Annotated in this window: 48 protein-coding genes and 1 pseudogene (1 of these 49 running past the window's edge); 33 read left to right on the top strand and 16 right to left on the bottom strand. The window is 64.5% G+C overall.

From position 1 onward, the window contains the following. Positions 1-1,210 carry the 3' portion of a methyl-accepting chemotaxis protein gene (locus tag HU766_RS22525; RefSeq protein WP_186660702.1) on the top strand. It extends 734 nt beyond the left edge of the window, so 1,210 of the gene's 1,944 nt are visible here — the last part of the coding sequence; its start codon lies beyond the left edge, outside the window; the stop codon is at positions 1,208-1,210. 64 nt (positions 1,211-1,274) lie between these two features. On the opposite strand, the gene HU766_RS22520 is transcribed toward HU766_RS22525, so the two are convergent. Together HU766_RS22520 and HU766_RS22515 are read right to left on the bottom strand one after the other, a co-directional pair. Further along, positions 1,275-2,054, bottom strand: a complete 780-nt coding sequence (locus tag HU766_RS22520; protein WP_033703371.1) for a helix-turn-helix transcriptional regulator — start codon at positions 2,052-2,054, stop codon at positions 1,275-1,277. A 71-nt stretch (positions 2,055-2,125) separates the two neighbouring features. Beyond that, a complete protein-coding gene (locus tag HU766_RS22515) occupies positions 2,126-3,403 on the bottom strand; it encodes an acetyl-CoA C-acetyltransferase (protein WP_186660699.1) in 1,278 nt (425 codons plus the stop codon). 118 nt (positions 3,404-3,521) lie between these two features. Between HU766_RS22515 and HU766_RS22510 the strand changes: the two genes are divergently transcribed. From HU766_RS22510 to HU766_RS22475, 8 genes are all read left to right on the top strand, one after another. Next, complete coding sequence (locus HU766_RS22510) at positions 3,522-4,886, top strand: 3-oxoacyl-ACP reductase (RefSeq protein WP_047583500.1); 1,365 nt, start codon at positions 3,522-3,524, stop codon at positions 4,884-4,886. 2 nt (positions 4,887-4,888) lie between these two features. Next, on the top strand, positions 4,889-5,740 hold the full coding sequence (locus HU766_RS22505; RefSeq protein WP_186660697.1) for a MaoC/PaaZ C-terminal domain-containing protein: 852 nt from the start codon (positions 4,889-4,891) through the stop codon (positions 5,738-5,740). A gap of 87 nt (positions 5,741-5,827) precedes the next feature. After that, positions 5,828-6,133, top strand: a complete 306-nt coding sequence (locus HU766_RS22500) for a MazG-like family protein (RefSeq protein ID WP_033703374.1) — start codon at positions 5,828-5,830, stop codon at positions 6,131-6,133. Further along, a complete protein-coding gene (locus HU766_RS22495; RefSeq protein ID WP_186660695.1) occupies positions 6,130-6,879 on the top strand; it encodes a methyltransferase domain-containing protein in 750 nt (249 codons plus the stop codon). Before HU766_RS22500 ends, HU766_RS22495 begins: the two co-directional genes overlap by 4 nt. Before the next feature lie 22 nt (positions 6,880-6,901). Then, on the top strand, positions 6,902-7,537 hold the full coding sequence (locus HU766_RS22490; protein WP_186660693.1) for a DUF4136 domain-containing protein: 636 nt from the start codon (positions 6,902-6,904) through the stop codon (positions 7,535-7,537). A 19-nt stretch (positions 7,538-7,556) separates the two neighbouring features. Continuing rightward, the gene (locus HU766_RS22485) at positions 7,557-8,126 is read left to right on the top strand and encodes a DUF4136 domain-containing protein (RefSeq protein WP_095065365.1); all 570 of its coding nucleotides are present in this window, start codon (positions 7,557-7,559) and stop codon (positions 8,124-8,126) included. Between the two features lie 194 nt (positions 8,127-8,320). After that, positions 8,321-8,791 carry an A24 family peptidase gene (locus HU766_RS22480; protein ID WP_186660691.1) on the top strand — a complete coding sequence of 157 codons (471 nt, stop codon included), beginning with the start codon at positions 8,321-8,323 and terminating at the stop codon, positions 8,789-8,791. Positions 8,792-8,910: 119 nt separating this feature from the next. After that, positions 8,911-9,687, top strand: coding sequence for a response regulator transcription factor (locus HU766_RS22475; protein ID WP_186660689.1), 777 nt, complete (start codon positions 8,911-8,913; stop codon positions 9,685-9,687). Positions 9,688-9,728: 41 nt separating this feature from the next. Here HU766_RS22475 and HU766_RS22470 read toward each other — a convergent pair whose 3' ends face one another. Both HU766_RS22470 and pbpC read right to left on the bottom strand, forming a co-directional pair. Next, the gene (locus HU766_RS22470) at positions 9,729-11,402 is read right to left on the bottom strand and encodes a ShlB/FhaC/HecB family hemolysin secretion/activation protein (RefSeq protein WP_186660687.1); all 1,674 of its coding nucleotides are present in this window, start codon (positions 11,400-11,402) and stop codon (positions 9,729-9,731) included. Positions 11,403-11,495: 93 nt separating this feature from the next. Beyond that, the gene (gene pbpC, locus HU766_RS22465; RefSeq protein WP_186660685.1) at positions 11,496-13,850 is read right to left on the bottom strand and encodes a peptidoglycan glycosyltransferase PbpC; all 2,355 of its coding nucleotides are present in this window, start codon (positions 13,848-13,850) and stop codon (positions 11,496-11,498) included. Positions 13,851-13,927: 77 nt separating this feature from the next. Here pbpC and HU766_RS22460 point away from each other — a divergent pair, with 77 nt between their 5' ends. Continuing rightward, positions 13,928-14,221 (top strand): hypothetical protein, encoded by a 294-nt coding sequence (locus tag HU766_RS22460; RefSeq protein ID WP_033703383.1) that lies wholly within the window; start codon positions 13,928-13,930, stop codon positions 14,219-14,221. A 196-nt stretch (positions 14,222-14,417) separates the two neighbouring features. On the opposite strand, the gene HU766_RS22455 is transcribed toward HU766_RS22460, so the two are convergent. After that, positions 14,418-19,328 carry an alpha-2-macroglobulin gene (locus HU766_RS22455; protein WP_186660683.1) on the bottom strand — a complete coding sequence of 1,637 codons (4,911 nt, stop codon included), beginning with the start codon at positions 19,326-19,328 and terminating at the stop codon, positions 14,418-14,420. Between the two features lie 166 nt (positions 19,329-19,494). On the opposite strand from HU766_RS22455, the gene HU766_RS22450 reads away from it, so the two are divergent. Continuing rightward, the gene (locus HU766_RS22450) at positions 19,495-20,832 is read left to right on the top strand and encodes an MATE family efflux transporter (protein ID WP_186660681.1); all 1,338 of its coding nucleotides are present in this window, start codon (positions 19,495-19,497) and stop codon (positions 20,830-20,832) included. A gap of 87 nt (positions 20,833-20,919) precedes the next feature. Here the strand turns inward: HU766_RS22450 and HU766_RS22445 are convergent, their stop codons facing one another. The 6 genes and pseudogenes from HU766_RS22445 to HU766_RS22425 form a co-directional block, all read right to left on the bottom strand. Then, positions 20,920-21,375 carry a transposase gene (locus tag HU766_RS22445; RefSeq protein ID WP_186660679.1) on the bottom strand — a complete coding sequence of 152 codons (456 nt, stop codon included), beginning with the start codon at positions 21,373-21,375 and terminating at the stop codon, positions 20,920-20,922. Between the two features lie 254 nt (positions 21,376-21,629). Beyond that, positions 21,630-21,788 (bottom strand): annotated as a pseudogene (locus tag HU766_RS26280) (transposase); the annotation flags it as partial. A gap of 97 nt (positions 21,789-21,885) precedes the next feature. Then, on the bottom strand, positions 21,886-23,799 hold the full coding sequence (gene speA, locus HU766_RS22440) for an arginine decarboxylase (protein WP_033703387.1): 1,914 nt from the start codon (positions 23,797-23,799) through the stop codon (positions 21,886-21,888). A gap of 152 nt (positions 23,800-23,951) precedes the next feature. Then, positions 23,952-24,323 carry a translation initiation factor Sui1 gene (locus tag HU766_RS22435; protein ID WP_186660677.1) on the bottom strand — a complete coding sequence of 124 codons (372 nt, stop codon included), beginning with the start codon at positions 24,321-24,323 and terminating at the stop codon, positions 23,952-23,954. Positions 24,324-24,554: 231 nt separating this feature from the next. Continuing rightward, positions 24,555-25,088: an NUDIX hydrolase gene (locus HU766_RS22430; protein WP_033703390.1), complete on the bottom strand. Its 534-nt coding sequence runs from the start codon at positions 25,086-25,088 to the stop codon at positions 24,555-24,557. Positions 25,089-25,090: 2 nt separating this feature from the next. Further along, entirely contained in the window at positions 25,091-26,158 is a 1,068-nt protein-coding gene (locus HU766_RS22425) for a DUF2333 family protein (RefSeq protein ID WP_033703391.1), read from the bottom strand. Between the two features lie 249 nt (positions 26,159-26,407). On the opposite strand from HU766_RS22425, the gene HU766_RS22420 reads away from it, so the two are divergent. The 6 genes from HU766_RS22420 (at position 26,408) to accC (ending at position 34,345) form a co-directional block, all read left to right on the top strand. Further along, positions 26,408-27,775: a diguanylate cyclase gene (locus tag HU766_RS22420; RefSeq protein WP_186660674.1), complete on the top strand. Its 1,368-nt coding sequence runs from the start codon at positions 26,408-26,410 to the stop codon at positions 27,773-27,775. 133 nt (positions 27,776-27,908) lie between these two features. Then, positions 27,909-29,870 (top strand): methyl-accepting chemotaxis protein, encoded by a 1,962-nt coding sequence (locus HU766_RS22415; RefSeq protein WP_186660667.1) that lies wholly within the window; start codon positions 27,909-27,911, stop codon positions 29,868-29,870. A 130-nt stretch (positions 29,871-30,000) separates the two neighbouring features. After that, the gene (locus HU766_RS22410) at positions 30,001-31,779 is read left to right on the top strand and encodes a protein-disulfide reductase DsbD (protein WP_186660665.1); all 1,779 of its coding nucleotides are present in this window, start codon (positions 30,001-30,003) and stop codon (positions 31,777-31,779) included. Positions 31,780-31,958: 179 nt separating this feature from the next. Continuing rightward, entirely contained in the window at positions 31,959-32,411 is a 453-nt protein-coding gene (aroQ, locus tag HU766_RS22405; RefSeq protein WP_033703396.1) for a type II 3-dehydroquinate dehydratase, read from the top strand. A gap of 99 nt (positions 32,412-32,510) precedes the next feature. Continuing rightward, a complete protein-coding gene (gene accB / locus HU766_RS22400) occupies positions 32,511-32,972 on the top strand; it encodes an acetyl-CoA carboxylase biotin carboxyl carrier protein (protein WP_033703397.1) in 462 nt (153 codons plus the stop codon). A gap of 17 nt (positions 32,973-32,989) precedes the next feature. Then, a complete protein-coding gene (gene accC / locus HU766_RS22395; protein WP_033703398.1) occupies positions 32,990-34,345 on the top strand; it encodes an acetyl-CoA carboxylase biotin carboxylase subunit in 1,356 nt (451 codons plus the stop codon). 115 nt (positions 34,346-34,460) lie between these two features. On the opposite strand, the gene HU766_RS22390 is transcribed toward accC, so the two are convergent. Further along, positions 34,461-36,314: a sigma-54-dependent Fis family transcriptional regulator gene (locus HU766_RS22390; RefSeq protein ID WP_186660663.1), complete on the bottom strand. Its 1,854-nt coding sequence runs from the start codon at positions 36,312-36,314 to the stop codon at positions 34,461-34,463. A 283-nt stretch (positions 36,315-36,597) separates the two neighbouring features. Between HU766_RS22390 and HU766_RS22385 the strand changes: the two genes are divergently transcribed. The 7 genes from HU766_RS22385 to HU766_RS22355 all read left to right on the top strand — a co-directional run bounded on the left by HU766_RS22385 (position 36,598) and on the right by HU766_RS22355 (position 44,466). Beyond that, complete coding sequence (locus tag HU766_RS22385; RefSeq protein WP_186660661.1) at positions 36,598-37,653, top strand: NAD(+)/NADH kinase; 1,056 nt, start codon at positions 36,598-36,600, stop codon at positions 37,651-37,653. A gap of 22 nt (positions 37,654-37,675) precedes the next feature. Continuing rightward, positions 37,676-38,653 carry a thiamine pyrophosphate-dependent dehydrogenase E1 component subunit alpha gene (locus tag HU766_RS22380; RefSeq protein WP_033703401.1) on the top strand — a complete coding sequence of 326 codons (978 nt, stop codon included), beginning with the start codon at positions 37,676-37,678 and terminating at the stop codon, positions 38,651-38,653. 33 nt (positions 38,654-38,686) lie between these two features. After that, the gene (locus HU766_RS22375) at positions 38,687-39,709 is read left to right on the top strand and encodes an alpha-ketoacid dehydrogenase subunit beta (RefSeq protein ID WP_186660659.1); all 1,023 of its coding nucleotides are present in this window, start codon (positions 38,687-38,689) and stop codon (positions 39,707-39,709) included. Beyond that, positions 39,706-40,812, top strand: coding sequence for an acetoin dehydrogenase dihydrolipoyllysine-residue acetyltransferase subunit (locus HU766_RS22370; RefSeq protein ID WP_186660657.1), 1,107 nt, complete (start codon positions 39,706-39,708; stop codon positions 40,810-40,812). Before HU766_RS22375 ends, HU766_RS22370 begins: the two co-directional genes overlap by 4 nt. A 54-nt stretch (positions 40,813-40,866) precedes the next feature. Then, positions 40,867-41,931, top strand: coding sequence for a 2,3-butanediol dehydrogenase (locus HU766_RS22365; RefSeq protein ID WP_227697288.1), 1,065 nt, complete (start codon positions 40,867-40,869; stop codon positions 41,929-41,931). Between the two features lie 129 nt (positions 41,932-42,060). Beyond that, positions 42,061-43,794, top strand: a complete 1,734-nt coding sequence (locus HU766_RS22360; RefSeq protein ID WP_033703404.1) for a C13 family peptidase — start codon at positions 42,061-42,063, stop codon at positions 43,792-43,794. Between the two features lie 27 nt (positions 43,795-43,821). Beyond that, a complete protein-coding gene (locus HU766_RS22355; RefSeq protein WP_033703405.1) occupies positions 43,822-44,466 on the top strand; it encodes an oxidoreductase in 645 nt (214 codons plus the stop codon). A gap of 9 nt (positions 44,467-44,475) precedes the next feature. Here the strand turns inward: HU766_RS22355 and HU766_RS22350 are convergent, their stop codons facing one another. The 4 genes from HU766_RS22350 to HU766_RS22335 form a co-directional block, all read right to left on the bottom strand. Then, positions 44,476-44,763: a YceK/YidQ family lipoprotein gene (locus HU766_RS22350; RefSeq protein ID WP_033703407.1), complete on the bottom strand. Its 288-nt coding sequence runs from the start codon at positions 44,761-44,763 to the stop codon at positions 44,476-44,478. After that, the gene (gene ubiX / locus HU766_RS22345) at positions 44,760-45,389 is read right to left on the bottom strand and encodes a flavin prenyltransferase UbiX (RefSeq protein WP_186660655.1); all 630 of its coding nucleotides are present in this window, start codon (positions 45,387-45,389) and stop codon (positions 44,760-44,762) included. Before ubiX ends, HU766_RS22350 begins: the two co-directional genes overlap by 4 nt. Continuing rightward, positions 45,386-46,735, bottom strand: a complete 1,350-nt coding sequence (gene mpl / locus HU766_RS22340; protein WP_047583487.1) for a UDP-N-acetylmuramate:L-alanyl-gamma-D-glutamyl-meso-diaminopimelate ligase — start codon at positions 46,733-46,735, stop codon at positions 45,386-45,388. Before mpl ends, ubiX begins: the two co-directional genes overlap by 4 nt. Positions 46,736-46,801: 66 nt before the next feature. Then, a complete protein-coding gene (locus HU766_RS22335; protein WP_186660653.1) occupies positions 46,802-48,724 on the bottom strand; it encodes a sigma-54-dependent Fis family transcriptional regulator in 1,923 nt (640 codons plus the stop codon). Between the two features lie 255 nt (positions 48,725-48,979). Between HU766_RS22335 and HU766_RS22330 the strand changes: the two genes are divergently transcribed. The 9 genes from HU766_RS22330 to HU766_RS22290 form a co-directional block, all read left to right on the top strand. After that, a complete protein-coding gene (locus tag HU766_RS22330) occupies positions 48,980-50,500 on the top strand; it encodes an aldehyde dehydrogenase family protein (protein WP_033703411.1) in 1,521 nt (506 codons plus the stop codon). Positions 50,501-50,675: 175 nt separating this feature from the next. After that, positions 50,676-52,124 (top strand): ethanolamine permease, encoded by a 1,449-nt coding sequence (gene eat, locus HU766_RS22325; RefSeq protein WP_033703412.1) that lies wholly within the window; start codon positions 50,676-50,678, stop codon positions 52,122-52,124. A gap of 49 nt (positions 52,125-52,173) precedes the next feature. Continuing rightward, on the top strand, positions 52,174-53,568 hold the full coding sequence (locus HU766_RS22320) for an ethanolamine ammonia-lyase subunit EutB (protein ID WP_186660651.1): 1,395 nt from the start codon (positions 52,174-52,176) through the stop codon (positions 53,566-53,568). A gap of 8 nt (positions 53,569-53,576) precedes the next feature. Beyond that, positions 53,577-54,395, top strand: coding sequence for an ethanolamine ammonia-lyase subunit EutC (eutC, locus tag HU766_RS22315; protein WP_186660649.1), 819 nt, complete (start codon positions 53,577-53,579; stop codon positions 54,393-54,395). Between the two features lie 108 nt (positions 54,396-54,503). Further along, positions 54,504-54,962 carry a GNAT family N-acetyltransferase gene (locus tag HU766_RS22310; RefSeq protein ID WP_186660647.1) on the top strand — a complete coding sequence of 153 codons (459 nt, stop codon included), beginning with the start codon at positions 54,504-54,506 and terminating at the stop codon, positions 54,960-54,962. A gap of 189 nt (positions 54,963-55,151) precedes the next feature. Further along, positions 55,152-55,799, top strand: coding sequence for a DedA family protein (locus HU766_RS22305; protein WP_033703417.1), 648 nt, complete (start codon positions 55,152-55,154; stop codon positions 55,797-55,799). Positions 55,800-55,807: 8 nt separating this feature from the next. Further along, positions 55,808-56,623: a M90 family metallopeptidase gene (locus tag HU766_RS22300; RefSeq protein WP_186660645.1), complete on the top strand. Its 816-nt coding sequence runs from the start codon at positions 55,808-55,810 to the stop codon at positions 56,621-56,623. Between the two features lie 92 nt (positions 56,624-56,715). Beyond that, on the top strand, positions 56,716-57,243 hold the full coding sequence (gene ppa, locus HU766_RS22295) for an inorganic diphosphatase (RefSeq protein WP_016497835.1): 528 nt from the start codon (positions 56,716-56,718) through the stop codon (positions 57,241-57,243). A 178-nt stretch (positions 57,244-57,421) separates the two neighbouring features. Continuing rightward, positions 57,422-57,671 (top strand): helix-turn-helix transcriptional regulator (locus HU766_RS22290; RefSeq protein WP_186660643.1); only part of this gene is annotated, 250 nt, incomplete at its 3' end.

Here is a 57,671-nt window from a genome sequence, read left to right as displayed (position 1 = left end):
GGCCAAGGGAGGTAAAGGCCTGGTCGAGGTCGAGCTGAACGGCGTGCGCTACATGGCCAACATCTACCCCGACGAACAACTGGGCTGGACCTTCATCGGCCTGATCGAGCAGAGCGAGGTGATGCAGACCACCACCCGCCTGACGTGGCTGATCGGCACCATCGCCCTGGTGCTGGCAGCACTGTTCGCCGTGGTCGGTGCAGCCTTCGCCAAGCTGATCGTGCGCCCGATCAACAGCGTTACCAGTGGCCTGGAAGACATTGCCCAGGGCGAAGGCGACCTGACCCGCAACCTGGAAGTACGCGGCCGTGACGAAACCGCCCAGCTTGCCAACTGGTTCAACCAGTTCCTCGGCGCGATTCGCAGCCTGATCCAGCACATCGGCGCTGCAGCCAGCAAGATCCTCAGCACCTCCACCAGCTCGACCCAGGTGTCCAACGACATGGCCGAGGCTGCCGGGCGCCAGCGTGAAGCCGTGGACATGGTTTCCACCGCTTTCCACGAAATGGTCGCCACCGCCAACGAAGTCGCCCGCTCCTGCAGCCAGGCGGCGCAGTCGGCCGACAGCGGCCAGCAGCAGGCCCGTGAGGGCCAGCAGCAAATCGATGCGGCGGTGCACAGCGTCGATCGCCTGAGCCAGGAAATCGAGCAGTCGGCACAGTCGATCCAGCAGCTGGAGCGCGACAGCAACGCCATCCAGTCGATCCTCGGCACCATCCGCTCGATTGCCGAGCAAACCAACCTGCTGGCGCTCAACGCCGCGATCGAGGCCGCCCGCGCCGGTGAACAGGGCCGGGGCTTCGCCGTGGTCGCCGACGAAGTGCGGGCGCTGGCCAAGCGTACTGCCGACTCCACCGCCGAGATCGACGGCCTGCTGGGCAACCTGGCCAGCCGCACTGCCGAAGTCGCCGAGCAGATGCACGCCAGCCTGGAAGTGTCGCAGCAGTCGGTCAGCCGCATTGGCCTGGCCCGCGATAGCTTTGGCCAGATCCGTGAGTCGGTGGATGTGATTCGCGACATGAACACGCAGATCGCCACGGCCGCCGAAGAGCAGCACCAGGTAGCCGAGGACATCAACCGGCACATCAGCCAGATCCACGGCGATGCGCAGTTGGTGGCCGAACTTGCCCAGGCTGCGCGGCAGGACTCACAAAGCCTGGCAGGGCTGTCCAACGAACTGGATGCACTGGTGCGACGCTTCCGCACCTGATCGGCCAACCGGCCTCTGTTACCGGTCTCTGGGGTTCACCTAGGCCGGTACAGGGCGCTGGAGGTTAAAACTTCAGCTCCCCCGGCGTCGCCCCGAACAATTGCTTGAACGCTGCGATGTAAGCCGAGGTCGAGTCATAACCGCAGCCCAACGCCGCCTCCGTCACGTTATCCCCCGCCTCCAGCAACGCCAGCGATGACAACAGCCGCATACGCTGCCGCCAATTGCGAAAACTCAACCCGGTCTCCCGCTGAAACAGCCGCATCAGCGTCTTTTCCGAACATGCCAATTGCTGCGCCCATTGCTGCAGGGTCTGTGGCTGGTCTGGCGCGGCGATCAGGCCATTGCACAGCGCCAGCAACCCGGGATGCCGTGGCAGCGGCAACGAAAAGCCCACCTCTGGCAACGTGCGCAACTGGTCGAGCAGCACCGCGACCAATCGCGCCTCGGCGCTGTCCCCTTCCGGGTAGTCTGCCGGGAGCAGGCAGAACTGCTTGATCAACTCCCGCGCCAACGGCGTCACCTCCAGCACCCGGCAGTGCTCCGGTGCCCACGGGCAGGCATCGCGGCGAACGTACAGGCTGCGCATTTCGGCCTGCATCGATGTCACCACCTCGTGTTCGGCATCCGCAGGCACCCACACGCCCCACTGGGGGGGCGCGAAATAGCTGCCTTCGCGGGTGTATACACCCAGCACGCCGCTGATGGCGTAGGAGAACTGCACCCAATCGTGCTGATGGCGGGTGGTCCAGGAGCCGGCACCGAGGCTTTCGGCGCGGGCATACAGCGGCCTGGGCAGATGGTCCAATGCGGGGATGGGCCGTGGGTGTCCGATGATCGGCATGGCGGTTTCTTGTAGTTCTGATCGGACAAGCCTAACAGCTGGGGGGATGACTGTGGCGCCCTCCCGCAAGATCACCGCTCGACGATAACCGTCACCCCCTGCCCACCCGCCGCACAGATCGAGATCAACCCGCGCCCCTTGCCTGCCGTCGCCAGCAGCTTGGCCAGGTTGGCCAGCACCCGCCCTCCCGTCGCCGCGAACGGATGCCCCGCCGCCAACGAACTGCCCTTGACGTTGAGCTTGCTGCGATCGATCGCGCCAAGCGCTGCGTCCAGCCCCAGCCGCTCACGGCAATAGTCCGCGTCCTCCCAGGCCTTGAGCGTACACAACACCTGGGCAGCGAACGCTTCGTGGATTTCGTAATAGTCAAAGTCTTGCAGGGTCAGGCCATTGCGCGCCAACAAGCGCGGCACCGCATACACCGGCGCCATCAACAGGCCTTCGCGGCCGTTGACGAAATCCACCGCAGCGGTTTCGCCGTCCACCAGATAGGCCAGCACCGAGAGCCCCTGTTCCTGCGCCCAGGCTTCGCTGCCCAGCAGCACCAGCGAAGCACCGTCGGTCAACGGTGTGGAATTGCCTGCCGTCAGCGTGCCCAGGCCGCTGCGGTCGAAGGCTGGCTTGAGCTTGGCCAGTTGTTGCAGGGTCAGGTCCGGGCGCAGGTTGTTGTCACGGCCCAACGCCAGAAATGGCGTGAGCAGGTCGTCCTGCCAACCTTCGGCATAAGAAGCTGCCAACCGTTGATGGCTGAGCAAGGTCAGTTCGTCCTGTGCACTGCGCTCAATCTGCCAGGCCTGTGCCATTCGCTCGCAATGCTCGCCCATCGACAGGCCTGTGCGCGGCTCGCCATTACGGGGTAACTCAGGTTTCAGGTGGCCAGGGCGCAATTTGAGAAAAGGTTTGAGCCGTTCAGCCAGGCTTTTGCCGCGGTTGGCCTCCAGCAGGATGTGGCGCAACCCTTCGTTGACGGCAATGGGCGCATCGGAGGTGGTATCCACGCCGCCCGCAATGCCGCTGTCGATCTGCCCCAGGGCAATCTTGTTGGCCACCAGCAGTGCAGCCTCCAGCCCCGTGCCGCAGGCCTGCTGGATGTCGTAGGCCGGCGTGCGCGGCGACAAGCGTGAACCGAGCACGCATTCGCGGGTCAGGTTCATGTCACGCGAATGCTTGAGCACCGCGCCTGCCACCACTTCGCCCAGCTGAAGCCCATGCAAGCGGTAGCGCTCGATCAGGCCCTCGAGGGCGACGGTCAGCATCGCCTGGTTGCTGGCGGTGGCGTAGGCGCCATTGGAGCGGGCGAACGGGATTCGGTTGCCGCCCAGGATCGCGACCCGGCGAGGTGAACGCATGCGCATGTTCCTCCTGAAACAATTTAAACCGTACAGCCTAGGTGTTTTTACCGCATTCGAACGACCTTGCCACAAAGTTGGTCCACACTTTCAAGCTTGCCTTCAGGGAGACCCACTCATGAGCGATCGCTACCTCGGCTTTGCCAACTCCAACCTCGGCCGCCGCCTTGTGGATGCCCTTGGCCTGCCACACCCGGCCCCGCTGGAGCGCTGGCAGGCCGGCCGCCTGCGCCCGGTGGAGGGCGCCCTGGTAATCGGTGGCGGGCCACTGACAAGCCGGGTCGAGGCTATCGCCCCGCGCCTCACCGACGAACTCTACAGCTTCAATGCCGAAGGCTTGCAGGCACAGGCCTGGGTGGCGGGCCTGGGGCCGAAGCTAAAGGCCGTGGTGTTCGATGCCACTCATCTGTCCGACAGCGACGAATTGAAGCAGTTGCGCGAATTCTTCCAGCCATTGCTGCGCAGCCTGGCGCCTTGCGCCCACGTGGTGATTCTCGGCCGCGCCCCGGAGAGCCTCGACGACCCACTGGCCAGTGTCGCGCAACGTGCACTCGAAGGTTTCAGCCGCTCGCTGGCCAAAGAGCTGCGCAACGGTGCGACCGCGCAGTTGCTGTATCTCGCTGAAGGTGCCGAAGACCAACTGGAAGACCAACTGGAAGGTGCCCTGCGTTTTTTCCTCTCGCCCAAGAGCGCGTTCATTTCTGGCCAGGTCCTGCGCCTTGAAACCTGCGCCAGCCAGGTCGAGGATTGGACCCGCCCGCTTGGCGGCCGTCGCGCCCTGGTGACCGGTGCGGCACGCGGTATCGGCGCGGCCATCGCCGAAACCCTGGCGCGCGACGGCGCTGAAGTGGTGCTGCTGGATGTGCCGCAAGCGCGGCAAGACCTCGAAGCCCTCGCCGCGCGGCTAGGCGGCCAGGCGCTGGGCCTGGACATCTGCGCCAACGACGCAGCAGCGCAACTGCTCGAAGCTCTGCCTGGGGGTATCGACATCGTGGTGCACAACGCAGGCATCACCCGTGACAAGACATTGGCCAACATGACCCCGGAATACTGGGACGCCGTGCTGGCGGTCAACCTCAAGGCGCCGCAGGTGCTCACCCAGGCGTTGTACGACGCTGGCGCGCTCGGTGACAACGCGCGCATCACCCTGCTGGCCTCGGTCAGCGGCATCGCCGGTAACCGTGGGCAGGCCAACTACGCGGCGAGCAAGGCCGGGCTGATCGGCTTCGCCGAAGCCTGGGCGCCAAAGCTCGCCGAGCGCGGTGCCAGCATCAATGCCGTGGCCCCCGGCTTCATCGAAACGCACATGACCGCCGCCATGCCCATGGGGCTGCGCGAGGCCGGGCGCCGCTTGAGCTCACTGGGCCAGGGCGGGCGGCCACAGGATGTCGCCGAGGCCATCGCCTGGCTCAGCCAGCCGGGCTCCGGTGCGGTCAATGGCCAGGTCCTGCGGGTCTGTGGCCAGGCACTGATGGGAGCCTGACCATGAGCAGACATTGGCACGACCTGCACGCCCCGGACTCACGCGCCAGCCTCTACCTGCGCGCGGCCAGTAAACGCAAAATCAGCGGCGACAGCCTGCCGAACACAGGCCTGCGCTGCGTCGTTCGGGCCCAGCCCGACAACCTTGCGGCCTACCGCCGGCTCTGCCACTTCACCGACGATGGCCGCTTGCCGGGCACTTATCCACATGTCATGGCCTTCCCCCTCCAGTTGCAGCTGCTGACCGGCCACGACTTCCCCTTCCCACTGCTCGGGCTGGTGCATCTGTATAACCGCATCGAGGTGCTGCGCCCCCTGGGTGGCATCGATGGGTTACGGTTTGCGGTGTACGCCGACAACCTGCAACCTCATGCCAAGGGCGGCACCTTCGACCTGATCACCGAAGCCGAAGATGGCTTGGGCCTGCTCTGGCGCGAAACCAGCCGCATGCTGGTACGCGGGCTGCACCTGGAAGGCCAGGCCAGTGAGCTGGCAGAGCACGAACCGGGCCCACTGGCAGAGGCGAGCCGCTGGTATGCAGACAGCGATATCGGCCGGCGTTATGCCAAGGTGTGCGGGGACTACAACCCCATCCACCTGAGCGCCGCCAGTGCGCGACTGTTCGGGTTTCCCAAGGCCATTGCCCATGGCATGTGGAGCCAGGCCATGGCGCTTGCGGCGTTGCGCGGGCACCTGCCGAACAGTGGCTATGGCTTCGAGGTGGATTTCCTGAAGCCGGTGCGGTTGCCATCGGAGGTGGTGCTCAGTGCCAGTGAGGCAGGGCCCGCTGGGGAACTGCGGCTGGATGGGCATGGCGAGTTGCTGCACATGCTCGGGCGTTGGGACCAGCTCTAGGCCGTGTGGCGGCTGCGCAGCCGCCCCCGAATCCTCTTGCTTTGCATCGGACCTGCGCCGAAGCTATGCGGCATTAGGAGAGCCCCGATGAACCTGCAAGAACTCACCGAACGCCTGCACAAGATCCGCGACAACAACGACTGGCGCGGCTTCCACAGCCCGAAGAACCTGGCCATGGCCGCCAGCGTCGAAATGGCCGAGCTGGTGGAAATCTTCCAGTGGCTGAGCGAAGACCAATCCCGCCAGTTGCCCGCCGACAAACTCGCCCACGCAGGCCAGGAGGTGGGCGATGTGGTCCTCTACCTGTTGCTGCTGTGCAGCGAGCTGGGCCTGGACATGGACCAGGTGGTACGGGCCAAACTGGCCGACAGCGAGAGGCGCTTCGCGCGATGAACGACCGTCACTTCGATGAACTGGCCACGCGCTTCGCCGAAAAGATCTACGGCGGTGCCAAAGGTGCAATTCGCCTGGCCGTGCTGCAAGCCGACCTGGCCGAAACATTGCCCGACCGCCCGCTGCGCATTCTCGATATCGGCGCAGGCCTGGGCCACATGGCCCTGTGGCTGGCTGAGCGCGGCCACCAGCTGACCCTGGCCGAGCCCGCCGCGCCCATGCTCGACGGTGCCCGTGTGCGCTTTGCCGAAGCGGGCCAGACGGCCACCTTCATCCAGGCGCCGTGGCAGGACCTGCTCGGCCAACTCACCGAACCCTACGACCTTGTGCTGTGCCACGCTGTGCTTGAATGGCTGGCCGAACCCGAAAGCATCCTGCCCGTGCTGCATCAGCTGACCGCGCCCAGCGGGTGGCTTTCGCTGGCCTTCTACAACCGCGACGCGCTGGTCTATCGCAACCTGCTCAAGGGCCATTTCCGCAAGTTGCGCAGCAACCGCCTGGAAGGTGAAAAGCAGAGCCTGACCCCACAAAAACCACTTGATCCACGTGAGCTCAAGGCGCAACTTGAGCCTATGTGGCAGGTCGAAAGCCAGAGTGGTGTCAGGGTGTTCCACGACTACATGCCCAAGGAGTTCCAGGCCAAGGCCGAACTGCTCGACCTTCTGGAAATGGAACTGGCCCACCGCAGGCACCCAAGCTTTGCCGGGCTCGGTCGCTACCTGCACTGGATCTGCCGCCCCCGCTGACCCCGCCCGCCGGGAGGAATACATGCCGTACCGTCTGTTGTGCCTGGCCCTGCTGCCCCTCGCCCTGGCTGGCTGCCAGGGCAGCAACCCGTATGTCGCCAGCGGCCGCCCCATACCGCCCGCGCCTGCTGCGGCTGCCACCACCTTCGACGCCAGTGCCTACCCGGCACCGGCCCGTGACTATGGGCACTATCGCAGCTGGAGCTGGCGTGGCGGCCAGTTGCCCAGCGGCACGGCCAATGCCGACCCGGCGCAACTGGCCGATGCCATCAGCGGCGCGCTCGACCAGCATGGCCTGCGCCCGGCACGGGGCAGCACCGGCGATCTACTGGTAAGCGCCGACATGCGCCTGGAAAAACGCCTGCGCCAAGTGCGCGACTATGACACCTACGACCCCTACTACGGCCCCTACCCCTACGGGGGCGTCGGTTATGGCGGCTACCGCAATGGCTACGGTGCCTATGCCAGCGCACCGATCGTGCGTACCTACGAGGTCGAGGTAATGGTGGTGCGCATCGATCTGTTCGACGCGCGCAACGGCCAGCCGGTGTGGAGCGCCAGTGCTGAAAGCAATAGCGACAAGGACTCGCCGCGTGATCGCGAAAGTGCCTTGCGTGATTCTGTGCACAAGGCGCTCAGCGGCTATCCTCCCAGTTAACGTCTACCGGAGAACCATCATGTTGCGCCGTCTCGTTCTACTGTCATTTGCGCTATTACTTGCGGCCTGCTCCAGCAACAACGTCCAGCATGATTTCGACGCCAGCCGCGATTTTGCCGCCTACCGCAGTTGGGCGTGGCAAGAACCCGGCTTGCAGTACCGCCCGGACGACCCCCGAATCAAGAGCGACCTGACCGAGCAGCGCATTCGCCAGGCGGTTGCCGGCCAGCTCGACCAGCGTGGCCTGCGCCCGGTGCAGGGCACGGCACGGCCTGACCTGAACGTACGCACGTACCTGATCGTCGAACAGCGCCAGCAACAGATCACCACCAACTACGGCGGTGGGTGGGGTGGCTACTGGGGCGGCTACTGGGGCGGCCCGATGTACAACGAAACCCGCAGTGTCGACTACAAGGTCGCCACCATTCAGGTCGACATGTTCGATGGGCGTGACGGCAAGCTGGTGTGGCGTGGCAGTGCCGAACAGATCATGAACAACTACCCGCCAAGCCCGGAGGAACGCAATACCGCCATTCACAATACCGTGGCCAAGGTATTGGCCAACTACCCGCCGGGTAGCAAGAAGTAGCAGTTAGCGGGAGCGGCCTTGCATTGCGATAGGGCCGCCCCCAAAAGCGCTGTGCCAACCGCGACATAATCCATTTCGACCACGCCTTTTTTCGTTGCCAACTGCACTCCCCTGCACGTTCCCGTCTATCTTCAGTTAAGGAAACCTGACTGACCGGGTAGAAGTGTTCAACAATTAGGGAAGGCGACCTGCCAATGCAAAGCATTGTTCTCTTGATGTGGCTTGCCTTGTGCTCCGAACAGGATGTGCGTCAACGCCAGATATCCAACCTGCTGACACTCGGCGTCGCGGCCTGCGCCCTGGCTTGGCTGTTCGCTACCGGCCACAGCTGGATCGGCGCCGAGGCCAGCGACGCCGGTTGGGCGCTGGCCATTGTCATGCTGCTGACCCTACCCGGCTACATGCTCGGGCGCTTCGGTGCCGACGACGTCAAGCTGATGGGCGCACTGGCCCTCGCCACCAGCCCTCAGTATGTACTCGGCACCTTCATCGGGGCGGGCGTCACGGTGCTGCTGTGGCTGCTCACCCGTCGCCGGTTGTGGACCCTGCTCAACCCCAAGGTAAAGAAGCGCTTGCAGGTCCTCACGGAGCAGATGGGCGACAAGCAGGCCTTCGTGCCCTACGTATTGGCAGGCTTTCTTCTGACAGCGGTATGGATCCAATAATCACATCTGTGGTCCGATAACTTGTACGAGCCTTGTACAGACTCGCAAACTACGACTACTTTTAAACTGCCAGAGCGTCTGGCCCGGGAGCAGGGCCGCTTACGAACAGGGAGTTGATCGTGAACAAGCCGTCGAGTGAAGTGAAGGTATTGGTGGTCGATGACCAGCCATTGATCGTCGAGCAACTGTGTGAATTTCTCGAAAGCCAAGGTCACCCTTGCGTCCCTGCCAATTCCACCGACCAGGCCATCGAGCGCTACCTGGCCGATCACAGCATTGGCCTGGTGGTGTGCGACCTGCACATGCCGCAGCGCGATGGCATCGAACTGGTCCGCGCACTGAAGCAAATTGCCGGCAGCAAGCGCATGTTCGAAGCGATCATGCTGACAGGACGTGCGGAGAAGCAGGATGTGATCCGCGCCTTGCGCGCAGGTTTTGCCGACTACTACCAAAAGCCCGTGAACCTCGACGAACTGCTCGAAGGCGTTCGCCGCCAAGAGCAGGCATTGCTGGAACGCCAGCGCAACCTCAGGGAACTGGGCGGCCTGAACCAGCGCCTGCAAGACCTGGCATCGTCCGTTGACGAGCTCTACCACGACCTTGAGAAGGCCCGCGGCCAGGGTGTGCATCGGCGTGCCAATGATGTCGAGGAAGGCGAAAGCGAGCTGCCAGCGGTGTTCGAGAAGCTGTCGCCGCGCCAACTGGAAGTGGCGCGGTTGGTCAGCAAAGGCAAGACCAATTACCAGATCGCCTGCGAACTGGGCATCACTGAAAACACCGTGAAGCTCTATGTGTCCCAAGTGCTGCGCCTGACCCACATGCACAACCGCACGCAACTGGCGCTGGCGCTGACGCCGAGCTCTTCACCGGTGCATCAGCGCTTTACCGCGCATTGATCGCGAACGCCGATGTTGCGTAGGAGCGTATCGAGCGGGGTTCATTGCATCTGATAAGTGAAGCTGAGCGTCAAGCGTGGCGTTCGGCTCAGGCTGTCCAGGGCAGCATCCGCCAAAGGTTTCGCTACTTCCACAGCAACATTGAAGTAACGCCCATCCCCCAGCCGCAGCCCCAGCGCAGCCGACGTCATCCGGGCATCCTCGACCCTGCCAGCGTTGTACCAGGCACGCGCAGCATCGAGCACCGCATAAGGCTGTACCACCTTCAGCCAGCCGTCGCTGTGCCGAACGCTGTAGTTGAGCTCATACGCCACCCCCCAGCCCTTGTCCCCCGCTGCTTGGTCACGGGGGTAACCACGGCCGAAACCCTGCCCGCCAAACACCGCCCGTTCGCTGTCGGGCAGTGTGTCGTCGCTCCAGTACAGGGCGCCCGAAATCACCCCCTGCCAAGCGTCGAACAGCGTGTCGCTCTGCAATCCCGAAAGGCGCAACCGCAAGAAGTCGAGGTCATAGTCGGCGTCGCTGCGCGCGCCGAGGTAATCCAGGCCTTGATAGACCCCGGCACTGACGATTCGCAAGCGGCGAGCCTCGGCCTTGCGCCAGTTGCCCTCGAAGGACAGCGCCCGTACGTAGTTGTCGTATTCGCGCACCGGCAAACGCCCCGCAGGCCGATCTTCGAGATGCTCGCTGACCGCGTAGAAGCGCCCCGTCACCGTCAGCCACTCATCCGGCCTGACGATCAGTGGTTGACCAAGGCCTACCGAATAACGCTCGCTTTCCCGCTTCTGGGTGAGAGCGCTGCCGTCATCCAGGCGGATACGGGTGCCCGGTGTGCTGCGATAGCGCGAAGCAGATACCAGCAACTGGCTGCCTTCGGCGTCCAGGTACTGGCTGTAAGCCAAACGCTGGTAATGGGCCTGATCATCCCCGGGAGGCAGCAGCAGGCTTGCCTGGAACTGTTCGGCATAGCGGGTCTGGGCATTGCTGGTCACGGTGAACAGCGCCTGGGCGTCCTCACGGCTGCCATCGTTTACGGTAATGCCAGCGGCAAACGGCCTACGCCGCGCATGCACCGTCAGGTGAGCGGCACCCTCAGGCGAATGCGCCACGGTCAGTTCGGCGCCTAGCGCAACGCCCGGGATGCGTTCGGCAATGCCGATGTAGCGCTCCAGCGTCTCACGTGTGAGCGGCCGTTCGGCTTGCAAACGATGAAGCAACTGCTCCAGGTAACGGCGGGCCGAACCGATGTCGCCTTGCAACCGGTAGCCTTGGATATAGCCTTCCACCAGCTCCACCTGGATGCGGCCGTCTGCGATATCCTGCGGTGGCAGGTAGGCATACGAGAGCAGATAACCGTCCTGCCGATAGCGTTGGGTGAGGCGCTCGGTGAACTGTTGCAACTCGCCCAGCGTTGTCTCGCGCCCTATCAGCGGCTGGTAATGGTCGCGCAGCTCGCTCAGGGGGAACACCGTGCCGCCCTCGAAACGCACCTTGTGCAACACCAACCGGGTGTCTGCAGGTGCCCAACCCGCCGTATTGGCATCGGGCAGCGCCAGCCGCAGGCGCGCAGTGTCAGGGCGGTAGGTGTCTATTGGCAGGTTGGCGGCAGGCAGCCGACGCTCGTTTTCATGGCTGTCGAGAAACACCGGCAACGCCTCTGCCTGGGCCAGCAGGGCCCAAGGCAGCAATAACAGGGGCACGACCAGAGGACGCATAGGACGCTCCATGATCCCTCGGGTACCGCGGCGCCAGCCGGTCACACCCGTCACTTGCAAAGCGTAGGTGCTACCCCCGCAATCGTCGAACGGCTACTCGCTGACCTGAAACGCCACCCGCGCGGTCTCGCCACTTTCATCCAGCGCGCTGAGCTCGATCTGCCCAGCGCGGTCGAAGCGCACCAGCAGGCTGTCCTGGCCCAGGGTCTCGCCCAACGGCTGGCCATTGAGGAACCACCAGCGCCGGCCACCCCCGCCAAGGGCAGAAACGTGCAACTGCAACGGCTCGCTGCTGGTTGCCGGGCGGCGCAGGTTGTCACCTGGGCGTACACCGACGATTGAAAGAGGTGGCGCAGTCGCCGGCGCCTGCGGTGGGCAGGTCGGGTCGACTGCCGGCAAGCGCGCCGCACGCCGTTCGACGCGGGGAAGCCACGGCTCCAGCGGCGCAGGCCAGAGGGCGATGTCACGTACCTTGGCCCCCAGGCAGCTGCCATCGACGCGCTGCCCTTGCGCATTGACCCAGACGCGCTCGCGCAAGCCCATCCCCAGCGGTTGGTCGGCTGCCTGCAAGGTCGGCGGTGTGGTGCCGTCGAGGGTCCAGGCAAAACGCTGGCGACGGCAGTTGGGGTCTTGCCGATTCATCGGCTGGCCCAGCGGCCAGCAGATGGCTGCCACGCCGATGGTATCGGGCACCTGCTCGACCGGCACGCGGATACCGCGCTGGGCGTCGCGGTTGCTCAGCAGGTCATGCACCTGAAGCATCAACGGCGCCGCCGAGGCCAGGCCGAACTGCCCAGGTACTGGCGTGCCGTCAGGGCGGCCGATCCAGACACCGATCAGGTAGCGCGGCCCGACGCCGATCGACCAGGCATCACGGAAGCCATAGCTGGTACCGGTCTTCCAGGCCAATTGCGGGCGCTGCACCAGCTCGGCGTGCGGATCACGGTCCGGCCGCGCCTGGCCACTGAGAATACGCCGGATAATCCACGCCGCCCCTGGCGACAGCAGGCGCCGCTCCAGCAACGGCTCCTGGGGCTGCAGGCGGATGCGCGCACTGTTGCCGGCTCGGGCGAAGGCCGCATAGCCGCCGACCAGGTCTTCCAGGCGGCTGCCCGCACCGCCGAGGATCAGCGACAGGTTGGGCTCGGCCAGGGGCGGCAGCATCAGCGGCACGCCGGCCACACGCATCTGCGCCGCGAAGCGTTTCGGGCCATAGGCTTCCAGCAACTGCACCGCCGGCAGGTTGAGCGACAGGGCCAAGGCGGAACTGGCCGACACCGGCCCGCTGAAACCCATGGAGAAGTTGCCAGGCCGATAATCGCCGTAGCGCCTGGGCACATCCTGCAGCAGCGATTCGGAGTGGATAAGCCCGTCGTCCAGCGCCATGCCGTAAAGGAACGGTTTGAGCGTCGAGCCGGGCGAGCGCAAGGCGCGCACCATGTCGACATGGCCGTAGCGTCGCTCATCGGCCAGGTCGATCGACCCCAGGTAAGCGCGCACCGCCATGGTCTGTGCATCCACCACCAGAATCGCCGCCGACGTGCGCTCCGGCAGGCGTGCCCGCCAGCCTAGCAGCAGGTCTTCGAGGCGCCTTTGCAGGGCCGCGTCGAGTGTGGTGCGAATCAGTGGCGGGCTACCGGCGGTGTTCAGCCGTCGCGCCAGCAACGGCGCCAGGGCCGGCTCTTGCCGCGGCGCCAGCAGTAAGGGCTCTTCGGCGGCCTCCTTGAGCTGCTGGGCGGGCCAGACCTGGTACTCGGCCAGCCGTTGCAGCACCTTGTCGCGCGCACGCTGGGCACGTTCGGGATGGCGGTCCGGGCGCAGGCGGCTGGGTGCCTGGGGCAGCACCGCAAGCAGCGCCGCCTCGGCAGGTGTCAGGTGCTTGGGCGACTTGCCCAAATATGCCCAACTGGCAGCCGCCACCCCCTGCAGGGTGCCGCCAAAGGGCGCGCGGTCGAGGTAGATCTGCAGGATTTCGCGCTTCGACAGGTGCCACTCCAGCTGCGCCGTACGCCATAACTGGCGCAGCTTGCCGGCCAAGGTGCGGTCATGCGGGTCGAGCAGGCGCGCCACCTGCATCGACAACGTACTGCCGCCCGACACCACGCGCCCGCCGCGCAGGTTCAGCCAGGCCGCGCGGGCCAGGGCCAGCGGGTTGACCCCTGGGTGGCGATAGAACCAGCGATCCTCGTAGGTCAGCAGTGCCTGCAAGTACAGCGGCGAGACCTCATCCGGGCTGACCGGATAGCGCCACACGCCCTCGGCGTCGGCAAAGCGCCACAATGGCGTGCCGTCTTCGGCCAGCACCACCCGCGCCAGGTCGTCGCCTGGCATGGGCAGCGGCCAGATACGGTCAGCCAGCCACAGCAGGCCGACAGCCAGCACCAGGGTGATGACACCGGCACGGGCAATTCTGCCCGCTCGCGTGCGCGGCCGCGCTAAGCTTGGCATCGGGAACCGACTTGGCCAACTGATGGCCAAAGGCTTGGAAACGGCAAACTCGCCGACGTGTCGATCAGGAAGCAACTATGCATGTAGAAGGTTTTTTCGAGTGGCTGGGCCAGGCACTGGGTTCGTTGATCCGAGTTATCGTCGACGCATTGAGCGGGCTGTTCAACCTGCTGGCCAATGCCGGGGGCAATTTCATCGATGGCCTGGCGCGCACGCTGGGCATGGACACCTCGCTGGTCAGCATCCTTGCCCTGGTGGTTGGCCTGATGCTGCTGTACTCGGCCATCCGCGCCTTCATGCGGGCGTCGATCATCCTCGGGATCATCTGGCTGGTGCTGGGGTTGTGGGTGATGAGCTGGGTGATTCACTGAGGCCCTGCCGCCCCTCGCTTTGATGTGTTTTTTGGGTGTGGGTGTGGGTGTGTAGGAGCGGCCTTGCGTCGCGAAAGGGCCGCGGAGCGGCCCCAGGATTTCGGCGTTAACTTTGATATCGCTGGGGCCGCGCTGCGGCCCTTTCGCGACGCAAGGCCGCTCCTACAACAACCCAAGCACGCGGGGCAGCAGTGGCTTAGCGGGCGTTGACGGTCATCTCGCCCTGCCCATCGCCCACAGCCTGCAGATTCGGCCGGTACATCGACTCGACCTGCGGCGGCGGCACCCGATAGGTGCCCGGCGTTACCGCCCGTGCCAGGTACAGCAGGTGCGTGGTGGCATAGCCATCGAGTTTGAGCGCGGCCACATAACGGTCATCACGGTACTCCTGATGCACCACGCTGGCATTCTGCATCGACTCACGCCACTCCTTTACCGCGCTGCTGGCGTTGTCCAGGCTGGCGGCGCTCTGTGCCAGGTTCTGGTTTTCCAGCTCCAGCCCCGCCGGCAGCAAGTCGACCACCAACGCATCCGGCACACGCTCTTTGGCCTTGAGCGCCAGGTGCACCAACACCAGGTCGCCACTGCGCAGGTTGTGCAGGTCCAGTGGTTGGCCGTTCATGCCCAGGTACTCGCGACGAATCTCCATGCCATTGCCGCCAGCCGCTGGCGCCTGGCGTGGGTAGCCAGAGAGGGTCAGCTGCTGGTAGAGCGTCTCGCTGCCTTGGTTTTGCACCGTCAACGGCGAAGCCAGCAACGGGCCTTCGAGCTTGAGGCCCGACGCTGCGTTGTCGAGCTCGCGGATTTCGCCTGCGCTGTCCAGCCGCGCCTGCCACTTGCCCTCCGGCTTGCCGAGCAAACCACGGCCGGCAAGGAACAGCGCGTTGCGTTCCTGAGTCGACAGCCAGCGGTTGGCCGCCAGCTCGTCAGACAGCGCGAACAAGCGTTGGTCGACCTGGTTGCTGGCCAGGTTGCTTTCTTGCAACAGCGCCAGGATCAACGCTTGGTCACGCAGGGTGCTGCCGTAGTCAGCCATCCAGCCCTTGCTGCGGCTGATGCCCAACCCGGCTTGCAAGGCCTGCTCGGCGCGTGGCTTGTCGCCCATCTTGTCCAGCGCCACGGCCAGTTGCACCAGCGGTAGACCCGAGCGGGCGTCGGCGCGGCGTTCGAACAGCCCGCGCAAGACGCCCAGCGGTGCCTGCTGGTTGCGCGACAAGACCAGCGCAGCATAGGCCTGCACGGCGAAGCGGGTATGGTCGGCGCTCTCGCTGTAGTCGACCTCGATCAGGTTGCGTTCCTGCAGGTAGCGCAGCAGGCGTTCGTTGGCTTTCTTCAGCGCTTCGGCCGGCACGCCGTAGCCCTGGTCACGGGCACGCAGCAGGAAGTCGGTGACATAGGCGGTCAACCAGTACTCCTCCTCGCTGTCCGAGCTCCACAGGCCAAAGCTGCCGTTGTAACGCTGCATGCCCAGCAGGTGCTCGATGCCCATCTCGATCTTGCGTTTGCGCACATCGGCCGGCTCGCCCTTGATACCCAGGCGCTTGAGGCTTTCGGCATCGGCGTACAGCGACGGGTACAGGCCGCTGGTGGTCTGCTCAAGGCAACCATACGGGTAGGCTTCGAGGGCGCGGATCTGTTCGGCCAGGTTCAGCGGCGGCCGGCTCGACACCACCAGGCTGGCTTCAAGGCCCGCCGGTTCGAAGGCCGCCAGGTCAGCCTCGGGCAACGCCCATGGCTGGTCCTTCAGCGCCACCCGGTAGTGCTTGAGCATTGCCGGGTAGGCCGGGCGAACGCCCAAGGTCCACTCACGCTCGAAGGCCGTTGCCGGCTCGTTCGGCAATTGCAGGCCATTGACGCGCACCTTCACCTTACCCTGGCCCAGACCACCCTGGGCCTGCACCGGGATCATCAGCGTGGAGCGCTGGCCTTCAGCCAGGGCAACGCTGTGCACAGCGCTGGTGGCCAGGCTCAACTGGCCTTCGGTGCTGATTTCGACATTCAGTTGCTGGGCTTGGCCGGACAGGTTGGCCAGGTCCAGCGCCAGGCTGGTGCGGTCGCCGCCGGCGAGGAAGCGCGGCGCCGAGAGTTCGGCGATCAACGGCGCGGCGACCACCGTCTTGCCCTCGGCCATGCCGAAGTGATCCTCGGTCCACGCCTGGGCCATCAGCCGCAGCTCGCCGTTGAAGTCGGGGATATCGACTGTGGCCTGGCCTTCGCCTTTCTCGTCCAGGGTGACCGGCAGGCTCTGCTGCGCGACGATGGTCACCGTGGTGTTGGGGCGTTTGCCACCCTTGGCCATGGCGGCGTCACCGCCGAATGCCAGGCTGGCCAGACGGCCCTGGCCGGCTTCGATCAACTGGCCGTAGATGTCCAGTTGGTCAGCGCCATAGGCCTTGCGACCGAACAGGCTGGCGAACGGGTCGGGGGTCTTGAAGTCGGTGATGTTGAGGATGCCCACGTCAACCGCAGACAACAGCACATGCACCTGCTGCCCCGCAGCGGGTGCACTGCCATCGGCCTTGGCCACCTTGAACTTCACCGTCAGCGGCTGCTTGGGGCGCATTTTTTCCGGTGCTTGCAGGCTGACCGCGAGCTTGCGCTCGGCCCGGTCCAGCGGCAGGTGCAGCACGCCCACGGCGCGTTTAGGCGTGGCATTGGCCTTGCGCTCGCCGGGGCGAATTACCAGGGCGCTGATGTACAAGTCGTGGCGTGCCCATTGCTTGTCCAGTTGCACGTCGAAGGTCTTGCCCTCGGCCGGCACGTCGATTTCCTGCCACCACAGCGGGCCATCGCTGGACTCGATCATCAGGTAGCCGCTGCCGCCTGCCGGCGGCGTTACCGTGACCTTGGCCGAGGCACCATCGGCGTAGGAGGGTTTGTCCAGGGCCAGCTTGACCTGGTCCGGGCGCACCGCGCCGCCTTCGGCGTTGTCCTGGGCGCGGTAGCCGGCCCAGAAGCGCTCGCTGGAGACCAGGCCGGTTTCCGGGTCTTCGACTTCGACCCGGTAAGGGCCCCACTCGACCTGGAACGACAATTTGGCGGTCGAGCCGGCCTTGACGCTGACGGTCTGCTCGCTCTGGGTGAGGAATTTCTCGTTGAAGTTGTAGCTCCAGCCGTCGCTCTGCGAGTAGTTCCAGTAGTAGTCACGGCGTTCGCGAATCAGCCGCACCTTGAGGTCGTTGGCCGCAAGCTTCTTGCCGTCACGGTCGGCGACCAGGAACTCGAATTCCACCGGGCCGTCACTGTCGGTCTCCTCACCCTCGAACAGCCCGCGCAGGCCAGGCAAGCGCTCGGCCGGCCAGATCGGCTGTTCCAGGCGACGGGTGATCGGCCTGCCACCGGACTCCTGCAGGCTCGCCTGCACGGTCAGTTGCAGCGGCGAGCGGGCTTCGGCCCAGCGGCTTTCGATATCGACCACCGCCTTGCCGGCCTGGTCGAGGGTGACCTCGTCCAGCTCCAGGTCCTGGTTCAGCTCGGTTTCGGTGACCGAGCCGAACTGGTAACCCGGCAGCGCCGGCACTGCTTCGCGCAACGGGCGCACGTAGGCCTGGCCACTCAGGCGATTACCTGCGGCAGGCGCGCCGTAGAGGTAGCGGCCATCGACCTGGATGTGCGCGTCCTGATCAGGCGCAAGCGGCGTGCTGCTGCCTTTGAGCTCCAGCGCCAGGCGCTCGGGGAGGAAGTCTTCGACAAGAAACTCGTAGACCTGCTTGCGCCCGCCCCCCAAGTCGAGCAGCAATTGCCAGCGACCGGTCGGTGCTTCGCTGGCCAGTTGCAACTGGTACTGGTACAGGCCATTGCCATCGGCCTCCCAGACAAACTTGCGGCTGACCTGCTCATCGGGGCGGCGTACTTCCACGCTGACGGGCTGGGCCTTGACCGGCTTGCCATCCTGATCGCGCAGCAGGCCGTTGAGCAGCACGGTCTCGCCGGGGCGATACAGGTCGCGGGGGCCGAAAATGAACAGTTGCAAAGGGTTGGCCTGAGGGCCGGTGATGTCGAATTCGGCCAGGTCCAACGCTGCGGTGTTCAGGCGCAGCAAGGTGGTGTGCACGCCCTGGGTGGCAATCAAGGTATCGGCCTTGGGCGTGATCGGCAGCTGGGCGTGGCCTTCGCCATCGGTCTTGGCCTGGGCCAACAGCTTGCCCTTCTCATCGTGTATCTCAAGGTTGACGTCTTTCATCGCCTTGCCCCCTTCCAGGGCCTGGGCGAACACGTCGAGGCGGTCGCGGAAGCGGTGCGCAGAGACGCCGATGTCGCTGAGGCTGAACAGGGTGGCCGGCTGCGAATAATCGTAAGTGCCAGAAGCACGCATCACCGCCAGGTACACACCCGGCGCCTGCAGCGGCTTGCTCCCGGCGATCGGCAGCAATACGGTTTCGCGGGTGTTGCGCGCCGGGTTGAGGTCGAAACGGCCACTGTAGACCAGCTCGGCCATGGCCAGGGTTTCTTTGGACTGGTAGGAATACAGGCTGCTGTTGCGCCCCCAGTTGACCAGGAAGGTCGACAGCATCTCGGGCTTCACGCGGAAGAATTCGACATCGACCTTGTCGACGTTGAGGGCGATCACCGGCAGGCCTTCGGCCAGGCGCGTGGGCAGCAGCGAGCCGCGGCTGGCAAAGCCGATGGTCGGCTGCATGTCGCGGGTTTCCAGGCGGGTCACCGACTCGCTGTCGAGCTGCTGGCCGTTGACCGCCAGCAGGCCTTTGTCGACGGTCAGCACCAGCTTGCGCTGCGGCTCGAGGTGGCGCAGGTGCAGCTCCATCTGGTTGTCGGAGAGTTCCCAGGCACCATCGACCTTGCCTTTGACAGTGTCGACCAGGTGCAGCTTGGCGGCAAAGTCCTGTTTGGCATCCAGCGGCGCCGAGAAGCTGATCGACAACGTGCTGGCGCCATCGAGCTGCACTTCCGAGACATCCAGCACCGTCAGCGCGCGGCCCTCGTAGCGCTTGGCGAGCACGGCGGGGTCTTCGCGCTTGGCCGGTTGCACCTCGGCGGGCGTGGTGGCTGCCGGTTTCTCGGCCGGCGCCGGTTTGTCCGGCGCAGATGAGTCACAAGCACTGAGCAACGCCAGCGCGCAGGCCAGCAACAATCCTTTGTTGAACATGGTGTGGGAACTCTTTGGCAGCGTGTACGTGAGGGCAGCAACTATAGCGCAACGCCGGGCGCATCACCCGAGGTCGAGCGCCAGGTGAGACCGCGTTCGCGCGCATTGGTTGCCTGGCCGGTACACTGTGGCCTGCAAACGCAGCCCCCATGACCTTAGGACACCGATGAGCTCCCTCACCACCGACTGGCGCGACCGCCCTACCCACCGCAAGGTCTGGGGCCTGGCCGCACCGATGATCCTCTCCAATATCTCGGTACCGCTGGTGGCGCTGGTCGACAGCACCGTCATTGGCCACCTGCCCCATGCCCATCAGCTGGGCGCAGTGGCGGTGGGCGCCACCCTGTTCACCTTCATGGTCGGCCTGATGGGCTTTCTGCGCATGGGCTCTACCGGCTTCGCAGCCCAGGCTGCCGGCCGCGGCGACGGCGCAGCATTGCGCCAGGTGCTGGTGCAAGGGCTGCTGCTGGCCGTGGGCTTTGCCGTGATCATCGGCCTGCTGGCGCTGCCCTTCAGCCAGCTTGCACTTCATGCGATGCAGCCCAGCGCGGCGTTGCAGCAATCCACCGAAGATTTCTTCCACACTCGCCTGTTCGGGCTGCCTGCTGCATTGGCCAGCTACGCGCTGGTCGGCTGGTTCCTGGGCACCCAGAATGCCAGGGCGCCGCTGGCCATTCTGCTGACGACCAACCTGCTGAACATCGTGCTCAACCTGTGGTTCGTACTCGGCCTGGACTGGGGGGTGCTGGGTTCGGCGCGGGCGTCGGTGATCGCCGAATGGAGCGCCGCGCTGCTGGGGCTGGCCCTGACCCGCCCGGCCCTGCGCGCCTACCCTGGGCACATCGCCTGGGCGGCGTTGAAGCGCTGGCAGGCATGGCGGCCACTGCTGGCCGTCAACCGCGATATCTTCCTGCGCAGCCTGGCCTTGCAGCTGGTGTTTCTGTTGATCACCGTGCAAGGCGCACGCCTGGGTGAAGCGACGGTGGCCGCCAACGCATTGTTGCTCAATGGCCTGCTGCTGACCGCCTACGCCCTCGATGGCCTGGCCCATGCTGTCGAGGCCTTGTGCGGGCACGCCATTGGTGCGCGCGACCACACCAGCCTACGCCGCGCGTTGGTCGTGGCGTGTGGGTGGTCGCTGATCACCAGCGTCGGGTTTGCCGTGTTGTTCCTGCTGGGGGGGCATCTGTTCATCGACCTGCAGACCGATATCGACAGCGTGCGGGCGGCGGCTTATCCGTACCTGCCGTATCTGGCGGTGCTGCCATTGGTGGCGGTGTGGAGTTACTTGCTGGACGGGCTGTTCATCGGCGCCACGCGGGCCAGGGAAATGCGCAATGCGATGCTGATTTCGGTGGTGCTTGCGCTGCCGGTGGCGTGGGGCATGAGCGGGTTTGGCAACCATGGGTTGTGGCTGGCGTTTCTTGGCTTCATGGCGCTGCGGGCGGTGACGCTGGGGTGGGTTGGGTGGCGGTTGCAGCAAAAGGGGTTGTGGATTCGGTAGTGCCGAGGCCGCTCCTATAGAGGTTATGCGATGCCTGTAGGAGCGGCCTTGCGTCGCGAAATGAGGGCGCAGCCCTCACCTGCTGACCTACAGCCACACACAATCCCAATGTGAGTACTCGCCAGCACGCTGCACCAAACCGGCACGAATGGGATTGGCGACGATGTAACGCGCTGCGGCTTTTACATCGTCTTCTTTGCGCAGTGCCCGATCATGGTAACCCCGTTGCCAGCTATGCCGACGTTCTGCACCCAGCCGATAAAGAGCACAGCTGCTTCTGGATTTGAACGCGCACATCAGGCTTCCCAAACTGATGGGGCCAAGTTCGATCAACCAATGAAGATGATCTGGCATAAGTACCCAAGCAAGCGTTTGGCAGTTGCCTTGTTGATCAGCCAGGCGCAACTGCTGAATCACCGCTCTGGCGAACCACATGTTGCAAAACAATGGATAGCGGCTGCGGGTGACAGCAGTCAGCAGGTAAAGACGACCGGGTTCGGAGACTCGGCCGATGCGTAAACGGTGATTGCCTTGGCTGTCCATGCCGTGCTCCTTTGAATATTGCATTCAAAGGTAGTCATGGTGATTCAGTAGACGATGTATGGATCATTTCCGGGTGTGACCTCGGTGAGGGCTGCGCCCTCATTTCGCGACGCAAGGCCGCTCCTACAAAAGCACCGCGATCCCGTGCAGGGTTGTGGGTTCGGTAGTGCCGAGGCCGCTCCTACAGCGGTTATGCGATGCCTGTAGGAGCGGCCTTGCGTCGCGAAATGAGGGCGCAGCCCTCACCTGCTGACCTACAGCCACACACAATCCCAATGTGAGTACTCGCCAGCACGCTGCACCAGACCGGCACGAATGGGATTGGCGACGATGTAACGCGCTGCGGCTTTTACATCATCTTCTTTGCGTAGTGCCCGATCATGGTAACCCCGTTGCCAGCTATGCCGACGTTCTGCACCCAGCCAATGTCAGCAGGTAAAGACCGGGGGTGACCTCGGTGAGGGCTTCGCCCTAATTTCGCGACGCAAGGCCGCTAAGCGGCCCCAACGATCACGAAGACAAGTACGAAGAGCGGGTCAACCCAAGGCGCAAGGCATCAAGGTACTGGGTCCGCTCACGCGCGCTGATCTTGGCGCTGGCCACCTTGTCGCGGTAGTGAGTCATCAACTCCTCCGGCGACAAGTGCACGTAACGCAGCATGTCTTCGATGGTGTCGTGGGTCTCGATACCAGCGTGGTACACGCTGCCATCGGCGTTCTGGTAGATGTTCACCGAGTCGGTGTCACCGAACAGGTTGTGCATGTCGCCCAGGATCTCCTGGTAGGCGCCGACCAGGAACACGCCCAGCAGGTAGTCCTCACCCTCATTGAGCGCATGCACCGGCATGCTGGTCTCGATGCTCTGCTCGTCGACGTACTGGTTGATCTTGCCGTCGGAGTCACAGGTCAGGTCTTGCAGCACCGCACGACGCAGCGGCTCCTCATTCAGACGATGCAGCGGGATGATCGGCAGCACCTGGCCGATGGCCCAGGTGTCCGGCAGGCTCTGGAACACCGAGAAGTTGCAGATGTACTTGTCGGCCAGCTTGTCGTTGAGCTCGTCCAGCACCTGACGGTGCGAACGCTGGCGTGCCTTCAGCGAGTTGTGCAGGCGACGGCACACGGCGAAGTAGCACTGCTCGGCCAGGGCCTTCTCGGCCAGGCTGATTTTGCCATCGGCATACTGCGCCGCCACGTCACCCATGTAGTGGGTGGCGCGCCAGTAAGTCTCGGTGACCATCTCGATGTCGGTCGGGCCGAGCAGGTCGGCCAGCCACTGCACGGTCTGCGGCAGGGCCTCTTTGTTCTCGATGGTCGGCACGTCGTCGTTGTGTTTCTCGACGTCGGTCACCTGGATCACCAGCATGGCGTGGTGCGCGGTCAGCGAACGGCCGCTCTCGGAGAAGATGTGCGGGTGCGGCAGGCCCTGCGCGTCGCAGAACTCCTTGAGCATGCCCACCACCACGCCGGCGTAGTCATCCATGTCGTAGTTGATGGAACTGGCATTGCGCGAGTGGGTGCCGTCGTAGTCCACACCCAGGCCACCGCCGACGTCGATGTGATCGACCGGCAGGCCCAACGCACGCAGCTCGCCGTAGTAACGGATGGCTTCCTTGAAGCCGTGCTGGTAGTCGGCCAGGTTGGCGATCTGCGAGCCCATGTGGAAGTGCAGCAGGCGGATGCCCTGGTCCAGGCCGGCATCGCGGAAGCGTTGCACCACCGAAATCAGCTGGGCGGCAGACAACCCGAACTTGGACTTCTCGCCACCGGTGTCCGCCCACTTGCTCGAAGCCAGCGAAGACAGGCGCACACGCAAGCCCACCTGCGGCTTCACCTTCAGCTCGGCGGCCTCCTCGATCACCAGGGCGACCTCGGACTCCTTCTCGATGACGATGAACACGTTGTGGCCCAGCTTCTGGCCCATCAGCGCCAAGCGAATGAACTCGCGGTCCTTGTAACCGTTGCAGACGATGGTGCCGCCCTTCGGCGCCAGCGCCAGCACCGCCAGCAGCTCAGGCTTGGAGCCGGCCTCAAGGCCGATCGAGACATTCTGGGTGGCGATGATGTTTTCCACCACCGCTTCCTGCTGGTTGACCTTGATCGGGTACAGCGCGGTGTACTGGCTCTGGTACTCCAGGCGCGCGATGTTGGCGTCGAACGCACCGGTCAGCTGGCGTACGCGGTCTTGCAGGATATCGGGGAAGCGCACCAGCAACGGCAACGACAGGCCGCTCTGGCGCAGCTCGTCGACCTGCTCGAACAGGTCGATCGGCGCGCTCTGGGGGCCATTGGGGCGCACTTCGACGCGCCCGGCTTCATTGATGGCGAAATAACCCGCGCCCCAATGGCGGATGCCGTAAACACTGCGGCTGTCGGCCACGGTCCATTGGCTACCATCGTCTTTGCGTGTGCGTCGTACGGACATTCAAGTCCCCTATAGATAAGTCGAAGACACTGCCCCAACAAAAGGGCCGGCGCAGTGTAAAAGCTGAAAATGACGGTTCGTCCGGTTCAGGGGTAGACCCTGCCAACAGGAACGAGTTTAGAAAGCACTGGGCAAAAAATCGCGCGCTGGCCTCAGCCGCCGGACTTTTTAGCTTTGAAACCCTGTTTGGTCAGCTCGCCGATCAACAGCTCGACATGGTCGCCCTGAATCTCGATAACCCCGTCCTTCAAGGCGCCACCAGTACCGCAGCGGCGCTTGAGCGTGGTGGCCAGCTCCTTGAGCTGATCGAGGGGCAGCGGCACGCCGGTGACAGTGGTCACGGTCTTGCCACCGCGGCCTTTGCTTTCACGGCGCACACGGGCAATACCATCCCCCTCGGGGACGACTTGCTGCTTGCAGGTGCAGGCATCCACCGGCTGGCCACAGTCGGGGCAGTGCCGACCGGCATCGGTGGAGTAAACGAGACCGCCAAGGGCGGCGAAGGAAGAAGCTTTCTTGGCCACTTTTGTTCCTCTGTGCTGAGGACAAAAACTGGTCGGCGGGAGCCGACCGCGAAGCCCCACTCTGGCAGGGGCGGCGCTACTGCCGCAAGATCCTGCGGCAGCCCGAAAAGGGCGCGCAGTGTAACGATAAATCGGGGGCTTGTGTAGGAGCGGGTTTACCCGCGAACAAGGGCGTAGCCCTTGCCATGAAACGCAGGTGTCTGGGACGGCCTCTTGCGGCTAAACCCGCACCTACAGACTGGCTCTATACCGCTGCAACGCCGCCAACGAGTCCGGGCAATACGGCATGCCCAGGCTTTCTGCCTGGGCCTGCTCCAGGCTGATGAACCGCGCCTCGCTCACCTCCTCCGGCTGCAAGCGCAAAGGCGCATCGGACACCGCCGAATACACCGCACACCACAAGCGGTTATCAGGCTGGTCGAAGTAGAAGCGCTCATGAAAGCGCAACGCAACGCCATCGACACCCAGCTCTTCGGCCAACTCCCGGGCTGCCGATTCGGCATACCCCTCGCCCGCCGTCACCATGCCGCCTGCAGCTACATCCCAGTACCCAGGGTACAGCGCCTTGCTCAAAGTACGCCGGTGCACGCACAACTCACCGGCACCATTGAACAGCAAGATGAACGTGCAACGGCCGATCAGGCCGCGCTCACGCAGCTCAGCCCTGGGCAGGGCACCCAGTACCTGATCGGCCTCGTCGACCCAGGCGACCAGCTCACGGTCGGAAGCCGCCCGGTGGGCGGCCTCCTTGGTGCTGATGACCACGATCAGCCCTGCGACAGCAGCTGACGCAGGTCGATGACCGCAGCGTTGGCGCGGGAGATGTAGTTGGCCATGACCAGCGAGTGGTTGGCCCACATGCCAAAGCCGCTGCCATTCAGCACCATCGGGCTCCACAGCGCTTCCTGCGAGGCTTCCAGCTCACGGATGATCTGGCGCACGCTAACGGTGGCGTTCTTCTTCGCCAGCACGTCGGCGAAGTCGACCTCGATGGCACGCAGCAGGTGCGACAGCGCCCAGGCTTGACCACGGGCCTCATAGAACACGTTGTCGATCTGCAGCCATGGGGTTTCGACAACCTCCTCGTCAACCTGCGGCGCCTGGCCAGGTTGCACCGACTCGGTCTTCAGGGTGGTGTTGAGCTTGACCCGGCCAACGCTGGCCGAAAGGCGCTGCGACAGCGAACCCAGGCGGGTGGCCACATCGCCCAGCCAGTTGTTCAGGTTGTCGGCACGGGTGTAGAAGATCGCGCCTTTGTCGCCAGCGGCGAGGCGGGTCTGGTAGCGGTTGAGCGACTTGATGCCTTCTTCGAATTCCGACTCGCTCGACGGCAGGATCCAGCTCTTGTTGTCGAAGTTGAAGCGCGGCTCGGCCTTGGCCAGGTCGGCGTCTTCGGTGGACTGCGACTGCGAACGGGCGAAGTCCTTGCGCAGGGCACGGGACAGGTCGCGGACCTGAACCAGCACGCCGTATTCCCAGCTCGGCATGTTGTCCATCCACAGCCCCGGCGGGAAGCGGTCGTTGGAGATGTAACCGCCCGGCTTGTTCAGCAGGGTACCGGCGACAGTCTTGAGGGTTTCGATGGTGGTGTAGCCGACCACCATCTGCTGGCCATTGCGCTCGGCCGCGGTCTGGGCGTTCTGCTGCACCGGGAACAGCTCCGGCTCCTGGCTCCAGTACCAACCCAGGCCGATGCAGACCAACAGGTACAGGCCGATCAGGGTACCCAGAGCACGGCTCCAGAGCCCGCCCAGGTAGCTACGGGCGGCGGCGCCACGGCCATCAACACGCTCGCGGGGTTCGGCTTTGGCCTCGCGGTTTTTCCAGTCCAGCATGGCATTGTCCTTAATCAGTCTCGACGGTTCAGGGGCTTTGACCACAGGCGTGCGCCAGGGTGCCACGGCAAGCCCGCGTCGCTGCACTATAAAGCAGACACTGCCGTACGCATAAGCGACCAGTGGGTCGGTAACTGAATATTCGTTCTAAACCCTTTGTTGATGGAGGGCACTCACCCAAAGGTAAAGAGCTGCTAGCATAGAGCCATCATCGAACCTGCATACCACCCACCCAAAAGTAGCCAGGACATGAGCCAAGCAGTCGATCCGAGCCAGCAGTGCCCCGCCCAGCACCTGTCGCGTACCGGCCTGCGCAAGGATGACCCGCTCAACCAGGTGCCGCTGCCCCTGCGCAAGCCGGTGTACATCCTTTTGCAGGACCACGAGCGTGCCCAGCGCCTGGCCCAACAGCTGGAGTTCTTCGGCCTTGGCGTGCAGCCCCTGTTCAGTGCCGATGCCTTCCACGCATCGCTCAGTGAATGCCCGCCTTCGGCCATCGTCATGGACGTGGACTTCACCGGTAGCGGCCAGGGCCTGCTCCTGGCAGCCCAAGCTCAGGCCCAGGCCCAGCAGGGTTTGCCGCATCCCATTCCGCTGCTGTTCTTCAGCCATCACGAAACCGATACCCCTACCCGCCTGGCGGCGGTGCGCGCCGGCGGCAAGGAGTTCCTCACCGGCACGCTGGAAGCCTCCAGCCTGCTGGAAAAGGTCGAACTGCTGACCAGCGCGACCCCGCACGACCCGTTGCGGGTATTGATCATCGACGACTCGCGCACCCAGGCCCTGCACACCGAGCGCGTGCTCGCCAGCGCGGGCATGATCACCCGCAGCCTGACCGACCCGATCCGCACCATGGCGGAACTGGCCGACTTCCAGCCCGACCTGATCATCCTCGACCTGTACATGCCGGCCTGCACCGGCCCGGAGCTGGCCAAGGTGATCCGCCACAATGACCGCTACGTCAGTGTGCCGATCATCTACCTGTCGGCCGAGGACGACCTGGACAAGCAGCTCGATGCCATGAGCGAGGGCGGCGATGACTTCCTGACCAAGCCGTTTCGCTCGCGCCACCTGATCACCACCGTGCGCAACCGTGCCGCCCGAGCCCGCCACCTCAAGTCACGCATGGTCCGCGACAGCCTCACCGGGCTGTACAACCACACCCACATCCTGCAATTGCTCGAAGACTGCTGCTACCGCGCCCGGCGCGAGCAGCAGCCGCTGAGCTTCGCCATGCTCGATATCGACCGTTTCAAGCAGATCAACGACCGCCACGGGCACCCGATGGGCGACCGGGTGATCAAGAGCCTGGCACTGTTCCTCAAGCAACGGCTGCGCAAGACCGATTTCATTGGCCGGTATGGTGGCGAAGAGTTCGCCATCGTCATGCCCAATACCGCACTGGATGCCGCGCACAAGGTGCTGGACGAGATCCGGCGGCGGTTTGCCGAAATTCTTTATCCGGCGCAGCCGCGTGACCTGAACTGCACGTTCAGCGCAGGCGTGGTGCAACTGGACGATGAGCTGGATGCGCTGACCATGGCCAGTGCGGCTGACGAGGCGTTGTACCGGGCCAAGCATGCGGGGCGTAACTGCGTGGTGCGGGTCGAACCCTAGGCCTTTGCAGGGGCCGATAAAGGCCAAATGCCATCTATTTCTCACAGCGAGCCCCAGCCGTCATCACTGCGTAACAAAACCGCAATAACTTCAGGCGCTTACTTCTCCCACTCCCCGCAGGAAGTTCGCGGCTATGCGCCTGAAGTGGCTGACCAATTTCAACACCCTGTTGCTGGTGACCGTCTGCATCGCCCTGGGCGCGACCCTGTGGTGGTCGCAGCGTGCCCTGGAGCGCCCCTATCAGATGATGGAGCGCTACCTGGGCCTGTCCCAGCAGTTCCAGAACCAGGCTGCGCGCAACATCCAGGCCTACCTGGGCAGAGGTGACGCCTTGCGCCACGCCGCCGCCATGGAGGCCAACCAGCAGTTACAGGCGGCTTTGGCCGAATGGCCCGAGGCGTTGGCCGGCACACTGCGCCCCAGCCTCGACAGCCTGCAGGCCTTTACCGCCGACGAACTGCTGGCGGCCGGCAAGCTGGCCGGTGACCCGCAAGCGCTGCTGTTGCAGGCCGAGCGCGAACTGGGGGCCAACTTCGAACAGTTGGCCGGCTACGCCCGGGACAGCAGCAGTGCCGAGGCCGACCGCTACCTGCTGCCGCTACTCGACGCCACCGTGCACCTCGGGCGCCTGTCGCTGGCCCGCGACAAGCTGGTCAGCAGTGGCCGCCCTGAACTGGCCGATGAAGTGGAGCGCGAACTGCAACTGATCCGCGCCCAGGCCCAGGCCATCGACAGCCTGCCGTTGCTTGGCGTGACCCGAGCGGCCGAGTCCAATGCCGACGATTTCGCCGCCATGATGGGCCTGCAGACCCAAGCCAGCGAGCAGCAGGAAGACATCGCCGTCGGCCTCAAGCGCGAACTGCTAAGCCTGCTCAATCGCTACCCGGCCGAACTGCAACGCACCCGCGAGCAGATCGAACGCCGCGCCGCCCTGGCCGCCAGCGCGGGCCAGCGCCTGGAAGCGGTGCAACAGGCCATCGCCGGGCTGGAGCCACAGGTCCGCGGCGAGCATGCGCGGATCGCCGCCGAAGTGCGTATCAGCCAAGGCCTGATGATCGGCCTGATCCTGCTGATCGCCCTGCTCATCGACACCCTGCAGCGGCGCTTGGCGCGAACCCTGACCAGCCTGGCTCCGGCCCTCTCGCAATGGGCCGAGGGCGATTTCGCCGAACCCATCGCCCTGGGCAAGACCAACCGCGAGCTGCACGACATACAGGAATCGCTCAACCGCCTGCGCCAGTACCTCGTGGCTCTGGTCGGCACCCTGCGCCACAACGCCGAGCAGGTGGCCGGCAGCAGCCACGCCCTGGCCGGCATGAGTGCCGCCCTGCACGACGGGGCCGAGCGCCAGGCCGGCGATACGGGGCAGATCCGCGACGCGCTCGCTGAACTGGAGGCCACCATCCAGCAAGTGGCCGGCGATGCCAGCGCCGCCGCCGACGCCAGCCATGATGCGGGGCGTGCGGTGGAACGCGGCCAGGCGGTGATCGGCCAGAGCTTGTCCGGTTTGCGTGAACTGGTCGACGAGGTGCAGGGCAATGCCCGCATGATCGAACAGTTGGCCGAAGAGTCTGCCACCATTGGTGGTGTGTTGACGGTGATTCGCTCGATTGCCGAGCAGACCAACCTGCTGGCCCTCAACGCCGCGATCGAAGCTGCGCGCGCCGGCGAAATGGGCCGCGGCTTTGCCGTGGTGGCTGACGAAGTGCGCTCCCTGGCACAACGCACCACCGGTGCGACGGGCGAGATCCAGGCGCTGATCGACCGCTTGCAGCAGGCGGCCAAGGGCTCGGTGGCGGGCATGCGGGCGCAACTCGAACATGCCGAGGCCACTGCCAGCCAGGCCCAGGCCGCTGACGGCGCGCTGGACGAAATTGTCCGCGCCATTGGCACCATTGCCGATACCGCAGTGCGCATTGCCGATGTCACGGCTCAGCAGAGCGGCGCGGTGAGCGAGATTCGCGACCATAGCGAGCGGATTCATGCGTTGGGTGAGGACAATTTGCAGCGCATTGGCGAGGGGCGCGAGCAAGGCGAGCAATTGCTGAACCTGGGCAGCGAGCTGAGCACGGCTGTGCGTGCGTTCAGGGTCTGATCGTCTGCCTGTGGGGCCGGTACAGGCGATACAAGCAACAGCGGCCATGTGTCGCTCGCCCAGACGCCACACGCCAAATCCAGACCAACTCCGTTATCATGCCCAGCACGTTCCACCTCGCGAGTCCGCCATGCGCCGCCTGTTTCTCCTGCTGTTCCTGCTGCTGGCCAGCCCTGCCTTCGCTACGGGCCTGCTCGACAACCGCCCAAGCGCCACCCTCGGCGCCGCTTCCTTGTCCAACGCCGCAGATTTCCTGCCCGTTCACGAAGCATTCAAGCTCAGCCTGATCCAGGCCGACGCCCAGCACATCAAACTGCGCTTCGTCGCCACCGACGGCTACTACCTTTACCGCCACCGTTTCCAGTTCCGCACGGAACCGGCCGACGTGGCCCTGGGCACGCCCAACATCCCCAAGGGCGAAGCCAAGCACGACGAATTCTTCGGTGACGTCGAGGTGTATCACGGTGTGCTCGACATCGAACTACCCCGCACCGACTCACGCGCGTTCACCCTGTTGGTGGGTTACCAGGGGTGCGCCGACAAGGGCCTGTGCTACCCGCCGGAAACCGAGCGCCTGAGCATCGACGGCGAAGGCGGTGCCGCCGCTGTTGCGCCGGCGGCCGGTGAACAGGGCTGGAACTGGAAATCGCTGTTGCTGTTCTTCCTCGCCGGCGTCGGCCTGACCTTCACCCCCTGCGTACTGCCGATGCTGCCGATTCTCTCGGGCGTGGTCCTGCGCGGCCAGGTCGGTGGGCTGCGCGGGCTGGCGCTGTCACTGGCGTACATCCTGCCGATGGCGGTCAGCTTCGCGGTACTGGGCGCGCTGATGGGCCTGTTCGGTGCCGGCCTCAACCTGCAGGCGCGCCTGCAGTCGGCTTGGCTGCTGGTGCCCTTCGCGCTGTTTTTCGTGGTGTTCGCCCTGGCCATGTTCGGCCTGTTCGAGCTCAAGCTGCCGCAAGCCTTGAGCAACCGCCTCGACAACGTCGCCAGCCGCACCAAGGGTGGCTCGTTGCTCGGCGCAGCGGTGCTGGGTGTACTTTCCAGCCTGCTGGTGTCGCCCTGTGTGTCGGCACCGCTGGCCGGTGCCCTGCTCTATATCAGCGCCAGTGGTGATGCCTTGGGCGGTGCGCTCAAGCTGTTCGCCCTGGGCCTTGGCATGGGTGCGCCGCTGCTGCTGGTGGCCACCGGCGGCGCGGCCTGGCTGCCGAAGAGCGGCCCGTGGCTGAACACGGTGAAAAACGCCATCGGTGTGCTGCTGCTGGGCCTGGCCATCGGCCTGCTCAGCCGCGTACTGCCCGGGCCGCTGACCTTGCTGCTGGTCGGCTTCCTGGCCGGCGGTGTGGCGGTGTTCCTCGGCGCCGTGGAGTTCGTTATCAAAACCCCGCGCCAGCGCCTGGCACAACTGCTGGGCCTGGCCTTGCTGGTGTACGCCCTGGCCTGCTGGTACGGGGCGCTCAATGGCCAGGGCGACCCGCTGCGCCCCTTGCCGGCGCCCGGCGTGGCTGCTGGCAGTGCTGGCCCTACCGCCCCCGCGGATGCCTGGCAGACCATCACTACCCCCGCCGCGCTGGACGCCGCCCTGGCCCAGGCCAAGGCCGCCGGCCAGCCGGTGCTGCTCGACTGGTACGCCGACTGGTGCATCAGCTGCAAGGTGATCGAGCACGAAGTGCTCAACGCCGCGCAGGTCCAAGCGCAGCTGGGCGCGTTCAAGCTGCTGCGCTTCGACATCACCGACAGCAATGCCGAGCAGCGCACCCTGCTCGATCGCTACCAACTGTTCGGCCCGCCCGCGCTGCTGTTCTTTGCAGCGAACGGCAGCGAAATGACCAGCGATCGGGTCATTGGCGAGATAAACGCCGGCGATTTTGCCGAGGTTCTGGCGCGCGTGCGCGGCAAACTCGGTCTATAACTTTCGGCGGGCCGCAGAAAATCCTCTGCACGGTGACCGGATTTAATCATCCGGTCACATACTTCGCGCGAATCTCGGACATCGTGCTGGCTATTGCCGGGAACTGGACACTTGCCGTCGCTTTGCGGCACACTCGCCGCGCTGTGTCGAATTGCCCTACAAATCCAAGGAATCCGCAGATGGCTACGCTACTGGTGCTTCACGGCCCCAACCTCAACCTGCTCGGTACCCGCGAGCCGGGCCACTACGGCGCCGTGACCCTGGCCCAGATCAACCAGGACCTGGAGCAACGTGCCCGCGCCGCAGGCCACCATCTGCAATACCTGCAGAGCAATGCCGAATACGAACTGATCGACCGTATTCACGCCGCACGCAACGAGGGTGTGGACTTCATCCTGATCAATCCGGCTGCTTTCACCCACACAAGTGTCGCATTACGTGACGCATTGCTTGCGGTGAGCATCCCATTCATCGAAGTGCACCTGTCCAACGTGCACAAACGCGAACCGTTCCGCCACCACTCCTACTTTTCCGATGTGGCCGTAGGGGTGATTTGCGGCCTGGGCGCCAGCGGTTATCGCATGGCCCTGGAGTCCGCGCTGGAACAACTGGCTGCCAACGCACAGCCCTGATGACAGAGACCCTGGCCTAAGTGGGCCGGGGTTTGAGAGAAACGTTCTAGACACGTTTTCAATTACGCCCCCTGACCGAACCTTGGGAGTTGATGATTAATGGATATCCGTAAAGTCAAGAAACTGATCGAACTGCTGGAAGAGTCTGGCATCGACGAACTGGAGATCAAGGAAGGCGAAGAGTCGGTCCGTATCAGCCGTCACAGCAAGACCCCAGCAGCTCAGCAGTTCTACGCACCGGCCCCGATGGCTGCCGCACCTGTAGCTGCCCCGGCCGCTGCCGCTGCTGCTGCCCCGGTCGCCGAAGCCGCTGCCCCGGCCCTGAAAGGCACCGTGGTGCGTTCGCCGATGGTTGGTACCTTCTACCGCAAACCATCGCCAACCTCGCCGAACTTCGCTGAAGTTGGCCAGTCGGTGAAAAAGGGCGACACCCTGTGCATCGTCGAAGCCATGAAGATGATGAACCACATCGAAGCCGAGTTCGGCGGTGTCATCGACGCCATCCTGGTAGAAGACGGCCAGCCGGTTGAGTTTGACCAGCCGCTGTTCACCATCGTTTGAACCGCGGAGAGCCAACGATGTCTGCGAAGCTCGAAAAAGTCCTGATCGCCAACCGCGGGGAAATTGCCCTGCGGATCCTGCGTGCCTGCAAAGAGCTGGGCATCAAGACCGTCGCCGTGCACTCCACGGCTGACCGCGAACTGATGCACCTGGGTCTTGCAGACGAGTCGGTCTGCATCGGTCCTGCGCCCTCCAAAGGTTCCTACCTGCACATCCCGGCGATCATCGCTGCCGCCGAAGTCACTGGCGCCACCGCGATCCACCCGGGCTACGGCTTCCTGGCTGAAAACGCCGACTTTGCCGAGCAGGTAGAAAAATCCGGTTTCGCCTTCATCGGCCCGAAAGCTGACACCATTCGCCTGATGGGCGACAAGGTTTCGGCCAAGGACGCGATGATCAAGTCGGGCGTTCCGACCGTACCGGGCTCTGATGGCCCGCTGCCGGAAGACGAAGAAGTCGCCCTGGCAATCGCCCGTGACGTCGGCTACCCGGTGATCATCAAGGCCGCCGGTGGCGGTGGTGGTCGCGGCATGCGTGTGGTGCACAAGGAAGAGGACCTGATTTCCTCGGCCAAGCTGACCCGTACCGAAGCCGGTGCTGCGTTTGGCAACCCGATGGTCTACCTGGAGAAGTTCCTGACCAACCCACGTCACGTGGAAGTTCAGGTACTGTCCGACGGCCAGGGCAACGCCATCCACCTGGGCGACCGTGACTGCTCGCTGCAGCGCCGTCACCAGAAGGTACTGGAAGAAGCGCCGGCACCGGGCATCGACGAGAAGGCCCGTCAGGAAGTCTTCAAGCGTTGCGTCGATGCGTGCATCGAAATCGGCTACCGCGGTGCGGGTACTTTCGAGTTCCTGTACGAGAACGGCAACTTCTACTTCATCGAGATGAACACCCGCGTACAGGTTGAGCATCCGGTGTCGGAAATGGTCACTGGCATCGACATCGTCAAGGAGATGCTGAGCATCGCCGCTGGCAACAAGCTGTCGTTCCGCCAGGAAGACGTGGTGATCCGTGGTCACTCCCTGGAGTGCCGGATCAACGCCGAAGACCCGAAGAAGTTCATCCCGAGCCCAGGCACGGTCAAGCACTTCCACGCACCGGGTGGCAACGGCGTTCGCGTCGATTCGCACCTGTACAGCGGTTATTCGGTTCCACCGAACTACGACTCGCTGATCGGCAAGCTGATCACCTACGGCAAGGACCGCGAAGAAGCCATGGCGCGCATGCGCAATGCGCTGGACGAGATCGTCGTCGACGGCATCAAGACCAACATCCCACTGCACCGCGACCTGGTGCGTGATGAAGGTTTCTGCAAAGGCGGCGTCAACATTCATTACCTCGAGCACAAACTGGCTAGCCAGGAGTGATTGTGTAGTGTGATGTGATGAAAACCCCGGACTTGTTCCGGGGTTTTTTATTGGCTGCAGGAAGTAGGTGATGCTGATAGGTGCATGCCTTGAGGGGTGTGTTGCCTATGAGATCTCACCCTTTCATCCGCGGCATCTCGATACGATGCTCATGCACCCGCCGATACAACGTCGCCCGCGAAATCCCCAACGCCCGCGCCGCATCCGCCGGCTTCCAGCGATGCCGGATCAAGGCATCGAGCAACAGCTGCCGCGCCGGGCTGGAAAGGCCACGGTCGCCAGAGGGCAACGCATCGCCACGCACCTCCTGCGGCAAATCCTCAAGCCTGACCCAGCCGCCTTCACTCACCGCACAGGCATAGCGCAACACCTGGCGAAGCTGGCGCAAGTTGCCCGGCCAGCGATACAGCAACAGCGCCTGCAATGCATCATCCGCCAGCATCACCTCGACACCGCACGCCTCCGCTTCCTCGGCCAACAACTGATGAACCAACCCCAACCGGTCCTCCCGATCCCGCAGCGGCGGTAACTCGAACCTGGCGTTGGCCAGGCGGAAATACAGGTCCTCGCGAAAACGCCCGTCCGCCACCATCGCCGCCAGATCCCGGTGCGTCGCGCAGATCACCTGGATATCCACCCGCTCACGCCGCGCAGCCCCCAGTGGCGCCACCTCGCCCTCGGCCAGCACACGCAGCAGGCGGGTCTGCAGATTCAGCGGCATGTCGCCGATCTCGTCGAGGAACAACGTGCCGCCATCAGCCTGCTGCAAAAGCCCCTGCATGCCTTTGCTGGAAGCCCCGGTGAATGCCCCGGCCACATAGCCGAACAGCTCGCTCTCGATCAGGCTCTCGGGGATGGCTGCGCAGTTCAGCGTGACGAAGGGCCCTTCACGCCGCAGGCTTTGCAGGTGCAACTGACGGGCGAAAACCTCTTTGCCGGCGCCTGTCTCACCCTGCACCAGCACCGCCAGGTTGCAGTCCTTGACCCGCGTGGCCAGGCGCAAGTGCTGCTCGATGCGCGCATCCTGCGCCTGGCGCAACCGCTGCGCTTGCGGGCGCCGTTGCGGTGCGCTGACCCGGCCATACAGCTCGCCCCAGCCAGGCAGGCGTTGCGCCGAGGCCTCGTTGATGCAGCGCAGTTGGCCCGGGTCGAACAATTCGCCGATATGCTCGGGCAAGCGGCCCAGGCGCTCCACCAGCCGCTGGCGGGCCAGGCTGTTGAGCGCCTGCAGACGGCCGTCGGCATCCCAGGCCAGCAGGTAATCCGGCTGGCTCTCGACGTAGCCCGGTGTGCCATGCGCACGCATGACCCAATGGCCCTGGGCGCTGTGCATGAAAAACGCGTTTTCGATCTCGCGCGCAGTCTGCTCGACCAACTGCCGGATCAGGTGCTGGCTGCGGCGATCATCCGGGGACTGCAAGGCGGACACATCCACCACGCCAAGCAGCTCGCCGAGCGGGTCGAACACCGGCGCCGCGGTGCAGGTCAGGCCGATGAAGGCGGCGCGAAAGTGATCGCGCTTGTGCACCGTGACCGGCGCCTTGCTGGTCAGCACCGCCGCCACCCCACAGGTACCCTCCTCGCCCTCCGACCAGCACGTGCCGAGGTACAGCCCGGCCTTGCGGCAGTCGTTGCGGATGGCCGACTCGACACGGTAATCGATGGTCTGCCCTTGGGCATCGGTAAGCAGTACGCAATAGTCGGCGCCGCGCACCCGTTCATGCAGCCGCGCCACCGCATCGCTGGCGATGCGCAAGAACAGCTCGGCGCGTTCGCGGCATTCGTTGAGCAGGCTTTGGGAAAGGATACGTGGCCCCTGCTGCGAGCCTGGATCGAGGCGATACAGGTCCATGGAGCGGCGCCAGGAGTCGAGGATCAGCGGCGGCACCGGCGCCTGGGGCAGGCGATCGGCGTTTTTCAGCACCCGGCTGACGCAGTCGACATGGGCTCGGGAGTTCGCGGCAAGCATTCAGGCCCTCCGGTTCTCGTTGCTGTTTTTGTCGTTGTGCGGCCATTAAGCGCTTCCAGGCATGCCCCGACAAGCACTGTGTGATTACCGGTTGGCTTGAGACGCTGCGTCTCAGCGTCTCGGCAAACACGGCCCCGGCGCGGCACGCGGCGTCTCGCAGGGGCCGCCCGGCACATGCCTGGTGCTATCCCGCAACCGCTCTAAGGCGGCCACTTCAGGCCTGCCGAGCAAAGCTGGCACCCACCTTGCTCTGCCCATGGCAAACAAGAATATGAGGTGCGCCATGCCGCAACCCACCCCAACTGTCGGGATCATTGCCAACCCTGCCTCTGGCCGCGACCTGCGCCGCCTGACTGCCAGTGCCGGGCTCTATTCGAGCACCGACAAGGCTTCGGCGATCCAGCGCCTGCTCGCCGCCTTCGGTGCCACCGGCATCGGCAAGGTTCTGCTGCCCACCGACATGACCGGCATCGCCGCCGCCGTGCTCAAGGCCAGCCAAGGCCCGGGCGCTCGCGATCAGCACTGGCCAACCCTCCAGATCATCGACCTGCCGTTGACCCAGACCGTTGCCGATACCCGCCTGGCCACCCGGCGCATGGTCGAGCAAGGCGTGACGATGATCGCGGTACTTGGCGGCGATGGCACCCACAAAGCCGTTGCTGCCGAGGCCGGCGACACGCCACTGCTGGCGTTGTCCACCGGCACCAACAATGCCTTCCCTGAATTGCGCGAAGCCACCAGCGCCGGCCTGGCCGGCGGCCTGCTCGCCAGCGGCCGGGTACCTGCCAGCATCGGCTTGCGCCGCAACAAGCGCCTGCTGGTGAAGGTGCCCGAGCAGCAGTTGGCCGAATGGGCCCTGGTGGAAGTCGCCGTGTCGCCCCAGCGCTTCATCGGCGCCCGGGCCCTGAGCCGCAGCGAAGACCTCAGCGAAGTATTCGCCTGCTTCGCCGAACCCCACGCCATTGGCCTGTCCGCCTTGTGCGGCCTGTGGTGCCCGGTTTCACGCCTGGATGCTCACGGCGCCTGGGTACGCCTGAACCCTGGCGCCGAACAGGCCCTGCTCGCACCGCTGGCGCCCGGTGTGCTGCAAGGCTGTGGCATCACCGCCAGCGGCTCATTGACGCCCGGTGTCGCCCATCGCCTGAGCCTGGCCAGCGGCACCCTGGCCCTGGACGGCGAACGCGAGATCGAATTCGCCGAACACGACACCCCCAGCATCACCCTGGACCACCAAGGCCCCCTGACCGTGGACGTCGAGGCCGTACTGGCCCACGCCGCCCGCCATCACCTGCTGGCCGTCCCGCGCGGCCACCGGCTACACCCTGCAACCGCGTGTTGAGACAACCCTGGAGAACAACAAGATGTCCAATCAACTCAGTACCGAACAACTGCTGCATGCCTATGAAGTGATGCGCACCATCCGCGCATTCGAAGAGCGTCTGCACGTGGAGTTCGCCACCGGCGAGATCCCCGGGTTCGTCCACCTCTATGCTGGCGAGGAGGCCTCCGCTGCAGGGGTCATGGCCCACCTGCGCGACAGCGACTGCATTGCCTCGACCCACCGCGGGCACGGCCACTGCATCGCCAAGGGCGTGGATGTGTACGGCATGATGGCCGAGATCTACGGCAAGAGAACGGGCGTATGCGGCGGCAAGGGCGGCTCGATGCACATTGCCGACCTGGAAAAGGGCATGCTCGGCGCCAACGGCATCGTCGGGGCCGGCGCGCCGCTGGTTGCCGGTGCTGCCCTGGCCGCCAAGCTCAAGGGCCGCGATGACGTGTCGGTGGCCTTCTTCGGTGACGGCGCCTCCAACGAGGGCGCCGTGTTCGAAGCCATGAACATGGCCGCGATCATGAACCTGCCATGCATCTTCGTCGCCGAAAACAACGGCTACGCCGAGGCAACGGCCTCGAACTGGTCGGTGGCCTGCGACCACATTGCCGACCGCGCCGCCGGTTTCGGCATGCCGGGTGTGACCATCGACGGCTTCGATTTCTTCGCCGTGTACGAGGCTGCCGGCGCCGCCATCGAACGGGCGCGTAGCGGGCAAGGGCCCTCGCTGATCGAGGTCAAGCTCAGCCGCTACTACGGCCACTTCGAGGGTGACGCGCAAACCTACCGCGCCCCGGATGAAGTGAAGAACCTGCGCGAAACCCGTGATTGCCTGATGCAGTTCCGCAACAAGACCACCCGCGCCGGCCTGCTCAGTGCCGAACAACTGGACGCCATCGACGCCCGTGTCGAAGACCTGATCGAAGACGCCGTGCGCCGTGCCAAATCCGATCCCAAGCCACAGCCCGCCGACCTGCTCAGCGATGTCTACGTCAGCTACCCCTGAGCTGCGGATTAAAAGAACAAGAGGAGAATCACCATGGCAAGAAAGATCAGCTACCAGCAGGCCATCAACGAAGCCCTGGCCCAGGAAATGCGCCGTGACAGCACCGTGTTCATCATCGGTGAAGACGTCGCCGGCGGTGCCGGTGCCCCCGGCGAAGAGGATGCCTGGGGCGGCGTGCTGGGCGTGACCAAAGGCCTCTACCACCAGTTCCCAGGCCGAGTACTGGATGCGCCGCTGTCCGAGATCGGCTATGTCGGCGCCGCCGTGGGTGCCGCGACCCAAGGTCTGCGCCCGGTGTGCGAACTGATGTTCGTGGATTTTGCCGGCTGCTGCCTGGACCAAATCCTCAACCAGGCCGCCAAGTTTCGCTACATGTTCGGCGGCAAGGCGGTGACCCCGCTGGTGATGCGCACCATGTACGGCGCCGGCCTGCGCGCGGCGGCCCAGCACTCGCAGATGCTCACCTCGTTGTGGACGCACATTCCCGGGCTGAAGGTGGTCTGCCCCTCTTCGCCCTACGATGCCAAGGGCCTGCTGATTCAGGCGATACGCGACAACGACCCGGTGATCTTCTGCGAGCACAAACTGCTCTACAGCATGCAGGGCGAAGTGCCGGAAGAGGTCTACACGGTGCCGTTCGGTGAAGCCAACTTCCTGCGCGACGGCGACGATGTGACCCTGGTGACCTATGGGCGCATGGTCCATGTGGCCCTGGAGGCCGCCAACAACCTCGCCCGCCAGGGCATCGACTGCGAAGTGCTGGACCTGCGCACCACCAGCCCGCTGGATGAAGACAGCATTCTCGAAAGCGTCGAGAAGACCGGCCGCCTGGTGGTGATCGACGAAGCCAACCCGCGCTGCTCGATAGCCACCGACATCAGTGCACTGGTGGCGCAAAAAGCCTTCGGCGCCCTCAAGGGCCCGATCGAGATGGTCACCGCGCCGCATACGCCGGTGCCGTTCTCCGACGCCCTGGAAGACTTGTACATCCCCGACGCGGCGAAAATCGAGGCCGCCGTGCGCAAGGTAATCGAAGCCGCAAGGAGCGCCGCATGAGCCAGATCCATACGCTGACCATGCCCAAGTGGGGCTTGTCGATGACCGAGGGCCGGGTGGATACCTGGCTCAAGCAGGAAGGTGACGCCATCAGCAAGGGCGACGAAGTGCTGGACGTCGAGACCGACAAGATCAGCAGCAGCGTCGAAGCCCCCTTCAGCGGTGTACTGCGCCGCCTGGTGGCCAAGCCGGATGAAACCCTGCCGGTCGGTGCGCTGCTGGCGGTGGTGGTCGAAGGCGAAGCCGACGAGGCCGAGATCGACGCCGTGGTGCAGCGCTTCCAGGCCGAGTTCGTCGCCGAAGGTGGTGCAGACCAGGCGCAGGGCCCAGCCCCGCAAAAAGCCGAAGTGGGCGGCCGCCTGTTGCGCTGGTTCGAACTGGGCGAAGGCGGTACGCCGCTGGTGCTGGTGCACGGCTTTGGCGGTGATTTGAACAACTGGCTGTTCAACCACCCGGCGCTGGCCGCCGAACGCCGCGTCATCGCGCTCGACCTGCCCGGGCATGGCGAGTCGGCCAAGGCGCTGCAACGCGGGGACCTGGATGAACTTAGCGAAGCGGTACTGGCACTGCTCGACCACCTGGAGATCCCCCGGGCCCACCTGGCCGGGCATTCGATGGGCGGCGCAGTCAGCCTCAACGTGGCACGCCTGGCGCCGCAGCGGGTGGCAAGCCTGAGCCTGGTGGCCAGTGCCGGGCTGGGCACAGCGATCAACGGCCAGTACCTGCAAGGCTTCGTGGCCGCTGCCAACCGCAATGCACTCAAGCCGCAGATGGTGCAGCTGTTTGCCGACCCGGCGCTGGTTACCCGGCAGTTGCTGGAGGACATGCTCAAGTTCAAGCGGCTGGAAGGCGTCGACGCGGCATTGCGCCAGCTGGGGGCGGCCATTGCCGAAGGCGACCAGCAGCGCCACGACCTGCGGGGCGTGCTGGGGCAGCACCCGGCGCTGGTGATCTGGGGCGGGAAGGACGCGATCATCCCGGCCAGCCATGCCGACGGGCTGGAGGCCGAAGTACTGGTGCTGCCAGATGCTGGCCACATGGTGCAGATGGAGGCGGCCGAACAGGTCAACCAGCAGTTGCTCGCCTTCCTGCGCAAGCACTGAACCTTACGCGTGAGCCTGGAGACAACAAAAATGAATGACCTGAGCCACACCCACATGCGCGCTGCCGTCTGGCATGGCCGTCACGATATCCGCGTCGAACAGGTGCCCTTGCCTGCCGACCCCGCGCCTGGCTGGGTGCAGATCAAAGTGGACTGGTGCGGCATCTGCGGTTCCGACCTGCACGAATACCTCGCCGGCCCGGTGTTCATTCCGGTGGACGCGCCCCACCCGCTGACCGGCATTCAGGGGCAATGCATCCTCGGCCACGAATTTTGCGGCGAAATCGCCAAACTCGGCGAAGGCGTCGAGGGCTTTGCGGTCGGCGACCCGGTGGCGGCGGACGCCTGCCAGCACTGCGGCACGTGCTATTACTGCACCCATGGGCTGTACAACATCTGCGAGCGCCTGGCCTTTACCGGCCTGATGAACAACGGCGCATTCGCAGAACGCGTCAACGTCCCTGCCAACTTGCTGTACCGACTGCCACAGGGCTTCCCGCCAGAAGCCGGCGCGCTGATCGAACCGTTGGCGGTCGGCATGCACGCCGTGAAAAAAGCCGGCAGCCTGCTTGGGCAAACCGTGGTGGTGGTTGGCGCGGGCACCATCGGCCTGTGCACCATCATGTGCGCCAAGGCCGCAGGCGCGGCGAAGGTCATCGCCCTGGAGATGTCTTCGGCGCGCAAGGCCAAGGCTCTCGAAGTGGGCGCCAGCGTCGTGCTAGACCCTAGCCAGTGCGATGCCCTGGCAGAAATCCGCACACTGACTGCCGGGCTTGGCGCGGATGTGAGCTTCGAGTGCATCGGCAACAAGCACACCGCAAAACTGGCCATCGACACCCTGCGCAAGGCGGGCAAATGCGTGCTGGTGGGCATTTTCGAAGAACCCAGCGAGTTCAACTTCTTCGAGCTGGTGTCCACCGAGAAGCAGGTGCTCGGGGCGCTGGCGTACAACGGGGAGTTTGCCGATGTCATCGCCTTTATCGCTGACGGCAGGCTGGATATCCGACCGCTGGTGACGGGCCGGATCGGGCTGGAGCAGATCGTCGAGCTGGGCTTTGAAGAACTGGTCAACAACAAGGAGGAGAACGTGAAGATCATCGTGTCGCCGGGCGGGCGCTGATCTCCCCACGCAGAAAGCCTGTTGCACACCCTTGTGGGAGCGGGTTTACCCGCGCCCACAGGGCATGTGTGTCTGTCTCACCCCCAGATTCTGCGTCATACTCGGCAGACCTATTGCCCGGTCTCCACCATGCGTCCATTGCTCCCCATCACCTTGGTCCTGTTGCTAGCCGCGTGCGGAGATGGCGAATCGCTATTGCCTCCGGACGCACGCCTGCCCGACGGCGGGCGCTACCGAGGTGAGGTGGTTGACGGCTTGCTGCAGGGCGAGGGGCGCATCGACTACCCCAACGGCAGCTGGTACGCCGGCGGCTTCAAGGATGGCCAGTGGCATGGCCAGGGCGAGTGGCACGGCCAGAACGGTGAAGTCTACCGGGGCCAGTTCGCCGAGGGCCTGTTCCAGGGCCTGGGTGACCTGACCACGCCGGGCAGCCACTATGCCGGTACTTTCAAGCACGGCCGGCGCGACGGTGAAGGCACCCTCAAGCAAGCCGACCAGACCTACCGCGGCCAGTTCAAGGACGACCAGTACGAAGGCGCGGGCGAGCTGGAGCTGGCCGACGGTAGCCGCTACCAGGGCCTTTTCGCCAAAGGCAAACCGAACGGTGCCGGGGTGCGCAGCGATGCCAGCGGCAACCAGTTCAGCGGCCGTTTCGTCGATGGCCTGCTGCAAGGCAGCGGCACCTACGACAGCGTCGACGGCGAACAGTACATCGGCGAGTTCAAGGACAACCGCCTGGAAGGCCGCGGGCGCTATGAAAGCGCCGACGGTGACGTCTGGATCGGCGCGTTCAAGGACGGCTCATTGATTGGCGAGGGCGAACTGCTCGGCAGTGATGGCAGCCACTACAAGGGCGGTTTCGTCGACTGGCACCTGTCTGGCCAGGGCAGCCTGCAGCTGGCTGATGGCAGCAAGTACACCGGTGGCTTCGAAAACGATGCCTACCACGGCTACGGCCGACTGACCCTGGCCAACGGCAAAGTCGAGGGCGGCACCTGGGTCAACGGCGTACGCGTGCGCGACGAAAAGGGCGCGCTGTTGCCCGACCCGCTGGACCTGGCCCTGCTCAACCAGGGCCATCTGCTTGAAGACGCGCTGGCGCGGGTACCGCACACCGCGCCGGCGATCCAGTTGTACAGCCTGGTAGTGGCCGGCGACGGCCAGCAAAGCGTGTTTCTGCGCGAAGCCGACTATGTCAGCAACATGCTCAAGGTCCGCTTTGGCGCCCGCGGCCAGGTCACGCTGGTCAACCACCGCGACCATATGGCCAGCCGCCCCATGGCCACCCGCGAGAACCTCACCCGCGCCGCCCGCACCTTGGCCGAGCGCAGCGGCCCCGAGGACCTGGTGTTCATCTACCTCACCAGCCACGGCAGCCAGGACCACCAACTGGTGCTCGACCAGCCGCGCCTGCAACTGGCCGACCTGCCCGCCGACGAGCTGGCCAGTGCCCTGGCACCGCTGAAAGATCGCGACAAGATAATCGTCATTTCCGCCTGCTATTCAGGGGGCTATATCGCCCCGCTCAAGGATGATCGCACGGTGATCATCACCGCCGCCCGCGCCGACCGGGTGTCTTTCGGCTGCTCGGAAGAAGCGGATTTCACCTACTTTGGCGACGCCCTGTTCGCCGAAGCGCTGAACCAGACCGACGACCTGAAACAAGCGTTTGAACTGGCGCGCGCCAGCGTTGCCGAAAGAGAACAAAAGGAAGGTTTCGAGGCCTCGGAACCGCAGCTTTGGGCGCCGCCAGCCGTACTGGCACACTGGCAGCATCTAAGACGGCAACAGGCCGAAGAAGCGTTACGCAATGCTGCACAGGCCACCGTGGAGGAGCAGGCAAAAAAGCCGGCCAACCACTAAGCTTGTGTGTAACAAGGGAGAGACATCATGTATTTGACGCCTCAGCATGTCCTGCTTGCCGGTGCCACGGGTCTGACGGGTGAACACCTGCTCGACCGCCTGCTCAACGAGCCGACCATCAGCCGGGTACTGGCGCCTACGCGCCGGCCACTGGCCGAACACCCACACCTGGAAAACCCGGTGGGTGACCCGGCGGTGTTCCTACCGCAGTTGGCGGGGCGGGTGGATATCGCCTATTGCTGCCTGGGGACCACACTCAAGCAGGCTGGCTCCGAGTCGGCGTTCCGCGCCGTGGACCTGGACATGGTGGTGGCCTTCAGCAAACGTGCCCGCGAGCTGGGTGCGCGGCATCTGCTGGTGGTCAGCGCACTCGGCGCCGACCCTAAGTCATCGATCTTCTACAACCGGGTCAAGGGCGAAATGGAAGAAGCGCTCAAGGCCCAGGACTGGCCGCAATTGACCATCGTCCGGCCCTCGCTGCTGCTAGGGGACCGCATCGAGCCTCGGCTCGGCGAACAGCTGATTTCACCGTTTTCCAAGCTGATACCTGGCAAGTACCGGGGTATCGAGGCTTGCACACTGGCACGGGCGCTATGGCGCTTGGCGCTGGAGGAAGAAGACGGGGTGCGGGTCATCGAGTCGGATGAACTGCGCCGGCTGGGCAAGATATAGCGTAGGCAATCAAAGGCCGCCGGTAGCCTGGAAGCCGACCCCCGCTGCCGTCAGCAGTGATAACGGCAGCAGCAGGGTGTCCAGCAACATACTGCCGGGCAGGTCCAACCCTGGGTATCCCGGGGCCTCAGCCCCGAAGTGATCCTTCGGGCAGCACCCGCCATTCATCACATACAGGTCCAACCGGGTGCCGGCGTACACCACCGGTGCGCCCGGCTTGTTGGCATCCAGCGTGCGCACCGTGGCACATCCACTCAGCAGCGTCAGCGCCACCAGCCCCGACAGTGCGCGTTTCAATCATCCGCCCCAAAGTGATGCTCGCCCCAACGCGGCAGCATGTCCTGGGGGATGTCCAGCAGGTTGAGAATGCGCGCTACGACGAAATCGATCAGGTCGTCGATGGTCTGTGGCTGATGGTAGAAGCCCGGGGCCGCCGGCAGAATGACCGCGCCCATCTGCGAGAGCTTCAGCATGTTCTCCAGGTGAATGGTCGAGAACGGCGCCTCGCGCGGTACCAGAATCAACTGACGGCGCTCTTTGAGGGTGACGTCGGCGGCACGCTCGATCAGGTTGTTGCAAGCACCGGTGGCAATCGCCGACAAGGTGCCGGTAGAGCATGGCACCACCACCATCGCCGCCGGCGCGCCGGAGCCCGAGGCCACCGGCGACATCCAGTCTTCCTTGCCATACACGCGGATCTGCCCATCGGCAGCGCCGGTGTACTCGGTCAGAAACGCCTGCATCGCCTGGGGCTTGGGCGGCAGCAACACGTCGGTTTCGGTAGACATCACCAACTGCGCGGCCTTGGAAATGAGGAAGTGCACCTCGCGGTCCTCACGCACCAGGCAGTCGAGCAGGCGCAGGCCATATTGAGCGCCAGAGGCGCCCGTCATGGCCAGGGTGATGCGCTGCGGCCCGTTCATTTGAGCGCCTCGGCCAACTTGCCGTGCAGGCCGCCGAAGCCGCCGTTGCTCATGATCACCACGTGGGTGCCGGGGCGGGCCTGGCCTTTGATGCGCTCGATGATCGCCTCCAGGCTGTCGGCAACCACGCTCGGCACCTTGCACTGCGCTGCCGTGGCGGCCAGGTCCCAGCCCAGGTTGGCCGGGGCGTACCAGATCACCTGGTCGGCGTCGTTGACGCTTTCCGGCAGGCCGTCACGGTGGGCGCCCAGCTTCATCGAGTTGGAGCGCGGCTCGATCACCGCGATCACCGGCGCTTCGCCCACACGCTTGCGCAGGCCGTCGAGGGTGGTGGCGATGGCGGTCGGGTGGTGGGCGAAATCGTCATAGATGGTCACGCCCTGCACCTCGGCGACCGTCTCCATGCGCCGCTTGACGCTCTTGAAGGCGCTCAGCCCGGCGATGCCCATGGCTGGCACCACGCCTACATGGCGCGCGGCGGCCAGGGTGGCCAAGGCGTTGGCGACGTTGTGCTGCCCGGTCAATGGCCAGTCGACCACGCCCTGGGCCTCGCCCTCGAACAGCACTTCAAAGCGCGAACCATCGGCGCTGAGCAGGCGCGCCTGCCACTGCCCGCCTTCACCGGTGGTTTGTACCGGGGTCCAGCAGCCCATGCCGATGACGCGTTCCAGCGCCTGCTCGGTGGTGGGGTGAATCACCAGGCCTTCGCTCGGGATAGTGCGCACCAGGTGGTGGAACTGCCGCTCGATGGACGCAAGGTCAGGGAAGATGTCTGCGTGATCGAACTCAAGGTTGTTGAGGATGGCCGTGCGCGGGTGGTAGTGGACGAACTTCGAACGTTTATCGAAGAACGCACTGTCGTACTCATCGGCCTCGACCACGAAGAACGGGGTGTCGCCCAGGCGCGCCGACACCGAGAAGTTCTGCGGCACACCGCCAATCAGGAACCCCGGGCTCATGCCGGCGTGCTCCAGCACCCAGGCCAGCATGCTGCTGGTGGTGGTCTTGCCATGGGTACCGGCAACGGCCAGTACCCAGCGGCCCTGCAGCACGTGGTCGGCCAGCCACTGCGGGCCAGAGACGTAGGGCAGGCCCTTGTTCAGCACGTACTCCACCGCCGGGTTGCCCCGCGACATTGCGTTGCCGACCACTACCAGGTCGGGTGCCGGGTCTAGCTGAGCCGGGTCATAGCCTTGGGTCAGCTCGATGCCCTGGGCTTCGAGCTGGGTGCTCATCGGGGGATAGACATTGGCGTCGGAGCCGGTGACGCGGTGGCCAAGCGCTTTGGCCAGCACCGCCAGGGAACCCATGAACGTGCCGCAAATACCGAGAATGTGAATATGCATGGTCGACCTCGCAAAACATCGAGGCAGGGTAGCCCAGGGCGCAGGAAATCGCACCCGCTGTTTCGCTCAGCCGGCCCGTGCTATGCCGTGTTTGCGCAGTTTTCGATACAAGGTATTTCGGCTGATGCCCAGATGCTCGGCGACGCGGGTCAAGTGCCAGCGGTTTGCCTCCAGTACCGTCAGCAGGGCTTGGCGCTCGGCGTCTTGTAGCGGCGGGCTTGGGTTGCGATCGGGGTATGCAGTAGTCGCGGAAGATGGGGGGGCGGTGTTGTGGAAGATGGTCGGTAGGTCGGCAGACTCGATGCGGCCGTTATCGCAGAGCGCTACCAGGGTGCGCAGTGTGTTGCGCATCTGCCGCACGTTGCCGGGCCACGGGAACTGCAGCAACGCGTGCCGTGCATCAGGCTCGAGCTGCACGGGCTGCCCCTGCGCTTCCTGATGCAGCAGAAAGTCCAGCAACTGGCCCTTGTCACTGCGCTCGCGCACCGCCGGCAGGGCCACTTCCAGGCCATTGAGGCGGTAATACAGGTCCTCGCGGAACGTGCCCTGCGCCACCCGCTCCAGCAGGTCGCGGTGGGTCGCACTGACGATGCGCACGTCCACGGCCTGGGGCTCGCCGCCAATCGGTACCACCTGGCGCTCTTCCAGTACCCGCAACAACCGCGTCTGCAAGGCCAGCGGCATGTCACCGATCTCGTCCAGCAGCAACGTGCCGCCATCGGCCTGCAACAGCTTGCCGCGCATGCCTTCCTTGCGCGCGCCGGTAAAGCTGCCACCGCGATAACCGAACAGTTCGCTCTCGATCAGGCTCTCCGGAATAGAGGCGCAGTTGACCGCCACGAACGGTTTGCCGCATCGCTGGCTGGCCTGGTGCACCGCCTGCGCGAACGCCTCCTTGCCGCAACCGGTCTCGCCGCGCAGCAGCAGCGGCACATCACGTTCGAACACCCGCACACAGCGGCGAAAGTCATTTTGCAGCGCCGGGTCGAGCAGGCAGATACCGGGTTCTGCTTCGCGCGGGGGCCGAGGGTGGCCGAGCGGCACCGACCACACCGGCGTGCGCGCCTGGCCACGCAGGCTGGCGAACACCTGGCGGCCGTCACGCGTGTGCAACGGCCAGACGGTACTGCCGCCGGGTACGGCGCGGCTGAACAGTTCGTCGTGGCTGCAGGCAAAAAAACGCTCCACCGGTTTGCCCAGCACGCCCCCGCGCACGGTACCCAGCAGGTTGAGCGCGCTCTGGTTGGCCGCGCAGATCCGCCCATCAGCTTCGAAGGCCAGCAAGCCCTCGCTGAACAAGCCGACCGACTCGGCGTGCAGATGAAAACGCAGCAGCCATTGCTGTTCGAAATGACGCAGGAAGTAACAGCTCTCGATCATCTTGGCCGACAGGTTGACCAGGGCCATGGTGTGGAACTGGCTCTGACGCGAGACATCCGGCCGCGCCGACGACACGTCGAGCACCGCCAACAGATCGCCATGCGGGTCGAACACGGGGCTTGCCGAGCAGGTCAGGCCGGTGTGGCGGCCACGAAAATGCTCGTGCTGATGAATGGTCAGTGCCTGGCGCTCGACTAGGCAGGTACCGATGCCGTTGGTGCCTTCGCGCGCCTCGCTCCAATCTGCGCCCAGCCACAACCCCGCCCGCTCGAAGATACGCCGCTCGGTGGGTGCGCTGACACAGTTGAGGATCACCCCGCGGGCATCGGTCAGCAGCACCGCATGGCCGGCGCCAGAGAGCTGCTGATGCAGGCTGTTCATCTCGCTGTCGGCAATTTTCAGCACCTGACGCAGGCGCTCGCGGCTTTCCAGCAGGCGCCCGTGCTCGAGCACCACAGGGGCTTCGATCAGCGTCGGGTCGAGGTGGTGCTCCTCAAGACAGCGCAGCCAGGAACGCGCGATGGCCGGGTCACTGCCGCCCTCCCCAGCTTCACCATGGGCAATGGTGTGCACTTGCTGGGCATGGCGACTCAGGTGGTTGCTCTGCATTTGTTGTCGTTCTCCGCAGATAGAGCGTTCAGCCAGCATCCTCCACCCGGCGGGGCTTTGCAATGCAGCGTACCGCTGCGTGTCGCAAACGGTACAAAGTGTCACCCGGGCCGTGCCAGCCCTGGCGCAGCGGTGGCCGGCGTGTTTCACAAAACCGCCCCAAGTGGTTGATTTTGATGGCCCTCAAAACACTGGCCCAACCTTTGCTCTACGCTTCTCAACTCCCTAACAAACACAATAGCCAGGAGACACACCATGCGTTACGCACATCCCGGTACCGAAGGCGCGAAGGTTTCCTTCAAGAGCCGCTACGGCAACTACATCGGTGGTGAGTTCGTAGCACCGGTCAAGGGGCAGTACTTCGAAAACACCTCCCCGGTGAATGGCAAGCTGATCGCGGAGTTTCCCCGCTCCACTGCCGAAGACATCGACAAGGCCCTGGATGCCGCCCACGCCGCCGCCGACGCCTGGGGCCGCACCTCGGTCCAGGACCGTTCCAATGTTCTGCTGAAGATCGCCGACCGCATCGAACAGAACCTTGAAGTGCTGGCCATTACCGAAACCTGGGACAACGGCAAGCCGGTCCGCGAAACCCTGAATGCCGACATCCCGCTGGCGGTCGATCACTTCCGTTACTTCGCCGGCTGCATCCGCGCCCAGGAAGGCGGCGCCGCCGAGATCAACGAAGGCACCGTCTCCTATCACATTCACGAGCCACTGGGCGTGGTCGGGCAGATCATCCCGTGGAACTTCCCGCTGCTGATGGCCGCGTGGAAACTCGCCCCGGCCCTGGCCGCAGGCAACTGCGTGGTGCTCAAACCCGCCGAGCAGACGCCGCTGGGTATCACCGTACTGATGGAACTGATCGGCGACCTGCTGCCCAAAGGCGTGCTCAACGTGGTCCAGGGTTATGGCCGCGAAGCGGGCGAAGCGTTGGCTACCAGCAAACGTATCGCCAAAATCGCATTTACCGGCTCGACCCCGGTCGGCTCGCACATCATGAAATGCGCTGCCGAGAACATCATCCCGTCCACCGTCGAACTGGGCGGCAAGTCGCCTAACGTGTACTTCGAAGACATCATGCAGGCCGAGCCAAGCTTCATCGACAAGGCCGCCGAGGGCATGGTGCTGGCATTCTTCAACCAAGGCGAAGTGTGCACCTGCCCGTCGCGTGCGCTGGTGCAGGAGTCGATCTACCCGCAGTTCATGGAAGTGGTGATGAAGAAGGTCCTGCAGATCAAGCGCGGCGACCCGCTGGATACCGACACCATGGTCGGCGCCCAGGCATCGCAGCAACAGTTCGAGAAGATCCTGTCGTACCTGGAAATCGCCAAGGAAGAAGGCGCCGAGCTGCTGACCGGCGGCAAGGTGGAAAAACTCGAAGGCGCGCTGTCGACCGGTTACTACATCCAGCCGACCCTGCTCAAGGGCAACAACCGCATGCGGGTGTTCCAGGAGGAAATCTTCGGCCCGGTGGTCAGCGTCACCACCTTCAAGGACGAAGCCGAAGCACTGGCGATTGCCAACGACACCGAGTTCGGCCTCGGTGCCGGCGTGTGGACCCGCGACATCAACCGCGCCTACCGCATGGGCCGCGGCATCAAGGCCGGCCGCGTGTGGACCAACTGCTACCACCTGTACCCGGCGCATGCCGCGTTCGGCGGTTACAAGAAGTCCGGCGTTGGCCGCGAGACCCACAAGATGATGCTCGATCACTACCAGCAGACCAAGAACCTGCTGGTGAGCTACGACATCAACCCGCTGGGCTTCTTCTAGAAAAACAGCTTCAAGTTGCAAGCTACAAGCTGCAAGAAACAGCGGGTACAGCACCCAACTGCTTTTTCTTGAGCCTTGTAGCTTGCGGCTTGTAGCTCCATGGCTCGCTTCCTGCAGTACCCATCACCATCGGCCGGAACCCCTCCGGCCACCAAGAAAAACAACAGGTGAAACTATGCCCAGCGATCATTCCGGCAATGCGCCGGCAGGCTCTTCCGTCGACTTCGAAAAGGTCGGTTCAGACTATTTCCAGCAACGTGAACTGAAAAAAGGCGCCGCCGGCTGGGTGTTGCTGGTCGGCCTTGGGGTCGCCTATGTGATCTCCGGCGACTACGCCGGGTGGAACTTCGGCCTGGCCCAAGGCGGCTGGGGCGGCATGTTCCTCGCCACCCTGCTGATGGCCACCATGTACCTGTGCATGTGCTTCTCGCTGGCCGAACTGTCGTCGATGATCCCCACCGCAGGCGGTGGCTACGGCTTCGCCCGCAGCGCATTCGGCCCTTGGGGCGGCTTTCTCACCGGTACGGCCATCCTCATCGAATACGCCATTGCCCCGGCCGCCATCGCCGTGTTCATCGGCGCCTATTGTGAATCGCTGTTCGGCATCGGCGGCTGGGTCATCTACCTGGCCTTCTACATCGTGTTCATCGGCATCCACATCTTCGGGGTGGGTGAAGCGCTGAAACTGATGTTCATCATCACCGCCATCGCCGCCATTGCCCTGGCCGTGTTCCTGGTGAGCATGGTGCCCCATTTTGATGCAGCCAACCTGTTCGACATCGCCAAGACGGACGCCGCAGGCGCCAGCAGCTTCCTGCCGTTCGGCTATGTCGGCGTGTGGGCCGCGATCCCCTATGCGATCTGGTTCTTCCTCGCTGTCGAAGGTGTGCCACTGGCCGCCGAAGAGACCAAGAACCCGAAACGCGACCTGCCACGCGGCCTGATCGGCGCGATGCTGGTATTGCTGGCCTTCGCCCTGCTGATTCTGGTGGTCGGCCCTGGCGCTGCGGGTTCCGAAGCACTCAAGGCCTCGGGCAACCCGCTGGTCGAGGCACTGTCCAAAGCCTATGGCGGCTCCACCTGGATGGGCAGCTTCGTCAACTTGGTGGGCCTGGCAGGCCTGATCGCCAGCTTCTTCTCGATCATCTATGCCTATTCACGGCAGATCTTCGCGCTGTCCCGTGCGGGCTACCTGCCGCGCAAGCTCTCCCAAACCAACAAGAGCAAGGCACCGGTACTGGCGCTGATCATCCCCGGCCTCATCGGTTTCGGCCTGTCGCTGACCGGCCAGGGTGACCTGTTGATCCTGGTCGCGGTGTTCGGCGCGACGCTGTCCTACGTACTGATGATGGCTGCGCACATCACCCTGCGTATCCGCCGGCCGAAAATGGAACGGCCGTATCGCACGCCGGGCGGCATCTTCACCTCCGGCGTCGCCCTGGTATTGGCGTGCATCGCCGTGGTGGCGGGCTTCCTGGTCGACCCACGGGTTGTGATTGGCGCTGCGGTGATCTATGGAGTATTAATTGCCTACTTTGCTTTCTACAGCCGCCACCACCTGGTAGCGGGCACACCGGAAGAGGAATTCGCCGCGATCCAGAAGGCCGAAGAGGCCCTGCACTGATCGCCGACACCCGCCGCGGGCCAGCCCCGCGGCGCTCTGGAGAATCTGTATGGCAAGTTTCGTACACACGGTAGGCCACCTGGTCTACCGCTTCGACAGCCTCAAGGACGTGATGGCCAAGGCCAGCCCCGCACGTTCGGGGGATTTCCTCGCGGGTGTCGCCGCCAGCAATGACGGCGAGCGGGTCGCCGCGCAGATGGCCTTGGCCAACATCCCGCTCACGCACTTTCTGAGCGAGGCGCTGATCCCCTACGAAGCGGACGAGGTCACCCGCCTGATCATCGACACCCACGACGCCCAGGCCTTCGCGCCGGTCAGCCACCTGACCGTAGGCGGCCTGCGCGACTGGCTGCTCAGCGAGGAGGCCGACGAAGACAGCCTGCGTGCCCTGGCACCGGGCCTGACACCGGAGATGGCGGCGGCGGTGTCGAAGATCATGCGCGTTCAGGACCTGATCCTGGTGGCGCAGAAAATCCGCGTGGTCACCCGTTTTCGCGGCACCATGGGCCTGCGTGGGCGCCTGTCGACCCGCCTGCAGCCCAATCATCCAACCGACGAGCCAGCCGGGATTGCCGCCAGCATTCTCGACGGCCTGTTGTACGGCAACGGCGACGCCATGATCGGCATCAACCCGGCCACCGACAGCATCGCCTCGATCTGCGCCCTGCTGGAGATGCTCGACGCCATCATCCAGCGCTACGACATCCCCACCCAGGCCTGCGTGCTGACCCACGTCACCACCTCGATCGAAGCGATCAACCGGGGCGTACCGCTGGACCTGGTGTTCCAGTCGATCGCCGGCACCGAAGCAGCCAACGCCGGCTTTGGCATCAACCTCAACGTGTTGCAGGAAGGCTACGAAGCGGGCCTGTCGCTCAAGCGCGGCACCCTCGGGCAAAACCTCATGTACTTCGAAACCGGCCAGGGCAGCGCCCTGTCGGCCAATGCCCACCATGGCGTCGACCAACAGACCTGCGAGACCCGCGCCTACGCCGTGGCCCGGCATTTCAAGCCGTTCCTGGTCAACACCGTGGTCGGCTTCATCGGCCCCGAGTACCTGTACAACGGCAAGCAGATCATCCGTGCCGGCCTCGAGGACCATTTCTGCGGCAAGCTGCTTGGCGTGCCCATGGGCTGCGACATCTGCTACACCAACCACGCCGAAGCCGACCAGGACGACATGGACACCCTGCTCACCCTGCTGGGCGTGGCCGGTATCAACTTCATCATGGGTATCCCAGGCTCCGACGACATCATGCTCAACTACCAGACCACCTCGTTCCATGACGCGCTGTATGCGCGCCAGACCCTGGGCCTCAAGCCCGGCCCGGAATTCGAGGCATGGCTGGCGCGTACCGGCATCTTTACCCAGGCCGATGGCCGGGTGCGCTTCGGTGAAAACCTGCCGCCGGCATTCCGCCAGGCCTTGGCGCAGCTTGCATAGGGATGACCATGGACCATCGCACAGCAACCCCCGACAACCCCTGGCTGGCCCTGCGCACCCTGACCCCGGCCCGTATCGCCCTGGGCCGCGCCGGCACCAGCCTGCCGACCGGTGCGCAACTGGACTTCCAGTTCGCCCACGCCCAAGCCCGCGATGCCGTGCACCTGCCGTTCGACCATGCGGGGCTGACGGCCCAACTTACTGAGCGCGGGCGCGACAGCCTGGTGGTGCACAGCGCCGCCAGCGACCGCGACCAGTACCTACAACGCCCCGACCTGGGGCGACGGCTGAACGAAGACTCGATTGCGGCCCTGCGTCAGCATGCCGAGGCCAACCCGGGCGGCGTCGACCTGGCCATCGTGGTCGCCGACGGCCTCTCAGCCCTGGCCGTGCACCGCCACACCCTGCCTTTTTTGACCCGTTTCGAGGAACAGGCCGCAGCCGACGGCTGGACCAGCGCCCCGGTGGTGCTGGTGGAGCAGGGCCGGGTGGCGGTGGCCGACGAGGTGGGCGAGTTGCTCGGCGCACGCATGACCGTGATGCTGATCGGCGAACGCCCGGGGTTGAGCTCGCCCGACAGCCTCGGCCTGTATTTCACCTACGCACCACGGGTCGGCCTGACTGACGCCTACCGCAACTGCATCTCCAACGTGCGCCTGGAAGGCCTGAGCTACGGCATGGCGGCCCACCGCCTGCTGTACTTGATGCGTGAGGCCTGTCGCCGGCAGCTTTCCGGGGTGAATCTGAAGGACGAAGCCGAGGTCCATAGCCTCGAGAGCGATACCCCCGCCAGCCAAAAAGGAAACTTCCTACTCGGAAAAGAGTAAAAATCATGTCACGGAAGGCGGATTGCGCTTCTCGCCCGCATTGGGCAGCATGCTGTCGAGCGCGACTCGCAAACCGCTGTTTCCCCAAATGGATCCTGAGGGCCGCACATGCGTATCATCAAGGCAACCCTGGAACACCTCGACCTGCTGACCCCGCTGTTCGTCAAATACCGCGAGTTCTATGGGCAATTGCCCTACCCGGACAGCTCGCGCAGCTTTCTGGAAAAACGCCTGAAACGCGATGAGTCGGTGATCTATCTGGCACTGCCCGATGACGACGACGGCAAGCTGCTGGGCTTCTGCCAGCTGTACCCGAGCTTTTCGTCGCTGTCGCTCAAGCGCGTGTGGATCCTCAACGACATCTACGTGGCCGAGGACTCGCGGCGCATGTTGGTGGCCGATCACCTGATGCGCAAAGCGAAGAAGATGGCCAAAGAGACCAATGCCGTACGCATGCGGGTTTCGACCAGCGCCAATAACGAGGCGGCGCGCAAGACCTACGCGTCCATCGGGTTTCGCAAGGACACCGAGTTCGAGAGCTACATCCTGCCGATCCAGCCGGATTGACCTGTTCCGGCCGCTTCGCGGGTTCAGCCGCGAAGCGGCCAGTGCAGGCCATGCCGCCTCCGGTAACCCCCCGCTACAAACTCCCCGGGCATGATCCTCACTTCGCCGTATAATGGCCCACTTGTCATGTGTGAAAGTTTACCCATCCCCAGGTAACTGAGCCTACGCCCAAGAACACAGGTGCTGTACATGGATTTCAACCCGCTGGACCTTATCCTGCATCTCGATGCTTACCTCGATCTGCTGGTCACCAATTACGGTCCCTGGATCTACGCCATCCTGTTCACCGTGATCTTCTGCGAAACCGGCCTGGTGGTGATGCCGTTCCTGCCGGGCGATTCGCTGCTGTTCATCGCCGGCGCCGTGGCGGCCGGTGGCGGCATGGACCCGGTGCTGCTGGCGGGCCTGCTGATGGCCGCGGCAATCCTGGGTGACAGTACCAATTACGTGATAGGCCGAACGGCCGGCGAGCGGTTGTTCAACAACCCTAACTCGAAAATATTCCGCCGCGACTACCTGCAGCGCACCCACGAATTCTATGAGCGCCATGGCGGCAAGACCGTGACCCTGGCGCGCTTCCTGCCGATCTTGCGCACCTTCGCGCCGTTCGTCGCCGGCATCGCCCACATGCACTACCCGCGTTTCCTGGGTTTCAGCGTCGCCGGTTCGCTGCTGTGGGTGGGTGGCCTGGTGACCTTGGGTTACTTCTTCGGCAACGTGCCGTTCATCAAGCAGCATCTGTCGTTGATGGTGGTCGGCATCATCTTCCTGTCGCTGGTACCGATGGTGCTCGGCCTGCTGCGCGGTCGCCTGGGCCGTACAGCCAAGGCGCACTGAGCACCGCCATGTGGTCTTTCAGCGCCTGGCGGCGCCAGCGTACCCTGGCGCGCTACCCGATCGCCCCCGAGCAATGGCAGGCCGTTCGCGAGCACTTGCCGTTACTCGACGGCATCAGCACTGAAGAAGACCACTGGTTGCGCGAAGCCTGCATCCTGTTTCTGCACGAAAAGCACCTGACCACCCTGCCCGGTGTCGAGCCAAGCGACGAGCAGCGCTTGTTCCTGGCGGCCCAGGCCCAGCTGCCTTTGCTGCACCTGGGCGAGCTGAACTGGTACCAGGGCTTTCACGAGATCATCCTCTACCCCGACGACTTCAAAAGCCCCCAGCGCCACCGCGACGCCAGCGGCGTGGAGCACGTGTGGGACGGCGAGCACAGCGGCGAAGCCTGGCAACAGGGCCCGGTGATTCTGGCCTGGAACGGTGTGCTGGCCAGCGGTGGGTGGGAGGCCTACAACCTGGTCATCCATGAGCTGGCGCACAAGCTCGACATGCTCAACGGCGATGCCAACGGCCTGCCGCCGCTGCACAGCGGCATGCCGGTGGATGAATGGGCGAGTGCCATGCAACAGGCCTATGACGACCTCAATCGCCAGCTGGACCTGAACCCCGACGCCGAAACCGCCATCGACCCGTACGCGGCGGAAAACCCGGCGGAATTCTTTGCCGTCACCAGCGAATATTTCTTCAGCGCCCCCGACCTGCTGCAGCAGGCCTACCCACAGGTGTACCAGCAACTGTCGCTGTTCTACCGCCAGGACCCTTTGGCGCGCCTTGGCCGGTTGCAGGCCGAACACCCCGCTTACCGCGAAAGCCACGCCTGACGCGGCCGCACATCAGGGCAGGCGTGGCATGCCCTGGCGGAATGTGCCTATAATCGCCGCCACTTTTTGGTCAAACACGGGGGCACTGCCCAATGAGCTACAGCAAGATTCCGGCGGGCAAAGACCTGCCGAACGACATCTACGTCGCCATCGAGATCCCGGCCAACCACGCGCCGATCAAATACGAAATCGACAAGGACAGCGACACCCTGTTCGTCGACCGTTTCATGGCTACCCCGATGTTCTACCCAGCCAACTATGGCTTTATCCCGAACACCCTGGCCGACGACGGTGATCCGCTGGACGTGCTGGTCGTGACCCCTTACCCGGTTGCCCCAGGTTCGGTCATCCGCGCCCGCCCGGTCGGCATCCTGAACATGACCGACGACGGCGGCGGCGACGCCAAGGTCATCGCTGTTCCGCACGATAAGCTGTCCCAGCTGTATGTCGACGTCAAGGAATACACCGACCTGCCGGCCCTGCTGATCCAGCAGATCGAGCACTTCTTCGCGAACTACAAAGATCTCGAGAAGGGCAAGTGGGTCAAGATCGAAGGCTGGGATGGCGCCGACGCCGCCCGCGCCGCGATCACCAAATCGGTTGCTGCCTACAAGGGCTGATACCGATTGCTGAAGAACCCCGCCCAGGCGGGGTTTTTTTATGCGCTCACGATGGCCCGGCCAGTAAAAAGTCCTACGCCGCCCTACTGCAACGCCCTACAACCAAGCACTTTTCGCACAAAGCGCATCAACACCCGGTTCATATCCGCACTGGCACACGGCCGCTACACTCGCGGCCATGAACACATCCGGTGACCGCCTCAAAGCCCTGCTTCACGAATGTGGCTTGACCCCTTCCGATTTCGCCGCCCAGCGCAGCGTCACACCCCAGCACGTCAACAACTGGTTCAAGCGCGGTGTTCCGTTGGCGCGTCTTGACGAAATGGCCGACCTGTTCTGCGTACACCGCCGCTGGCTGCGCAGTGGTGAAGGCCCCAAGCACCCCAACCCGATCTTGCGCAGCGGCCCACCACCGCCCACCCACGACA

This window comes from Pseudomonas sp. SWRI77, from assembly GCF_014269105.1.
GTDB classification, from domain to species: Bacteria; Pseudomonadota; Gammaproteobacteria; order Pseudomonadales; family Pseudomonadaceae; genus Aquipseudomonas; species Aquipseudomonas capeferrum.
This window is presented reverse-complemented; position numbering and strand designations above follow the sequence as displayed.

Excerpts from the sequence above, each read along its gene's own strand:
- HU766_RS22520 (WP_033703371.1), bottom strand. The coding sequence starts at position 2,054 with ATGCCGATCATCGGACACCCACGGCCCATCCCCGCATTGGACCATCTG.
- HU766_RS22515 (WP_186660699.1), bottom strand. The coding sequence starts at position 3,403 with ATGCGTTCACCTCGCCGGGTCGCGATCCTGGGCGGCAACCGAATCCCG.
- HU766_RS22510 (WP_047583500.1), top strand. The coding sequence starts at position 3,522 with ATGAGCGATCGCTACCTCGGCTTTGCCAACTCCAACCTCGGCCGCCGC.
- HU766_RS22505 (WP_186660697.1), top strand. The coding sequence starts at position 4,889 with ATGAGCAGACATTGGCACGACCTGCACGCCCCGGACTCACGCGCCAGC.
- HU766_RS22500 (WP_033703374.1), top strand. The coding sequence starts at position 5,828 with ATGAACCTGCAAGAACTCACCGAACGCCTGCACAAGATCCGCGACAAC.
- HU766_RS22495 (WP_186660695.1), top strand. The coding sequence starts at position 6,130 with ATGAACGACCGTCACTTCGATGAACTGGCCACGCGCTTCGCCGAAAAG.
- HU766_RS22490 (WP_186660693.1), top strand. The coding sequence starts at position 6,902 with ATGCCGTACCGTCTGTTGTGCCTGGCCCTGCTGCCCCTCGCCCTGGCT.
- HU766_RS22485 (WP_095065365.1), top strand. The coding sequence starts at position 7,557 with ATGTTGCGCCGTCTCGTTCTACTGTCATTTGCGCTATTACTTGCGGCC.
- HU766_RS22480 (WP_186660691.1), top strand. The coding sequence starts at position 8,321 with ATGCAAAGCATTGTTCTCTTGATGTGGCTTGCCTTGTGCTCCGAACAG.
- HU766_RS22470 (WP_186660687.1), bottom strand. The coding sequence starts at position 11,402 with ATGCGTCCTCTGGTCGTGCCCCTGTTATTGCTGCCTTGGGCCCTGCTG.
- pbpC (WP_186660685.1), bottom strand. The coding sequence starts at position 13,850 with ATGCCAAGCTTAGCGCGGCCGCGCACGCGAGCGGGCAGAATTGCCCGT.
- HU766_RS22460 (WP_033703383.1), top strand. The coding sequence starts at position 13,928 with ATGCATGTAGAAGGTTTTTTCGAGTGGCTGGGCCAGGCACTGGGTTCG.
- HU766_RS22455 (WP_186660683.1), bottom strand. The coding sequence starts at position 19,328 with ATGTTCAACAAAGGATTGTTGCTGGCCTGCGCGCTGGCGTTGCTCAGT.
- HU766_RS22450 (WP_186660681.1), top strand. The coding sequence starts at position 19,495 with ATGAGCTCCCTCACCACCGACTGGCGCGACCGCCCTACCCACCGCAAG.
- HU766_RS22445 (WP_186660679.1), bottom strand. The coding sequence starts at position 21,375 with ATGGACAGCCAAGGCAATCACCGTTTACGCATCGGCCGAGTCTCCGAA.
- speA (WP_033703387.1), bottom strand. The coding sequence starts at position 23,799 with ATGTCCGTACGACGCACACGCAAAGACGATGGTAGCCAATGGACCGTG.
- HU766_RS22425 (WP_033703391.1), bottom strand. The coding sequence starts at position 26,158 with ATGCTGGACTGGAAAAACCGCGAGGCCAAAGCCGAACCCCGCGAGCGT.
- HU766_RS22420 (WP_186660674.1), top strand. The coding sequence starts at position 26,408 with ATGAGCCAAGCAGTCGATCCGAGCCAGCAGTGCCCCGCCCAGCACCTG.
- HU766_RS22415 (WP_186660667.1), top strand. The coding sequence starts at position 27,909 with ATGCGCCTGAAGTGGCTGACCAATTTCAACACCCTGTTGCTGGTGACC.
- HU766_RS22410 (WP_186660665.1), top strand. The coding sequence starts at position 30,001 with ATGCGCCGCCTGTTTCTCCTGCTGTTCCTGCTGCTGGCCAGCCCTGCC.
- aroQ (WP_033703396.1), top strand. The coding sequence starts at position 31,959 with ATGGCTACGCTACTGGTGCTTCACGGCCCCAACCTCAACCTGCTCGGT.
- accB (WP_033703397.1), top strand. The coding sequence starts at position 32,511 with ATGGATATCCGTAAAGTCAAGAAACTGATCGAACTGCTGGAAGAGTCT.
- accC (WP_033703398.1), top strand. The coding sequence starts at position 32,990 with ATGTCTGCGAAGCTCGAAAAAGTCCTGATCGCCAACCGCGGGGAAATT.
- HU766_RS22390 (WP_186660663.1), bottom strand. The coding sequence starts at position 36,314 with ATGCTTGCCGCGAACTCCCGAGCCCATGTCGACTGCGTCAGCCGGGTG.
- HU766_RS22385 (WP_186660661.1), top strand. The coding sequence starts at position 36,598 with ATGCCGCAACCCACCCCAACTGTCGGGATCATTGCCAACCCTGCCTCT.
- HU766_RS22380 (WP_033703401.1), top strand. The coding sequence starts at position 37,676 with ATGTCCAATCAACTCAGTACCGAACAACTGCTGCATGCCTATGAAGTG.
- HU766_RS22375 (WP_186660659.1), top strand. The coding sequence starts at position 38,687 with ATGGCAAGAAAGATCAGCTACCAGCAGGCCATCAACGAAGCCCTGGCC.
- HU766_RS22370 (WP_186660657.1), top strand. The coding sequence starts at position 39,706 with ATGAGCCAGATCCATACGCTGACCATGCCCAAGTGGGGCTTGTCGATG.
- HU766_RS22365 (WP_227697288.1), top strand. The coding sequence starts at position 40,867 with ATGCGCGCTGCCGTCTGGCATGGCCGTCACGATATCCGCGTCGAACAG.
- HU766_RS22360 (WP_033703404.1), top strand. The coding sequence starts at position 42,061 with ATGCGTCCATTGCTCCCCATCACCTTGGTCCTGTTGCTAGCCGCGTGC.
- HU766_RS22355 (WP_033703405.1), top strand. The coding sequence starts at position 43,822 with ATGTATTTGACGCCTCAGCATGTCCTGCTTGCCGGTGCCACGGGTCTG.
- ubiX (WP_186660655.1), bottom strand. The coding sequence starts at position 45,389 with ATGAACGGGCCGCAGCGCATCACCCTGGCCATGACGGGCGCCTCTGGC.
- mpl (WP_047583487.1), bottom strand. The coding sequence starts at position 46,735 with ATGCATATTCACATTCTCGGTATTTGCGGCACGTTCATGGGTTCCCTG.
- HU766_RS22335 (WP_186660653.1), bottom strand. The coding sequence starts at position 48,724 with ATGCAGAGCAACCACCTGAGTCGCCATGCCCAGCAAGTGCACACCATT.
- HU766_RS22330 (WP_033703411.1), top strand. The coding sequence starts at position 48,980 with ATGCGTTACGCACATCCCGGTACCGAAGGCGCGAAGGTTTCCTTCAAG.
- eat (WP_033703412.1), top strand. The coding sequence starts at position 50,676 with ATGCCCAGCGATCATTCCGGCAATGCGCCGGCAGGCTCTTCCGTCGAC.
- HU766_RS22320 (WP_186660651.1), top strand. The coding sequence starts at position 52,174 with ATGGCAAGTTTCGTACACACGGTAGGCCACCTGGTCTACCGCTTCGAC.
- eutC (WP_186660649.1), top strand. The coding sequence starts at position 53,577 with ATGGACCATCGCACAGCAACCCCCGACAACCCCTGGCTGGCCCTGCGC.
- HU766_RS22310 (WP_186660647.1), top strand. The coding sequence starts at position 54,504 with ATGCGTATCATCAAGGCAACCCTGGAACACCTCGACCTGCTGACCCCG.
- HU766_RS22305 (WP_033703417.1), top strand. The coding sequence starts at position 55,152 with ATGGATTTCAACCCGCTGGACCTTATCCTGCATCTCGATGCTTACCTC.
- HU766_RS22300 (WP_186660645.1), top strand. The coding sequence starts at position 55,808 with ATGTGGTCTTTCAGCGCCTGGCGGCGCCAGCGTACCCTGGCGCGCTAC.
- ppa (WP_016497835.1), top strand. The coding sequence starts at position 56,716 with ATGAGCTACAGCAAGATTCCGGCGGGCAAAGACCTGCCGAACGACATC.